Annotated in this window: 40 protein-coding genes and 1 riboswitch; of the genes, 29 read left to right on the top strand and 11 right to left on the bottom strand. The window is 67.9% G+C overall.

Going from position 1 to position 44,210, the window contains the following annotated elements; translation table 11 throughout:
* Positions 1–213 precede the first annotated feature (213 nt).
* Positions 214–663 carry a hypothetical protein gene (locus VNT59_RS05770; protein WP_325497368.1) on the top strand — a complete coding sequence of 150 codons (450 nt, stop codon included), beginning with the start codon at positions 214–216 and terminating at the stop codon, positions 661–663.
* Here VNT59_RS05770 and VNT59_RS05765 read toward each other — a convergent pair.
* From VNT59_RS05765 to VNT59_RS05755, 3 genes are read right to left on the bottom strand one after another with little or no spacing between them, the layout of a single operon-like run.
* Complete coding sequence (locus VNT59_RS05765) at positions 635–1,066, bottom strand: very short patch repair endonuclease (RefSeq protein WP_325497367.1); 432 nt, start codon at positions 1,064–1,066, stop codon at positions 635–637. The two genes, VNT59_RS05770 and VNT59_RS05765, sit on opposite strands and share 29 nt — an antisense overlap.
* Positions 1,067–1,069: 3 nt before the next feature.
* The gene (locus tag VNT59_RS05760) at positions 1,070–2,017 is read right to left on the bottom strand and encodes an Eco29kI family restriction endonuclease (protein ID WP_325497366.1); all 948 of its coding nucleotides are present in this window, start codon (positions 2,015–2,017) and stop codon (positions 1,070–1,072) included.
* A gap of 2 nt (positions 2,018–2,019) precedes the next feature.
* On the bottom strand, positions 2,020–3,177 hold the full coding sequence (locus VNT59_RS05755) for a DNA cytosine methyltransferase (protein ID WP_325497365.1): 1,158 nt from the start codon (positions 3,175–3,177) through the stop codon (positions 2,020–2,022).
* 449 nt (positions 3,178–3,626) lie between these two features.
* On the opposite strand from VNT59_RS05755, the gene VNT59_RS05750 reads away from it, so the two are divergent.
* From VNT59_RS05750 to VNT59_RS05735, 4 genes are all read left to right on the top strand, one after another.
* A complete protein-coding gene (locus VNT59_RS05750) occupies positions 3,627–5,735 on the top strand; it encodes a helix-turn-helix transcriptional regulator (protein ID WP_325497364.1) in 2,109 nt (702 codons plus the stop codon).
* Positions 5,736–5,753: 18 nt separating this feature from the next.
* A complete protein-coding gene (locus VNT59_RS05745) occupies positions 5,754–6,509 on the top strand; it encodes an FRG domain-containing protein (protein WP_325497363.1) in 756 nt (251 codons plus the stop codon).
* Positions 6,506–7,588, top strand: a complete 1,083-nt coding sequence (locus tag VNT59_RS05740; protein WP_325497362.1) for a DUF262 domain-containing protein — start codon at positions 6,506–6,508, stop codon at positions 7,586–7,588. The genes VNT59_RS05745 and VNT59_RS05740 overlap by 4 nt, the downstream gene beginning before the upstream one ends.
* A 152-nt stretch (positions 7,589–7,740) precedes the next feature.
* Complete coding sequence (locus VNT59_RS05735) at positions 7,741–8,043, top strand: hypothetical protein (RefSeq protein WP_414708344.1); 303 nt, start codon at positions 7,741–7,743, stop codon at positions 8,041–8,043.
* A 234-nt stretch (positions 8,044–8,277) separates the two neighbouring features.
* On the opposite strand, the gene gyrB is transcribed toward VNT59_RS05735, so the two are convergent.
* From gyrB to dnaA, 3 genes are all read right to left on the bottom strand, one after another.
* Positions 8,278–10,965 (bottom strand): DNA topoisomerase (ATP-hydrolyzing) subunit B, encoded by a 2,688-nt coding sequence (gene gyrB / locus VNT59_RS05730; RefSeq protein ID WP_325497361.1) that lies wholly within the window; start codon positions 10,963–10,965, stop codon positions 8,278–8,280.
* Positions 10,966–11,083: 118 nt separating this feature from the next.
* Complete coding sequence (gene dnaN, locus VNT59_RS05725; RefSeq protein WP_325497360.1) at positions 11,084–12,190, bottom strand: DNA polymerase III subunit beta; 1,107 nt, start codon at positions 12,188–12,190, stop codon at positions 11,084–11,086.
* A gap of 162 nt (positions 12,191–12,352) precedes the next feature.
* Positions 12,353–13,765, bottom strand: a complete 1,413-nt coding sequence (gene dnaA / locus VNT59_RS05720; protein ID WP_325497359.1) for a chromosomal replication initiator protein DnaA — start codon at positions 13,763–13,765, stop codon at positions 12,353–12,355.
* Between the two features lie 229 nt (positions 13,766–13,994).
* Between dnaA and rpmH the strand changes: the two genes are divergently transcribed.
* From rpmH to VNT59_RS05655, 13 genes are all read left to right on the top strand, one after another.
* A complete protein-coding gene (rpmH, locus tag VNT59_RS05715) occupies positions 13,995–14,129 on the top strand; it encodes a 50S ribosomal protein L34 (protein WP_027101598.1) in 135 nt (44 codons plus the stop codon).
* 38 nt (positions 14,130–14,167) lie between these two features.
* Positions 14,168–14,587 carry a ribonuclease P protein component gene (locus VNT59_RS05710; RefSeq protein ID WP_325497358.1) on the top strand — a complete coding sequence of 140 codons (420 nt, stop codon included), beginning with the start codon at positions 14,168–14,170 and terminating at the stop codon, positions 14,585–14,587.
* Entirely contained in the window at positions 14,584–14,862 is a 279-nt protein-coding gene (gene yidD / locus VNT59_RS05705; protein WP_325497357.1) for a membrane protein insertion efficiency factor YidD, read from the top strand. The genes VNT59_RS05710 and yidD overlap by 4 nt, the downstream gene beginning before the upstream one ends.
* Complete coding sequence (gene yidC, locus VNT59_RS05700) at positions 14,859–16,565, top strand: membrane protein insertase YidC (protein ID WP_325497356.1); 1,707 nt, start codon at positions 14,859–14,861, stop codon at positions 16,563–16,565. Before yidD ends, yidC begins: the two co-directional genes overlap by 4 nt.
* A gap of 108 nt (positions 16,566–16,673) precedes the next feature.
* On the top strand, positions 16,674–18,089 hold the full coding sequence (gene mnmE, locus VNT59_RS05695; protein ID WP_325497355.1) for a tRNA uridine-5-carboxymethylaminomethyl(34) synthesis GTPase MnmE: 1,416 nt from the start codon (positions 16,674–16,676) through the stop codon (positions 18,087–18,089).
* 96 nt (positions 18,090–18,185) lie between these two features.
* Positions 18,186–18,662, top strand: coding sequence for a (2Fe-2S)-binding protein (locus VNT59_RS05690; protein WP_325497354.1), 477 nt, complete (start codon positions 18,186–18,188; stop codon positions 18,660–18,662).
* Positions 18,659–20,761, top strand: coding sequence for a xanthine dehydrogenase family protein molybdopterin-binding subunit (locus VNT59_RS05685; protein ID WP_325497353.1), 2,103 nt, complete (start codon positions 18,659–18,661; stop codon positions 20,759–20,761). The genes VNT59_RS05690 and VNT59_RS05685 overlap by 4 nt, the downstream gene beginning before the upstream one ends.
* Before the next feature lie 199 nt (positions 20,762–20,960).
* Positions 20,961–22,106 carry an ABC transporter substrate-binding protein gene (locus tag VNT59_RS05680; RefSeq protein ID WP_325497352.1) on the top strand — a complete coding sequence of 382 codons (1,146 nt, stop codon included), beginning with the start codon at positions 20,961–20,963 and terminating at the stop codon, positions 22,104–22,106.
* Between the two features lie 113 nt (positions 22,107–22,219).
* A complete protein-coding gene (locus tag VNT59_RS05675; protein WP_325497351.1) occupies positions 22,220–23,248 on the top strand; it encodes a branched-chain amino acid ABC transporter permease in 1,029 nt (342 codons plus the stop codon).
* Positions 23,245–25,089 carry a branched-chain amino acid ABC transporter ATP-binding protein/permease gene (locus VNT59_RS05670; RefSeq protein ID WP_325497350.1) on the top strand — a complete coding sequence of 615 codons (1,845 nt, stop codon included), beginning with the start codon at positions 23,245–23,247 and terminating at the stop codon, positions 25,087–25,089. Before VNT59_RS05675 ends, VNT59_RS05670 begins: the two co-directional genes overlap by 4 nt.
* Positions 25,086–25,838, top strand: a complete 753-nt coding sequence (locus VNT59_RS05665) for an ABC transporter ATP-binding protein (protein WP_325497349.1) — start codon at positions 25,086–25,088, stop codon at positions 25,836–25,838. The genes VNT59_RS05670 and VNT59_RS05665 overlap by 4 nt, the downstream gene beginning before the upstream one ends.
* Positions 25,839–25,883: 45 nt before the next feature.
* On the top strand, positions 25,884–28,058 hold the full coding sequence (locus VNT59_RS05660) for a prolyl oligopeptidase family serine peptidase (RefSeq protein WP_325497348.1): 2,175 nt from the start codon (positions 25,884–25,886) through the stop codon (positions 28,056–28,058).
* Positions 28,059–28,218: 160 nt separating this feature from the next.
* A complete protein-coding gene (locus VNT59_RS05655) occupies positions 28,219–29,007 on the top strand; it encodes a hypothetical protein (RefSeq protein WP_325497347.1) in 789 nt (262 codons plus the stop codon).
* A gap of 25 nt (positions 29,008–29,032) precedes the next feature.
* Here the strand turns inward: VNT59_RS05655 and VNT59_RS05650 are convergent, their stop codons facing one another.
* A complete protein-coding gene (locus VNT59_RS05650) occupies positions 29,033–31,021 on the bottom strand; it encodes a monovalent cation:proton antiporter-2 (CPA2) family protein (protein ID WP_325497346.1) in 1,989 nt (662 codons plus the stop codon).
* A 60-nt stretch (positions 31,022–31,081) separates the two neighbouring features.
* Here VNT59_RS05650 and VNT59_RS05645 point away from each other — a divergent pair, with 60 nt between their 5' ends.
* The 4 genes from VNT59_RS05645 to VNT59_RS05630 are packed head-to-tail and all read left to right on the top strand — an operon-like array spanning position 31,082 to position 34,080.
* Positions 31,082–32,107: a KpsF/GutQ family sugar-phosphate isomerase gene (locus VNT59_RS05645; RefSeq protein ID WP_325497345.1), complete on the top strand. Its 1,026-nt coding sequence runs from the start codon at positions 31,082–31,084 to the stop codon at positions 32,105–32,107.
* Entirely contained in the window at positions 32,107–32,652 is a 546-nt protein-coding gene (locus VNT59_RS05640; protein ID WP_325497344.1) for a 3-deoxy-D-manno-octulosonate 8-phosphate phosphatase, read from the top strand. The genes VNT59_RS05645 and VNT59_RS05640 overlap by 1 nt, the downstream gene beginning before the upstream one ends.
* A gap of 16 nt (positions 32,653–32,668) precedes the next feature.
* Positions 32,669–33,310, top strand: coding sequence for an LPS export ABC transporter periplasmic protein LptC (gene lptC, locus VNT59_RS05635; protein ID WP_325497343.1), 642 nt, complete (start codon positions 32,669–32,671; stop codon positions 33,308–33,310).
* Positions 33,307–34,080 carry an SDR family oxidoreductase gene (locus tag VNT59_RS05630; RefSeq protein ID WP_325497369.1) on the top strand — a complete coding sequence of 258 codons (774 nt, stop codon included), beginning with the start codon at positions 33,307–33,309 and terminating at the stop codon, positions 34,078–34,080. The genes lptC and VNT59_RS05630 overlap by 4 nt, the downstream gene beginning before the upstream one ends.
* A 50-nt stretch (positions 34,081–34,130) precedes the next feature.
* Here the strand turns inward: VNT59_RS05630 and VNT59_RS05625 are convergent, their stop codons facing one another.
* The 3 genes from VNT59_RS05625 to VNT59_RS05615 all read right to left on the bottom strand — a co-directional run bounded on the left by VNT59_RS05625 (position 34,131) and on the right by VNT59_RS05615 (position 36,668).
* Complete coding sequence (locus VNT59_RS05625) at positions 34,131–34,655, bottom strand: RNA-binding protein (protein WP_325497342.1); 525 nt, start codon at positions 34,653–34,655, stop codon at positions 34,131–34,133.
* A 272-nt stretch (positions 34,656–34,927) separates the two neighbouring features.
* Positions 34,928–35,290, bottom strand: coding sequence for an RNA-binding protein (locus VNT59_RS05620; protein ID WP_325497341.1), 363 nt, complete (start codon positions 35,288–35,290; stop codon positions 34,928–34,930).
* 175 nt (positions 35,291–35,465) lie between these two features.
* Positions 35,466–36,668, bottom strand: coding sequence for an ammonium transporter (locus VNT59_RS05615; RefSeq protein ID WP_325497340.1), 1,203 nt, complete (start codon positions 36,666–36,668; stop codon positions 35,466–35,468).
* Positions 36,669–36,787: 119 nt separating this feature from the next.
* Positions 36,788–36,969, top strand: a riboswitch (yybP-ykoY riboswitch).
* Here VNT59_RS05615 and VNT59_RS05610 point away from each other — a divergent pair.
* The gene (locus VNT59_RS05610; protein WP_325497339.1) at positions 36,970–37,539 is read left to right on the top strand and encodes a TMEM165/GDT1 family protein; all 570 of its coding nucleotides are present in this window, start codon (positions 36,970–36,972) and stop codon (positions 37,537–37,539) included.
* Positions 37,540–37,578: 39 nt separating this feature from the next.
* On the opposite strand, the gene VNT59_RS05605 is transcribed toward VNT59_RS05610, so the two are convergent.
* Positions 37,579–38,415 (bottom strand): formate/nitrite transporter family protein, encoded by an 837-nt coding sequence (locus VNT59_RS05605; protein ID WP_325497338.1) that lies wholly within the window; start codon positions 38,413–38,415, stop codon positions 37,579–37,581.
* A gap of 227 nt (positions 38,416–38,642) precedes the next feature.
* Between VNT59_RS05605 and metX the strand changes: the two genes are divergently transcribed.
* From metX to otnK, 6 genes are all read left to right on the top strand, one after another.
* Positions 38,643–39,842, top strand: coding sequence for a homoserine O-acetyltransferase MetX (gene metX, locus VNT59_RS05600; RefSeq protein ID WP_325497337.1), 1,200 nt, complete (start codon positions 38,643–38,645; stop codon positions 39,840–39,842).
* Entirely contained in the window at positions 39,839–40,423 is a 585-nt protein-coding gene (metW, locus tag VNT59_RS05595; protein ID WP_325497336.1) for a methionine biosynthesis protein MetW, read from the top strand. The genes metX and metW overlap by 4 nt, the downstream gene beginning before the upstream one ends.
* Positions 40,424–40,478: 55 nt before the next feature.
* The gene (locus VNT59_RS05590; RefSeq protein WP_325497335.1) at positions 40,479–41,252 is read left to right on the top strand and encodes a FadR/GntR family transcriptional regulator; all 774 of its coding nucleotides are present in this window, start codon (positions 40,479–40,481) and stop codon (positions 41,250–41,252) included.
* 43 nt (positions 41,253–41,295) lie between these two features.
* Positions 41,296–42,255, top strand: a complete 960-nt coding sequence (ltnD, locus tag VNT59_RS05585) for an L-threonate dehydrogenase (RefSeq protein WP_325497334.1) — start codon at positions 41,296–41,298, stop codon at positions 42,253–42,255.
* The gene (denD, locus tag VNT59_RS05580) at positions 42,252–43,265 is read left to right on the top strand and encodes a D-erythronate dehydrogenase (RefSeq protein WP_325497333.1); all 1,014 of its coding nucleotides are present in this window, start codon (positions 42,252–42,254) and stop codon (positions 43,263–43,265) included. Before ltnD ends, denD begins: the two co-directional genes overlap by 4 nt.
* Positions 43,262–44,210 (top strand): 3-oxo-tetronate kinase (gene otnK, locus VNT59_RS05575; RefSeq protein ID WP_325497332.1); only part of this gene is annotated, 949 nt, incomplete at its 3' end. The genes denD and otnK, both read left to right, overlap by 4 nt.

Raw genomic sequence — 44,210 nt, 5'->3', positions numbered from 1 at the left:
GCCAGGAGACTGCTGCGTCTACTGCTCCTATGGCACCGTGCCCTGCCCGCCGATTCAGGAATCAGGTAAACGCGCCCCCTGCTGCGGCTGACGCGGCCGAACGCATAGCTCTCGTCAAGAGGGGATAGCCAGCCGCTCACGGAAAAACTCAATGGTCGACGGGGAATCGACATTGCCGCCGTTGCATACAAGGCGCTGCTCCTGGACCTCAGCATGAGTACGGCTGCGAATGAAGATGTACTCATTAAGCTGTTCAAGCAATCGCACTCAGGCCTCTGGAACGGCAAGGGCTTCGGACCTAAAGATCCCGGCAAGGAACGGGACACGACCAAGCCAAGCTGGTTTGATGAGCACTACCCAATTATCGAGGATTACCCTGTCGACGGCCTTTCCGACTTCCTAAGCCTGAAGGAACTGCTCGAAACGATGAAGGAGAAGTTGCCGTACGTCTTCAGGTACAAGGTACCGAAATCCGAGCTTGGTCGCGCGATTAACTTGAGAGGCGTTCAGAGGCGAGCAGATCACCTACTGCAAAAAGCGGTGGTCTCGCTCGGGGCGGGCTGGCGTGGAACCATCATCAGTTATGGCATGCTGCTGTACAAGAGCAAGAAACAGTACCCGCATGGGCGGGTGATCACGTCCCGATCGCCGCGGCTGCCTTAGGTCTCAAGCTACGGATCTGTGTGGCAAGCCGCTCGAGTCTCTCCGCACTTTTCGTTTCGCACTCCCAGACGACAATTACGGTCCACCCTAGTGCGGCTAATTGTCGCTCCTGCCGTTGGTCACGCTCCGCGTTGGCCGCGAGCTTCGGGCCCCAGAAATCAAGCCTGCTCTTAGGAAGGCGGGCGGCGACACAGTTCTCGTGGCGATGCCAAAAGCAGCCGTGCACGAAGAGAGCCACGCCGCGAGACGGAAAGACCAAGTCCGGCGCGCCCGGAAGCCGCCGGTCGTGGAGAACGTATCTCAGACCAGCTGCGTGGAGCGCCCTACGCACGCGCATCTCGGGCTTGGTGTCTTTCGACCGAACCAACGCCATTTGAGCTGAGCGCGCCGGATCGACTGCCATTGCCTACTCCAAGGGAAGCTGCCCCTCGCTCACCTCCCTCGCGACTGCGTCGTCGTCGGCGACTTCTTCACCCGGGCTCATAGCTGCATTTTGGGCGAATGCCACCAGGATGTCTCGGACGACGCGCCCACGGCTGTGATACGGGCTGTTCGCCTGCAAATGGTCTTCGATACGCTGCACGATTACCTCGGGCGACATCTTGTCCTCGAGATCCTCGTGCATCGCCCATTCGCGGCCAGGGTGCATCACGTCCCAGGGAGACCGACGATTCCGCCTGGTTGTCGCCGCGTCCCCGTGCTTGCTGATTCCCCAACAAATGCCGAACTCCTTGTTCCAAATCGGTTTGAAGATGCCGATCAAGTGGGTTTCCGCGACAAGCTGCGCGTTGGTCGAGCATACGAGCCTTCTGCACTCGAAGTCCTCGACCCGAAGCGGGTATCCGAGCCCTTGCCGCTGCGCATACTCTCCGACCGTCTTGATCATTCTGCGATGGTCCGCGAGCCTCCCATAGAGCTGGGGCCCCTGCTCCCTTGAGGTTCGAGCGTCGGGCTGCTGCGGATCAGCCTTGCCGACGTAGATCGGCGTTTCCGAGCGGGAAAGTCGCGTGTACGCAGGATGATTTCCGCGATAGTAGATGGCATAGACGCCTGAGCCGTACGTCCTGGCGATTCGATCCAAGCGAACCCGCTCTTGCGCGATGAGCGCCAGCGCGACTAAGCGACCGGCAGTCTCCGGATTCGATGGATCGAAAGAGGCGCCCGGCTCCTTAATCGGATCCAAGTCGACCCGGAAGCGCTCGATTTCGCCGGCGATGGTGAGCAGTTCCGCCATCGCCCGGTTAGCGGCAGGCTTGGCAAGTTTGGGAAGCAACTGCTGCAGCCGCCCCAACTGCTCTTTGAGTTCGCTTAGAACGACCTCTTCAGTACGAACCCGCCTCGCGATTCGGGTCATATTTAGGCGGCCAACCGATCTCCGCGCGACGTCATGAGGTTTTCCGCCATCCAGCGCCCAAGCGCCTCCGCGAGCTGGGAAGGAACAGCGTTGCCCAGCTGGCGCATGCTTTCGCTCCACGAGCCGGGGAAGTGATAGGCATCCGGTAGGCCTTGCAGCCGCGCGGACTCCCGAATAGTGAAATAGCGGACGCTTCCATCGTCTCGCACCATCATATTTTCGCCACCGGGGACGCCGTGGTCGCCGGCCTTGAGCGCCTTTGCCGGTTGATCTAAGGGACTTCCCGTGTGGCCGGGGTAGACGCGAGCTCCGTCCTGGAAGACGTGATTTGCCTTGCCGGTAGGCTCACCCAACCCGGCTAACGCGTCGCGGACGGTGACCCAAGGCTTTCCGGCGGGTTCAATCTGCTTCGTTCGAAACCTAGCAACCAGCGGGCGATCCGAAGGAGCGATCGTCGATTCGTCGGGCACCGCTATGCCGTGTCTCTTCCAATAGGCGCCAGTGAACCACTGGTCCCATAGCAATCGTTCTTTGGAGTGCGTCGGTCGTGGAGCCTCCAAGTAGACGCCGAGATCGCTTCGAACGCCCGCGACGATCACTCGATGCCGCTTCTGTGGGGCGCCGAAGTCTGCCGCATTCACCTGCGCAACGACCACTTGGTACGCCTCTGGGGCGCGACGAGCCTCGAGTCGCGCCGTGTGGTTTTCATGGTTCTCCGCAGCTCGCCTGACCACCGACGGGTGCCGCAAGTGAGCGACGATCCACCTGAGGTAGTGGGCGAACATTGGGCGCGCGATACCGCGAACGTTTTCGAAAAGAAAAGCGCGCGGCTGGGCTTCGCGGACAGCGCGGATAGCTTCTGGCCACATGTCGCGAGCGTCCTGCTCGCCACGGTGCTTGCCACCAATCGAAAAGGGTTGGCAAGGAGGCCCACCAGCGACTAAGTCGAGGCCGCCCGAAAATTGTTGCCACTCAGCGTCGCGAACATCGCCGCGTTCCAGCGGCCACTCCTTGACGTGCCGCACGCCTCGCGCCCGGTTGTGGTGAACGGTGGCCACGGCCTCCTCGTTCCACTCGATCATCAAGTCGTGGTGAAAACCGGCGCGAGAAAGCCCTAGCGCCAAGCCCCCACACCCACTGAATAACTCAACACTTCGCATGTCGCGCTCCAAAACTAGTACACCGATGCGAAAACCTCGGCGCGTGATTCACGGCTTGCGCCTCGTGGGATCTGCTCTTCCCTCAGCAGGGCGGACGAAAAGGCTCGATTGGCGACCCTCGAGATGCTGGTCCGCATAGCTGCGCATGAACTCTCGAAGCACATCAGATCCCTGTCGACCTTCGGCCCGGCAGGCGTTCTGAAATGCGTCGCGCAAGTCCTTTTCGAGCCGAATGCGAAGCCCGACGTCTTTGGATGACACCGCCTCATCTTATCGAGTGGATACACGGGTGTGTATCCATATTTTACCTGATCGTTTATACAGTAGATCGAGGTAAAGCGCCAGCGTCGCACAAAATCACGAACGCCGACCGTTTCGTCCGCACAATTGCAGAAATATAGACTATCATTGCCGCATAATTGCTGCAAAGCCAACCACGGCACCTCACCATGTCGACCCCGATCCCCACCTCCATCCTCAAGCACGCGCGTGATGCGGCCGGCATCAGTCAAACGCAGCTGGCGTCGCGGCTTAAGGTCACGCCCAGCGTGGTGTCGCGGCTTGAATCCTCCGATCAGGCAGACGCGCAAATGGCGGCGCGTTACTTGGCAGCCGTGGATACGGATTTGGCAAAGGAGGTCGTGCAGTTCTATCGACAGAAATGGCGACACATCGAGCGGCCGAGCTTCCTGCATCCGGAGCGTCATGTGCTCTGGCTTGCCGAAGAGGCGCTGCAATCGCTAGAGCGCTTCGAAGGAAGCGAGCAATTTGACGCGATCCTTCAGGAGCCGTTGAATCGTCTACGAAACCGAATCCTTACTGAGACGGAATTTATCCGACACATGGAACATGGAATCGGTTTCATCGGCGATATCGGGGTTGGAAAGACGACCGCTTTGTCGTTCGTGACGAACCTGCTCACCTCCGACAAGGAGTCAAAGCAAAGCGTGTTTCCGACCGGCAGTGGTCGGACCACGGTGTGTGAAGTGGCGATCAAAATCGCGCCCACATTCGGTATCGCGGTCGACAGTCTCGCGGAGGAGGAGATTCGCGCGCTAACAGTCGACCTCGTTCAGGGAATCAAGTCCGGGAAGGGCGGACTCCCCAGCGAACTAGAACGCGTGATCCGAAACATGTCCGATCTGCGGCGAATAATTCCCCGCGCGAAGCTACCCGGCGAACGTCCGAAGCCAAGCGACGCGTTGAAGGACCTGATCGACAAGACCGAGGATATGGATCAAGTCGTCGCCGAGGTCATATCGAGGATGCGGCTCGACGCGCGAACGCAAGAACAGATGATCCTCTCGGAAAGTGCCGAGAACAGCATGCAATGGCTGGCCAGCAACATCGCGAAGATCAACTACGGCCAGCATCCGAACTTCTCCGTGCCGCAGCGTATCACCGTGTTGCTGCCGCTCAACGTACTCAGGGACACGCCGTTTAGGCTGAGTGTTATCGACACCAAGGGGGTCGAGGGGACCACGCAGCGACCGGACTTGAAGGCGCAGTTCGACGACCCCAGGACGGTGACGGTTCTCTGCTCGAAGTTTTCAGACGCGCCTGGCACCACTCCACTTTCGATCGTCCGCGAAATCATCGATTCTGGCTCCGACGCAATCGACGCGGAAAGAATGTGCCTGCTCGTGCTGCCGCGGGAAGACGAAGCCACAAAGATCATCGACGACTCGGGCACTAATCCAACAACAGCCGAGGAAGGGTACGCGGTTCGCGAGAATCAGGTCGAGCAGCAGTTCATGAACGAGGGGCTGCCCTCGATTCCCGTTAACTTCTTCAACGTGGGGTCCGACAACCCGGAGGAAATCTGGGCTTGGCTGATCTCGCGCATCCACCGGGTCCGAGCGAATAAGGTCGTCAGAATTGAGCGCCTCGTCAGCGCCGCAGCCGATCTAATCTCGAACAGCGATATCGCAAAGACCAGACAGGCGCGCCGAACGATCGCGGAGACCATGGAGCAGGCCGCAAGGCGCTTCAGCGAGCCTCCCGGCGTAATTCGTCCTGCTCACCAAAACTTGGTCGAACAGGCGAAAAAGGGACACCAAAGTTCTATCGCGGCATCCGTCAACAGGCGTGGTAAGTGGGAAAACTTCCAAGTTGCGCACATCCTCGGGGTAGGCGTGAGAAACGATGCCAACTTGCGAACGCGCGAGACCGTTATCCGCCTTGACGAGCAGTTGCAGGGTCTTAAGGAAAAGTACGCGCACCTCCTGGACGTGAAAGAGTTCGTTCAATCCGTGCAGGACGATTTGACAGAGTGGCGACAAGAATTCCTCGCTCGTTCCGCTCTGATCGGCCGCGTCTCGTACAGCCCGTATCTCGACAATGCTACCGAGATGTGGAACGATTGCGCGCACCGCTACGGCGCCGGATCCGGCTATCGGGTTGACGTGGCGGACATCTTCCAAACCCATTTCGAGGAAGATGACGAGGCCCAGGCGGCAAAGGAAAAAGTGGAGGCCGCCTTGGCCAACGCTTGGATCGACCTCGTCATCGAGCGGCTTCGCGCGGCCGTCGCTCACACGGAAGAAAAGGCCACGTAGCATGAGGAGGAACTGCTCGTGATACTCGACGCATCGTTTGCAAGTACAGCCGAATTTCTTCAAGTGCTCTCGGAGCTATCGGCCAAGATCGGCGAGGAAGCGGTCTGGTTCAGGGGGCATTCCAGCAGCTCTTACAAGCTCCTGCCTTCGATCGCCAGAAATCCGACAGCCCTGCAGCGGGAGGCGCTACTTTCTAAAAGGTTCAAACAAAACGCGTACCCGTTCCGTCAATCGCCACCGCAGAGCGAATGGGAATGGCTGTTCCTCATGCAGCACTTTGGCGTGCCTACCCGGTTGCTAGATTGGACTGAGAGTCCTTTGGTCGCCCTGTATTTCGCGGTGAATGGCTCGGCTGAGGAGGAAACGGATGACGCGAACATCTGGGCGCTCTTGCCAGCCAAGTACAACTATGAAATTCCTCGGATCCAGCCCGTGGTTTCGGTGGATATCCCATGCTTCGGGGTGGATGGGGTTCTAGACGACTACCGGCCCGACCAGATCGCCCTTGAGCGAATGAGCAATAAATACCCGGTCGCCGCAATCGCCCACCGGCAAAACGAACGGATAATGGCTCAGCTGGGTGTGTTCACCATAATGCATCGCGACATGACTCCGCTCGAGGCGCTCGCGCCGGAGTACCTCGCGCGGCTCACGGTCCCCGCAGCTGCGCGACAGCAATTACGAGCGGAACTCCGGGCTCTGCGAGTGACGCAACTGACCCTCTTCCCCGAACTCACGAGTGTGGCTTCGGTTACCAAGGACCTGCTGAAATGAGCGACTTTCGCCTTGGCACCATCCCGAGCAGCTCGATTCTTCATCTCTATTCGCTGCGGGATAGCATCTGGTTCGACCCCCCATATCAGCGCGCCAGCGACGTTTGGCCACCCGAAAAACGGCGGCTCTTGATTGACTCGATCCTCAACGGATACGACGTTCCCAAGCTCTACTTTCACGAATTCTTTCCAGCGAAGGTGATCGGCGGAAAAAAATACAAGTACGCCATCGTGGATGGAAAGCAGCGCCTCGAAACGATATTCAAGTTCATCGAGGGCAAATTCGCCTTGTCCGAAGACATCGAGTTTATAGCGGAGCCTACCCGCAAGCTCGCCGGATTGACGTACGCGGAACTCGCCCGTGAGTACCCCGACCTGAAGACGCGGTTCGATGGCTTTAGCCTTCCTATCATCTCGATCCTGACAGAGGATACTGAATTGATCGAGGATATGTTCTCCCGTCTCAATGAGGCGGTACCGCTAAGCGCGGCCGAGAAGAGAAATGCACTCGGAGGAGTTGTGCCGATCATGGTCCGCGACATGTCTCGGCACACGTTCTTCACGGCAAAACTGCCTTTTGAGAATCGCCGCTACCGGCATTTCGATTTGGCCACTAAGTTTCTGTTGCTGTCAGAGAAGGATCATTTGATAGATACAAAAAAGCGACAGCTCGACGAATTCGTAAAGTCCCATCGAGAAGACAATGAGCTGATCACGCTCGCCACGGCTAAGGCTGTGGCGGTGCTGGATGCAATGGCCGCAGTATTCGTTGATGACGACCCACTACTTCGTTCCGTTGGCAGCGTCACCATCTATTACTACCTATTCATGGACGCCATCAACAATGAATGGAAGTCGCCGATCACTCGATCAGCTCTGGATAAGTTCGAACAGATACGTCTGAAGAATCGCGCCGATGCTGAGCAGGAAATGGGAACTCCGGATTTTCACTTGTTGGAATACGACAGGTTTGCCCAGAGCCCGAACGACGCGGTCGCTCTCAGATACAGGTACGCAGTCCTTCGGGCGCATGTGGGCCCTGAGAAGGGAAGACCGACCATCCCCTCAGACGAGGACTAGCGAATTGGAGTTCAAGCAGCCGGCGCGGATTTCTGTGAACCCCGGAGGGGACCCGCCAACGCACGCTGCCACGGTTACGGCTTAACTCTGGTACTTTTTCGGTCTAACTTTGGTGCTGCCCAACGGGCGAGATCTCGCTGGGGCTCCACGGCGTGCTGTTCCTTGACGAACTGCCCGAGTTGCCGCATGCGTCGCCCGAAGCCCTAGAGACCGCCGCATCAAGTCTCGTTGCCCCTCCAGCGCAAGATTTGTCGACAGCTTATCTTTTGCTGGCGACAGGATTTGTTTTTCTGGGCAGCATAGCACCTCTCCGGTGCGGGTTTGGGCTACTCGGACCCGACTTTCCTCACAACGAGCAGATCTCGGTCAACCGGCGGAGGTGCGGCGACCCTCCGGGATTCGCCAAGTCGGCGGGTAATCGTCGTCACCACGAAGGTCGCACAGCGAGGGAGTAGCGGCAACAAAAGGCCAGCAATCCGCTCCGCTGAGCCTAGCCGCAGGCGGCCACGCGCGGTGAGCCGCTCTCGCTTGTGGCAGGTCGGCATCCCACGAGTCTTTCGGGGCGCTCCCAGAGGACGGCGAAGCGGAGGCGTGTCCTTCTAGGCAGAAAGCCAGCTATTTCCGCGAATTCAGTCCAGCTATTTCCGCAAAGGTCCAGCGAATTCGGTGTCCTCGCACGAGCTACACCACTACACGTCAATGTTCGCCGCCCGCAGCGCATTGGTCTCGATGAAATCCCGCCGCGGCTCCACGTCATCCCCCATCAGCATCGTGAACACGCGGTCCGCCTCGATCGCGTCGTCGATCTGCACCTTCAGCAGGCGCCGCACCTGCGGGTCCATCGTGGTTTCCCACAGCTGCTCGGGGTTCATTTCGCCCAGGCCCTTGTAGCGCTGGCGGCTGGTGGAACGCTCGGCTTCGCCGATCAGCCAGCGCATCGCCTGGCGGAAGTCGCCCACCTTTTCTTCCTTGGCCTTCTCGCCTTCGCCGCGCACGACCTTGGCGCCGTCGTGCAGCAGACCGCGGAAGGTGGTCGCGGCCTCGGCCAGCGCCGCGTAGTCGGCGCCGTGCACGAAGTCCTGCGTGATCACGCTGCTCTTCACGTTGCCATGGTGGCGGCGGCTGATGCGCAGGATCGGCTTGTCGGTGCGGGCGTCGAATTCGCCCGCCACTTCGGCCGGCGCCTGGTTGTTGGCCCGGTCGAGTTCCTGCAGCTTTTCCTGCAGCGCGACCGCCGATTTCTCGGCGTCGGCCACGGTGTCCAGGTTCAGGCTCACGCCGTCGGCGATGGCGCGCAGCGCTTCCGCGTCCATGTAGCCAGAGAGCCGCTCGATCACCGCCTCGGCCACCTGGTGCTTGCGCGCCAGTTCGGCCAGCGTCTCGCCGGCGATGACGGTGCCGTTCTCGCCGGCAGCCGCGTCACCCTCGGGTGAGGCTCCAGTGACGACGCGGGCGCCTTGCAGCGCGATGCGCAGCAGGAAGCGATCGAGCTCCGAGCCGTCCTTCAGGTACAGCTCCTCCTTGCCGGCCTTCACCTTGTACAGCGGCGGCTGGGCGATGTAGATGTGGCCGCGCTCCACCAGCTCCGGCATCTGCCGGTAGAAGAACGTCAGCAGCAGCGTGCGGATGTGCGCGCCGTCGACGTCGGCGTCGGTCATGATGATGATGCGGTGGTAGCGCAGCTTGGCGACGTTGAAGTCGTCGGCGCCGCTGTCCTTGCCGTTCCCGTTGCCATTGCCGTCGCCCTTGCCGCCGCTCGCATTGCCGATGCCGGTGCCCAGCGCCGTGATCAGCGTCAGGATCTCATTGCTGGTCAGCAGCTTCTCGTAGCGCGCCTTCTCGACGTTCAGGATCTTGCCGCGCAGCGGCAGGATCGCCTGGAACTTGCGATCGCGCCCCTGCTTGGCGCTGCCGCCGGCCGAGTCGCCCTCGACGATGTAGATCTCGCACAGCGCCGGGTCCTTTTCCTGGCAGTCGGCCAGCTTGCCCGGCAGGCCCATGCCGTCGAGCACGCCTTTCCGGCGTGTCATTTCACGCGCCTTGCGCGCCGCCTCCCTGGCGCGCGCGGCCTCGATGATCTTGCCGACGATGATCTTGGCGTCGTTCGGGCGCTCCTGCAGGTAGTCGCCCAGCGTGCGCGCCACCACGTCCTCGACCGGCCCGCGCACCTCGCTGGAGACCAGCTTGTCCTTGGTCTGGCTGGAGAACTTCGGCTCCGGCACCTTCACGCTCAGCACGCAGGTCAGGCCTTCGCGCATGTCGTCGCCGGTGACTTCGACCTTGGCCTTCTTGGCCAGGTCGGTCTCCTCGATGTACTTGTTGATGACGCGCGTCATCGCGGCGCGCAGCCCGGTGAGGTGGGTGCCGCCGTCGCGCTGCGGGATGTTGTTGGTGAAGCACAGCACCTGCTCGTTGTAGCCGCTGTTCCACTGCATCGCCACTTCGACGCCGATGTTGGTGTCCTGGTCGCTCTGGCGATCACCCACGGCGTGAAACACGTTGGGGTGCAGCACCTGCTTGCCCTTGTTGATGAAGCCCACGAAGCCCTTCACGCCTCCGGCGCCCGAGAAATCGTCGGCCTTGCCGGTGCGCTCGTCGAGCAGGCGGATGCGCACGCCGTTGTTCAGGAACGAGAGCTCGCGCAGGCGCTTGGACAGGATCTCGTAGTGGAAATCGCTGTTCTCCTTGAAGATCTCGGTGTTGTCCGGCAGGAAGTGCACCTCGGTGCCGCGCTTGTCGGTGTCGCCCAGCACCTGCATCGGCGACACCTCGACCGGGCCGTCCGCCGTCTGCACCGTCTCGACGATGCGGTTCTGCACGAAGCCGCGCGAGAACTCCAGCACGTGCACCTTGCCGTCGCGCCGCACCGTCAGGCGCAGCTTCTTGGACAGCGCGTTGACGCAGCTGACGCCCACGCCGTGCAGTCCGCCCGAAACCTTGTAGCTGTTCTGGTTGAACTTGCCGCCGGCGTGCAGCTCGGTCAGGGCGATCTCGGCGGCCGAGCGCTTGGGCTCGTGCTTGTCGTCCATCTTGATGCCGGTCGGAATGCCGCGGCCGTTGTCGACGACGCTGACCGAGTTGTCGCTGTGGATGGTCACCACGATGTCGTCGCAGTGGCCGGCCAGCGCCTCGTCGATCGAGTTGTCCACCACCTCGAACACCAGGTGGTGCAGGCCGGTGCCGTCCGAGGTGTCGCCGATGTACATGCCGGGGCGCTTGCGCACGGCTTCCAGGCCTTCCAGGATCTGGATCGAGCCCTCGCCGTAGGCCTCGCTGGCGCCGGCCTGGTTGGCGTCGATCGCCGGCTGGAAATTCGAGCTTTCCTCACCTCCCGCACCCACGTGGACCTGGTTGCTCTGCTGGTTCTCTTCGGACATAGACACTTGGCTTCCCTGCAAACTCGCGCTTTTCGCAATCTCTCTGAATGGACCAAACCCGCCAGGACGGCGGGTCGGCCATACGCGGACGCGGCCCGCGGGCCGCGTGATCGTCCGTCTAGATCCTCATCGGCATCACCACGTACTTGAAGGTGGAGTTCTCGGGAATGGTGATCAGGGCCGAGCTGTTGGCATCGGCCAGTTCCATCTTCACCATCTCCTGGTCCATGTTGGCCAGCGCGTCGATCAGGTAGCTCACGTTGAAGCCGATCTCGATCGAATCGCCGCCGTAGTCGATGTCGAGCTCGTCCACCGCTTCTTCCTGCTCGGCGTTGTTGGAGGCCACCCGCAGCGTGCCCGGCTCGAGGTTCAGGCGTACGCCCTTGAACTTCTCGGAGGTGAGGATGGCGGTGCGCTGCAGGCTGGCCAGCAGCGGCGCCCGGCCCAGCGTGACCGAGTTCTTGTGGTTCTTCGGGATCACGCGGTTGTAGTCGGGGAACTTGCCTTCCACCAGCTTGGTGACGAACTCCATGTCGCCGAAGCTGAACTTGGCCTGGTTGCCGGCAAACTGCATCTCGATCGCGCCTTCGGCGTCGGACAGCAGGCGCTGCAGTTCCAGCACCGTCTTGCGCGGCAGGATCACTTCCTGGCGCGGCACCTCGACATCGAGGGTCGAATTGGCAAAAGCCAGGCGGTGGCCGTCGGTGGCGACCAGGCTCAGCTGCTTGCCCTCGGCGACGAACAGGATGCCGTTGAGGTAGTAGCGGATGTCGTGCACCGCCATGGCGAACGACACCTGGTTCAGCAGGTCCTTCAGCGTCTTCTGCGGCACGCTGAACACCGGGCCGAAGCTGGCCGATTCCTGCACCAGCGGGAAGTCCTCGGCCGGCAGCGTCTGCAGCGTGAAGCGGCTCTTGCCGCCCTTGAGCACCACCTTGTTCTGGCTCGACTCGAGCGAGACGGTCTGGTCGCTGGGCATGGTGCGCAGGATGTCGATCAGCTTGCGCGCGCCCACCGTGGTGGTGAAGTTGCCGGCGTCGCCGCCGAGTTCGGCGGTGGTGCGGATCTGGATCTCGAGGTCGCTGGTCGTCAGCTGCAGCGAGCCGCCGGTCTTGCGAATCAGCACGTTGGCCAGGATCGGCAGGGTGTGGCGGCGCTCCACGATGCCGGCCACCGACTGCAGGACCGAGAGCAGTTTTTCTTGCGTTGCCTTCAGGACGATCATGTCAACCTCTTCTCTCTTGTTTCTTGATTCGAATCCGGGGTGGCCAGCGGGGACGCCGTCCCACTGTGGACAACCGACATTTTCCCCTTTTTCATCAGGCACTTTTCAAGCGCCGATCCCTGCTTCCGGGCTGCTGGCCGGGGGCGCCCGTTCAGGCTCACGTCAGCCTTTCAGCGTCTGTTCCAGCACGTGCAACTGCTGATTGAGCTCGGTCAACTGCTGCCGCTCGCCCGAGATCTTGCGCACGGCGTGCAGCACCGTGGTGTGGTCGCGGCCGCCGAACAGCTCGCCGATCTCGGGCAGGCTCTTTTGCGTCAGTTCCTTGGCCAGGTACATCGCGATCTGGCGCGGCCGGGCGATCGAGGCCGGGCGCTTCTTGGAGTACATGTCGGCGACCTTGATCTTGTAGTAGTCGGCCACCGTCTTCTGGATGTTCTCGACCGAGATCTGCCGGTTCTGGATCGACAGCAGGTCGCGCAGCGCCTCGCGCGCCAGCTGGATCGAGATCTCCTTCTGGTTGAAACGCGAATAAGCCAGGATCTTGCGCAGCGCGCCTTCGAGCTCGCGCACGTTGGAGCGCACGTTCTTGGCGACGAAGAAGGCCACCTCCTCCGGCATCTCGGCGCTCTCGGCCCGGGCCTTGTTGATCAGGATCGCCACCCGCATCTCCAGCTCGGGCGGCTCGATGGCCACCGTCAGGCCGGAGTCGAAGCGCGAGATCAGCCGCTCGTGGATGTCCGCCAGCCCCTTGGGATAGGTGTCGCTGGTCATCACGATGTGGCTTTTCTTGGCCAGCAGCGCCTCGAAGGCGTTGAAGAACTCTTCCTGGGTGCGGTCCTTGTTGGCGAAGAACTGGACGTCGTCGATCAGCAGCAGGTCCAGCGAGTGGTAGCGCTCCTTGAATTCGTCGAAGGTCTTGCGCTGGTAGGCCTTAACCACATCGGAGACGAACTGCTCGGCGTGGATGTAGAGAACTTTGCTGCCGGGCTTGTCCGCCAGCAGCTTGTTGCCCACCGCGTGCACCAGATGGGTCTTGCCCAGCCCGACCCCGCCGTAGATGAACAGCGGGTTGTACAGATGCCCCGGCGTGCCCGAGACGTGCATCGCGGCGGCCCGCGCCATCCGGTTGGCCGAGCCCTCGACCAGCGTGTCGAAGGTCAGGGCGGTGTTCAGGCGGTTCTTGAACGCCGCGGCGCCGGCGTCGTCGGCCAGCTCGGGCGGCTCGGCGGCCCGAACCAGCTCGGTCGTGGCGGGACCGGTGTAAGACCTGGCGGGCGCTTCCCGCGCAGCGAGTGCTAACTCAATTTGTACCGGCTGGCCGTAGATCTTCTCCAGCAGGCCGCCGATGCGACCGGCGTACTGCGCCCGCACCCAGTCCAGCTTGAACCGGTTGGCCACGAAGATGGTCACCTTGGAGAGGTCGTCGGAAACCTGGGCGGCCAGCGGCTTGATCCAGGTGTTGAACTGCTGCTCGGGGAGCTCCTGCGCCAGTTGCTCGATGCAGGCCTGCCACAGGCTGTCGCCTGCGCTCTGGCGGCTTTCCGCCGCCAGGCTGTTGTGCTGCCCCTCACTCATTGTTGGCTGCTGCCTCTGTGGATATTTTTCATTCTGGGAGCAGCGCATTCTAATTTATCAAGGCCTTATCCACAAAGCCGTTCGCGCAGCAAGGCTGAGCCTCGCACGGCGCGAAAGTGAGCGCTCCGTGCGCCGCTGAACGGCCGGCGGCCGGGCCGGGACTGTATCCCATGCGTTGCCGGCCGGCGCGAATTCCGCGATAATCGTGGGTTTCCCTGAGAACCACACCATGAAACGCACCTACCAACCCTCCAAAGTGCGCCGCGCTCGCACCCACGGCTTCCTGGTCCGCATGAAGACCCGCGGCGGCCGCGCCGTGATCAACGCTCGCCGCGCCAAGGGCCGCAAGCGCCTGGCCGTCTGAGCCAGCCACCCGCTGGCCAGCCCACGCGGCGCACCGCAGTGCAGCGGCTGAAGACCCGGGCACAGTTCGAGGCCGTGATGGCTGGCAGCACTGTTTCCCGAACCGCGCACTTCGCGTTGCATCGCCGGGAACTGGATGCGCCGCAGGCGCCCGCCACAGGGCCTGAATCCGGGGGACCGCGGTCCCCAGGAACCCGGGCCCTGTTTGCCGTCCGTGAAGCATGGATCGGCGCGATGGTCCCCAAGCGGTGGGCCAAGCGGGCCGTCACGCGCAACACCATCAAGCGTCAGATCTACGCCGTGAGCCAGGCTTTCGAACCCCGGTTGGCCGTGGCCGCCCACGTGGTGCGGCTGCGCGCGGGGTTCGACCGCCAGCGCTTCCGCAGCGCCACCTCGGAGGCGCTGAAACAGGCGGTCCGCGGCGAGCTGCAAGAGCTGTTCGACCGGGCAGCGCCATGAGCCGCGGCCTCCTCATCGCCCTGGTGAAGGGCTATCGGCTCCTGCTCAGCCCCTGGTTGGGCTCGGCCTGCCGCTTCACGCCCACCTGCTCCGCGTATTCGCTGGAGGCGCTGCAGCGCCACGGCGCCGGCGGCGGCACCTACCTGACGCTCGCCCGCCTCGTGCGCTGCCATCCGTGGTGCGACGGCGGCCACGACCCGGTCCCCGACCGCGTGCGGCCGCCCGGCTTCCTGACGCAGCTGGTCTCCCCTCTTTCCAAGAAAAAGTCTTCATGAACGACATTCGCCGCACCATCCTGTGGGTGATCTTCGGTTTTTCCATGGTGTTGCTGTGGGACCAGTGGCAGGTCTACAACGGCAAGCAGGCCACCTTCTTCCCGGGCAGCAAGCCCGCGGCGACGGCCAAGGCGCCCGCCGCCGGCGCCTCGAGCGTCCCCCCGAGCAGCACCGTCGCGCCCAGCACGGTCCCGCCCGGCGCCGCGCCCACCGCGGCGGCCGCCTCGCCGGCCGCCGTGCCCGGCACCGCCAACGCCCCGACGCCGGCGTCGCAGAAGATCGTCGTCACCACCGACTTGCTGCGGGTCACCTTCGACACCGAAGGCGGTTCGATCGTGGGCACCGAGTTCCTCAAGGAGAAGGCCGACCACGGCGCCAACTTCGTCCTGCTCGAGGAAAGCGCGCTGCGCAAGTACGTGGCCGAGTCGGGCCTGATCGGCGGCAACTTCCCCAATCACAAGACCGTGATGAGCTTCAGCGGCGACAAGGAGCTCAAGGACGGCGCCAGCGACCTGGTGGTCAAGTTCGAGTCGCCGGAGCAAAGCGGCGTCAAGCTGGTCAAGACCTACACCCTGCGCCGCGGCGCCTACGACATCGCGGTGCGCCACGACGTCATCAACACCGGCAGCGCGCCGGTGGCGCCGCAGCTGTACGTGCAGCTGGTGCGCGACGGCGGCAAGCTGGCCGGCGAGTCGTCCTTCTATTCGACCTTCACCGGCCCGGCGGTCTACACCGAGCACAGCAAGTTCCACAAGATCGAGTTCGGCGACATCGACAAGAACAAGGTCGAGATCGACAAGGAAGCGAGCAACGGCTACGTGGCGATGGTGCAGCACTACTTCGCCAGCGCCTGGATCATTCCCGAGGGCGTGAAGCGCGAGCTGTTCGTGCGCAAGGTCGACGCCAACCTGTACGCGGTGGGCATGATCGCGCCGGTCGCTGCCATCCCGCCCGGCGCGGCCAAGGCGGTGGAGGCGAAGTTCTTCGCCGGCCCGCAGGTCGAGACCATGCTGGAGAAGGTCGCGCCCGGCCTGGAGCTGGTCAAGGACTACGGCTGGCTCACCATCCTGGCCAAGCCGCTGTACTGGCTGCTGACGCAGTTGCACGGGCTGCTGCACAACTGGGGCTGGGCGATCATGGCGCTGGTGCTGGTGATCAAGATCGCGTTCTACTGGCTGCAGGCCAAGGGCTACGAGAGCATGGCCAAGATGAAGGCCATCAACCCGAAGATCATGGCCATGCGCGAGCGGCTGAAGGACAACCCGCAACAGATGCAGCAGGAGATGATGCGCATCTACCGCGAGGAGAAGGTCAACCCGATGGGCGGCTGCTTCCCGATCATGATCCAGATCCCGGTGTTCATCGCGCTCTACTGGGTGCTGCTGTCCAGCGTCGAGATGCGCGGCGCGCCCTGGATCGGCTGGATCCACGACCTGGCGGCGCCCGACCCGTTCTACATCCTGCCGCTGGTGATGACCCTCACCACCATGCTGCAGACGGCGCTCAACCCGGCGCCGCCGGATCCGATGCAGGCCAAGATGATGTGGATCATGCCGCTGGCCTTCAGCGTGATGTTCTTCTTCTTCCCGGCCGGCCTGGTGCTGTACTGGATCACCAACAACGTGCTGTCGATCGCCCAGCAATGGCTGATCAACAAGCGGATGGGCGTGCCGCCGCAGTTCAACCTGCCCAAGTTCAGGTAAGGACCGGACGGGAACACGGGGGCCGCGCAAAGCGGCCCTTCTTCTTTGGTGCGCGGCCGGCGCGCCGCTGGCCCGCGCGCGGCCAGCCGACACGCGACAATCGAGACCATGCTCCCGCGCCACTCGGACCCCATCGCAGCCATCGCCACCGCGCCGGGCCGCGGCGCGGTCGGCATCGTGCGCGTATCCGGCCAGGGCCTGGCCGCGCTGATCGAAGCCGTGTGCGGCCGGCCGCTGAAGCCGCGCGAGGCCACCTACCTCGGCTTCCGCGCCGCCGACGGCAGCGCGATCGACCAGGGGCTGGCCCTGTTCTTTCCGGCGCCGAACTCCTACACCGGGCAGGACGTGCTGGAGTTGCAGGCGCACGGCGGCCCGGTGGTGTTGCAGCTGCTGCTGGCGCGCTGCCTGGAAGCGGCCGCCGAATCGGACGGAGTCGGCCCGCGGCTGCCCGGGCTGCGCCTGGCGCGACCGGGCGAGTTCACCGAGCGCGCATTCCTCAACGACAAGATCGACCTGGCCCAGGCCGAGGCGATCGCCGACCTGATCGACGCCAGCACCGAAGCGGCGGCGCGCAGCGCCAGCCGGTCGCTGGCCGGCGAGTTCTCGCGCGAGGTCCGGCAGCTGCGCGACGCGCTGATCCACCTGCGCATGCTGGTCGAGGCGACGCTCGACTTTCCGGAGGAAGACATCGACTTCCTGCAGCAGGCCGACGCCCGCGGCCAGCTCGCGCGCCTGCACGAGGCCGTGGCCCGGGTGCGCCAGCGCGCGCGCCAGGGCGCCTTGCTGCGCGAAGGCATCAAGGTGGTGATCGCGGGCCAGCCGAACGCCGGCAAGAGCTCGCTGCTCAACGCCCTGGCCGGGGCCGAACTGGCGATCGTGACCCCGGTGCCGGGCACGACCCGCGACGTGGTGAGCGAGACCATCCAGATCGAAGGCGTGCCGCTGCACGTCATCGACACGGCGGGCCTGCGCGACAGCGAGGACCACGTGGAGCGCATCGGCATCGAGCGGGCCTGGGGCCAGATCGAGGCGGCCGATGCCGTGCTGTTCCTGCACGACCTCACGCGCGCGGCGGCGAGCGACTACCGCGCCGCCGACGAGGCGATCGCGCGCGGGCTGACCGAGAAACTGCCGGCCGGGGTGCCCGTCATCGACGTCTGGAACAAGCTCGACGCCGCGCCGAAAGGCGGCGCCGCGGCGGCGGCCGACCGCGAGCGCGTGAGCCTGTCGGCCAAGACCGGCGCCGGGTTGGACCGGCTGCGGCGCAAGCTGCTCGAGGTCGCGGGCTGGCAGTCGGCGCCCGAAGGCGTGTACATCGCCCGGGCGCGCCATGTGCAGGCGCTGGGCCGGGTTGCACAGCACCTCGAGCTGGCGAGCGCGCAGCTGGACGCCCGCGCGCCCGCTCTCGAGTTGCTGGCCGAGGAGCTGCGGCTGGGACAGAACGCGTTGAGCGAGATCACCGGCGAATTCACCTCGGACGACCTGCTGGGCGTGATCTTCTCGAGCTTTTGCATCGGCAAGTGATCCACGGCCGGGCTGCCGGCCGCGACATCTTGACGCCAGTCATGGCATTGCCCAAGCGGCGATCCAGGATGAATGTTGTTTGTCGTGGGGCGCCACATGAAGAGCACTTACCGGTTCCGCCTCAACGGGCGGCCTGCCGCGCTCGAGAGCGAGCGCGACGCGACGCTGCTGTGGGCGCTGCGGACCCAGCTCGGACTCACCAGCGCTAAGTACGGTTGCGGTGAGGGCCTGTGCGGCGCCTGCGTAGTGATCGTCGACGGCCGCGCCGTGCGCTCCTGCACGACCGGCGTGGCGGCGATCGCGGGCAAGGACGTGCTGACCGTCGAGGGCCTGGCCGCGGGCGGCCGGCTGCACCCGCTGCAGCAGGCCTTCATCGAGCACGGCGCGCTGCAGTGCGGCTACTGTACGCCGGGCATGCTGCTCTCGGCCTATGCCCTGCTGCGGCGCAATGCGGCCCCGACGCGCGAGCAGATCGTCGCCCACCTGGACGGCAACCTGTGCCGCTGCGGGGCGCACCAGCGCATCGTGGCCGCCGTCGAATCGGCCGCGCGCCAGCTGGAAGGAAGAGCATGACGAGTGCTCCTGGCCTCAGCCGGCGCGCGTTCTGCCGTGCCGTCGGCGGCGGCATAGCCGTCCTGGTGGCGGCCAATCCCGCCGTGCTGGCACAAACGGCGTCCCGCCTCTACCCCGAGGACTTCAACGCCTACCTGGCGATCGGCGGCGACGGCCGCGTCACCGTGTTCTCCGGCAAGATCGAGATGGGCCAGGGCGTGCTGACCTCGCAGGCGCAGATGCTGGCCGAGGAACTCGGCGTGCCGCTGGCCGCGGTCGACATGGTCCTGGGCGACACCGACCGCTGTCCCTGGGACATGGGCACCTTCGGCTCGCTGACCACCCGCATGTTCGGCCCGGCGCTGCGCGCCGCCGGTGCGCAGGCGCGCGCCACGCTGCTCGCACTCGGGGCCGCCCGGCTGAAGGTCCCCGCCGCCCGGCTCCAGGCCGGCGACGGCAAGGTGTGGGTGGCCGGCGACCCGAACCGGCACGTCAGCTACGCCGAGCTGGCCCGCGGCGCCCGCCTGACGAAGATCGTCGACGGGCCGGCGCTCCTGCGCGCCGCGGCCGAATTCCAGGTGATGGGGCGCTCGCCGCCGCGGCTGGACGCCCAGGACAAGGTGACCGGCGCCGCGCGCTTCGCCGGCGACCTGCGGCTGCCGGGCATGCTCTACGCGCGCCTGCTGCGGCCGCCCGCGCACGGCGCGACGCTGCTGCGGCTGGACCCGAGCGGCGCGCAGGCCGTGCCCGGCGCGCGCGTGGTGCAAGCCGGCGAGCTGGTCGCCGTGCTGCACCCCGATCCCGAAGGCGCGGCTGCCGCCCTGGCCCTGGTCAAGGCGGAGTGGCAGCGGGCCGCGTCGCCGCTGGACCAGGACAACATCTTCGACCACCTGGTCCAGGCTTCCGACGCGCGGCGCACCAGCTTCAGCCGGGGCAGCCTGGCCGACGGCCGCGGCAACGCGGCCCGGGTCTTCGAGCGCGTCTACCGCAAGGGCTACGTCGCGCACGCCCCGATCGAGCCGCACACGGCGTTGGCGGACGTGCGCGGCGGCCGGGCCACCGTGTGGGCGTCCACCCAGACGCCCTTCCCCACTCGCGACCTGGTCGCCAGCGCGCTGGGACTGCAGCCGCAGGAGGTGCGGGTGATCACGCCCTATGTCGGCGGCGGCTTTGGCGGCAAGAGCGCCAGCCGGCAGGCGGTGGAGGCGGCCCGGCTGTCGCAAGCCGCCGGCCGGCCGGTGCAGGTGGCGTGGACGCGCGAGGAGGAATTCTTCTTCGACACCTTCGATCCGGCCGCCGTGGTCCAGCTCGTCTCGGGCATCGACGCCGGCGGCCGCATCGCGCTCTGGGAGGCGCTCGTCTACGGCGCCGGCGGGCGCGGTTCGGCCCTGGCCTACGACATTCCTCATGCGCGGGTGACGATCGCCAGCAGCAGCCGGCCCGGCCTGCATCCGTTCGCGACCGGCCCGTGGCGCGCGCCGGGGGCCAACATGAACGTCTTCGCGGTCGAGTCGCAGATCGACCTCATGGCGAGCGCCGCCGGCGTCGACCCGATCGAATTCCGGCTGCGCCATCTGAGCGACCGGCGCCTGCGGCGGGTGCTGCAGACCGCCGCCACTGCCTTCGGCTGGAAGAGCCAGCCGGCGCCGTCGCGCCGCGGCGTCGGCGTGGCCTGCGCCATCGACGCCGGCAGCTGCGTCGCCTCGATCGCCCAGCTGCGGGTCGACGCCGCCAGCGGCGCGATCGCCGTGGACCGCATCGTCTGCGCGCAGGACATGGGGGTGGTGGTGAACCCGGTCGGCGCGCAGATGCAGATCGAGGGCGGCCTGGTGATGGGGCTGGGCTACGTGCTGAGCGAGGAGCTGCGCTTTGGCGGCGGTGCGATCCTCGATCGCAATTTCGACACGTACCAGTTCACGCGCTTCGCGGGCGCGCCGCGCATCGAGGCCGTGCTGGTGAAGAACGACGAGCTGGCGCCGCAGGGTGGCGGCGAGCCCTCGATCACGACCACCGGCGCGGTGATCGCCAACGCCTTCTTCGACGCCACCGGCGTGCGCGTGGCGCGCCTGCCGATGACGCCGCAGCGCGTGCGCGCCGCGCTCGCCGGCGCCAATCCGTAACGGCTGTGCCGGACCGGATAGGATGGCGGCCTGTGCGGCGTGGCCGGGCCGCCCATCTTGACGTAGGTCAACCCATTCGACGGCGGCGCCGCGTGCCGCCGTGGTCGCCGGGTAAACCCGCGTCGGGCCCGGCCGCGAATTCAGGTATTTTGATGCCGGAATAACCGTGCTTGCTTTTAACTACACCAGGAGACGATCCATGAAATTCCTCAAACTGAGCGCGCTCGCCTCGGCCCTGCTGTCCAGCACGCTGGTGCTGGCCGACATCAACGTCGGCGTGACCGTATCGGCCACCGGCCCGGCCGCATCGCTGGGCATTCCCGAGAAGAACACCATCGCGCTGATGCCCAAGACCATCGGCGGACAGAAGATCAACTACATCGTGCTCGACGACGCCTCCGACACGACGGCGGCGGTGACGAACACCCGCAAGCTCATCACCGAAAACAAGGTCGACGTGATCCTCGGCTCCACCGTCACGCCCAATTCGCTGGCGATGATCGACGTGGTCTCGGAAGCCAAGGTGCCGATGATCTCGATGGCCGCATCGGCCAAGATCGTCGAGCCGGTCGACGCCAAGAAGACCTGGGTGTTCAAGACGCCGCAGAACGACATCATGATGTCGCACGCCATCGCCGACCACATGGCCAAGAACGGCGTGAAGACGGTGGCCTTCGTCGGCTTCTCCGACGCCTACGGTGAAGGCTGGTACCAGGAATTCACCAAGGCCGCCGCCGAGCAGAAGCTGCAGATCGTCGCCAACGAGCGCTACGCCCGCACCGACACCTCGGTCACGGGGCAGGTGCTCAAGATCATGTCCGCCAAGGCCGACGCGGTGCTGATCGCCGGCTCCGGCACGCCGGCGGCGCTGCCGCAGAAGACGCTCAAGGAGCGCGGCTACGCCGGCAAGATCTACCAGACGCACGGAGTCGCCAACGCCGACTTCCTGCGCGTCGGCGGCAAGGACGTGGAAGGCACGCTGCTGCCCGCCGGCCCGGTGCTGGTGGCCAACCAGCTGCCCGACAGCCACCCCGTGAAGAAGTCCGCGCTGGCCTACATCGCCGCCTATGAAGCCGCCCATGGCAAGGGCAGCGTGTCGACCTTCGGCGCGCACGCCTGGGACGCCGGCCTGCTGATGGCCGCGGCCGTTCCCAACGCGCTCAAGAAGGCGCAACCGGGCACCGCCGAATTCCGCGCCGCGCTGCGCGACTCGATCGAGCAGGTGAAGTCCATGCCCGGCGCGCACGGCATCTTCACGATGACCAAGGACGACCACCTGGGCCTGGACAACAACGCCCGCGTGATGGTGAAGATCGAGAACGGCACCTGGAAGTACACGCCCTGAACCGCGTTCGCTGAGGGCGGCGCCGTGCCGCCCTGCTCGTGTGCCAGGGGCCCCGCCATGGTGGCCCCGCCTTTCGTCCGGGGGCCGCGGCGGCCCCGCAACCGGTAGTGATCATGGATGTTCAGATCGCCCTGCTCCTCGGGCAGGACGGCATTGTGAACGGGGCGGTGTACGGTCTGCTGGCGCTCGCGCTGGTGCTGGTCTTCTCCGTCACCCGCATCATCTTCATCCCGCAAGGCGAGCTGGTCGCGTTCGCCGCCCTCACCATGGCGGCGCTCAACGCCGGCCGGGTGCCGGCCAGCCTGTGGCTGCTGCTGGGCCTGGCGGTCGTCACGCTCGGCGTCGAGGCGTGGCGCCAGCGGCGCGGCGCGCCGGTCGACTGGCGCTCGACCATCGTCTGGACGGTGCTGCTGCCGGTGTTCGCCGCCGCGCTGGTGGTGATCCGGCCGACGTCGGTGGCGCTGCAGGCGCTGGCCACGCTGTTCGTCGTCGCCCCGCTCGGCCCCCTGCTGTACCGCCTTGCCTACCGGCCGATCGCCACCGCCAGCGTGCTGATGCTGCTGATCGTGTCGGTCGCGCTGCACGGCGTGATGGTGGGCCTGGGCCTGCTGTTCTTCGGCGCCGAGGGATCGCGCACCCCGGCGTTTTCCGAACTGCGTTTCGATCTCGCGGGGGTGCAGGTCACCGGCCAGTCGCTGGTCGTGGTCGGCGTCACGCTGGCGCTGGTCGCGGCGATGTTCCGCTTCTTCGGCCGCTCGATGGTCGGCAAGGCGCTGCGCGCCACGGCGATGAACCGCGTCGGCGCGCGCCTGATGGGCATTCCCACCGATCTGTCGGGCGACCTCAGCTTCGCGCTGGCCGGCCTCATCGGCGCCGTGTCGGGGCTGCTGATCGGGCCGCTGACGACGGTCTACTACGACACCGGCTTCCTGATCGGCCTCAAGGGCTTCGTCGCCGCCATCGTCGGCGGCATGGCGAGCTATCCGCTGGCGCTGGCCGGCGCGCTGCTGGTCGGACAGCTCGAGTCGTTCTCCTCGTTCTGGGCCAGCGCGTTCAAGGAAGTGCTGGTCTTCACCCTGATCATTCCGGTGCTGTGGTGGCGTTCCATGCACAGCGTGCACGTGGAAGAAGACGAAGAATGACGCCGCGCCGACTCACCTTCCTGGCCGTGCTGGCGCTCGCGCTGGCGTGGCCCTGGCTGCCCGAATTCACGATCACCCTGCTCTGCTACATCGGCCTGTATGCGATGGTCGCCGCCGGCCTGGTGATGCTCACCGGCGTCGGCGGCATGACCTCCTTCGGACAGGCGGCCTTCGTCGGGGTCGGTGCCTACGCCACGGCGTGGATCTGCACCTCGCCGGTGATGGCCGGCTGGCTCGGCGGCGGCGCCCATCCGGTGCTGCTGCCCTGGCTCGGACTCGCGCTCGGCCTGGCGGTCGCCGCGCTCGTCGCCTGGGGCCTGGGCGCGATCACGCTGAAGCTGTCCGGCCACTACCTGCCGCTGTGCACCATCGCCTGGGGCCTGAGCCTGTATTTCCTGTTCGGCAACATCGAGGGCCTGGGCGGCCACACCGGCACCGGCGGGCTGCCGCCGATCTCTCTGGCGGGGATCTCGCTGGCGACGCCGCGCGCGCTCGGCGTGGTCGCCTGGGGCACGCTGCTGCTGCTGCTGTGGGCGTTGCACAACCTGCTCGATTCGCGCGAAGGGCGGGCGATCCGCGCCCTCAAGGGAGGGCGCCTCATGGCCGAGTCGATGGGCGTGGACACCGCCGCCTATCGCGTCAAGGTGTTCGTGCTGGCGGCGTTGATGGCCGCCCTGTCCGGCTGGTTCTACGCGCACCTGCAGCGCTTCGTCAACCCGACGCCGTTCAACCTCAACATCGGCATCGAATACCTGTTCATGGCCGTGGTCGGCGGTGCCGGCCACCTGTGGGGCGCCGTGCTCGGCGCGGCGCTGGTGACACTGCTGAAGTCCCGGCTGCAGGACGTGCTGCCCCAGTTGCTGGGCACGAGCGGCAACTTCGAGGTGATCGTGTTCGGGCTGGCGATGCTGGTGGTGCTGCATCGCTTCGCGGACGGCATGTGGCCGACGCTGGCGCATTTCTCGCGCCGCTTCCTGCGCCCGGCGGCCGGCCGCCTGGGCGGGCACGCCGCGCCTTTGCCGCGTCCGCCCCTCCCGCCGCCGGGCGAGGTGCTGCTGCAGGCGACCAAGGCCAGCAAGCATTTCGGCGGCCTCAAGGCCGTGAACGAGGTGACGCTCGACGTGCGCGCCGGCGAGGTGCACGCGCTGATCGGCCCCAACGGCGCCGGCAAGTCGACCTTCTTCAACATGATCTCGGGCGTCATCGATCCGACCGCGGGCGAAGTGCGGCTGATGGGCCAGGACATGAAGGGCCGGCCGTCGCGTGACTTCGCGGCGCTCGGCCTGGGCCGCACCTTCCAGCACGTGCGGCTGCTGCCGCAGCGCAGCGTCCTGGACAACGTGGCGCTGGGCGCGCACCGGCGCGGCCGCCGGGGCTGGCTGGCGGCGATGCTGCGGCTCGATCGCGCCGAGGAGGCGACCCTGCTGGCGCACGCGCGGCACCAGATCGAGCGCTGCCAGCTGGAGGCGCACACCGGCGACGCCGCCGGCGCGCTCGCCCTCGGCCAGCAGCGGGTGATCGAGATCGCGCGCGCGCTCGCCGGCCAGCCGGCGCTGCTGCTGCTCGACGAGCCGGCCGCCGGCCTGCGCCACCTGGAGAAAGTGGCGCTGGCGCAGCTGCTGTCGCAACTGCGCTCGGAGGGGCTCGGTATTCTGGTGGTGGAACACGACATGGAGTTCGTCATGAATCTGGCCGACCGGGTGACGGTGATGGAGTTCGGCACCGTGATCGCGCGCGGCACGCCGGCGCAGGTGCAGGCCGATCCGCGCGTGCTGGCGGCCTACCTGGGCGGCGTCGACGAAGACCCGGTCGACGAGGAGTCGGTGGAGGCCGCGGCATGAACGCGCCTTTGCTGCAACTGCGCGGTCTGGGCGTGTCGTACGGCGCCGTGCAGGCGGTGCACGGCGTCGAACTGACCGTGAACGAAGGCGAGATCGTCACCGTGATCGGCCCCAACGGCGCCGGCAAGTCGAGCCTGCTGTGCGCCGCGATGGGGCTGCTGCGCTCCAGCGGCACGCTGGCCCTGGACGGCGTGATCATCGCCCGGCCCAGCGTCGAGATCATGGTCGCCCGCGGCGTCGCGCTGGTGCCGGAGCGGCGCGAGCTGTTCGGCGAGATGTCGGTCGAGGACAACCTGCTGCTGGGCGGCTTCTGGCGCTGGCGCAAGGGCGAGCGCGATCACGCCGCGCGGCTGCGCGAAGTGTTCGAGCTGTTTCCGCGCCTGTGCGAGCGGCGCGCGCAGCTGGCGTCGACGCTGTCCGGCGGTGAGCGCCAGATGCTGGCGATCGGGCGCGCCTTGATGGCCCGCCCGCGCCTGCTGATGCTCGACGAGCCCTCGCTGGGCCTGGCGCCGCTGATCGTGCGCGAGGTGCTGCAGATGGTGGCGTCGCTGCGCGAGCTGGGCGTGTCGGTGCTGCTGGTCGAACAGAACGCCCGCGCCGCGCTGCAGGTGGCCGACCGCGGCTACGTGCTGGAAATGGGCGCGGTGGTGCTGGAGGGCCCGGCGCCCGACCTGCTGCACGACCGCCGCATCATCGACACCTACCTGGGGATCGGCAAGAAGAAGCAGCCGGCGCTGGCCCGGGCCTGAGCCGGGGCCGCTGCCTACAATCCGTTTCCACACGAAGGAGACGGGATGCGCGATCCGATTTCACGCCGCCGGGCCACGCTGGCCCTGCTGGCCGGCGCGATGGCAGGCAGGGCCCTGGCGAACCATGTCCCGGCCCCGCGCGGCGAGGTCACCGAAACCCTGCACGGCGTCGCGGTGCGCGACCCCTTCCGCGCCCTCGAGAACACCAGCGACCCGGCCGTGCAGGCCTGGCTGCGCGCCGAGGGCGCGCATGCGCGCGACGCGTTGGACCGCATTGCCGGTCGCGACCGGCTGGAGCAGCGCATCGCCGAGATCGCCGGCGCCGCCGGCGACAGCGTCTCGCGGCTCGTGCGGATGCCGGGCGACCGGCTGTTCTACCTCAAGCGCCTGCGCGGCCAGCAGCAGTACCAGCTGATGCTGCGCGTCGGCCTGCACGGGCGCGAGCAGGTGCTGGTCGATCCGCAGCAGGAAGCGGCGCGCACCGGCGTGCCGCACGCCATCAACTACTTCCGGCCGTCGTGGGACGGCGAGTACGTCGCCTACGGCCTGTCGGCCGGCGGCGGCGAGAACGCTTCGCTGCACCTGCTGCGCGTGCGCACGCGCGAGCTGGTCGGCGCGCCGATCGAGCGCGTCCACGAGGGCAACGTCGGCTGGCTGCCGGACAGCCGCTCGCTCACCTACAACCAGCTCAAGCCGCTGACGGCGGAAGACCCCGAGACCGAGACCTATCTGGACAGCCGCGTCATGTGGCTGCGCGTGGGCGACCGCGAGCAGCAGGCGCGGCCGGTGTTCGGCCCCACCGTCAATCCGGAACTGGGCCTGGCGCGGCTCGAAGTCGGCGCGCTGCTGTTCGTGCCCGGCAGCCCCTGGGTGGTGGCGCGCACCAGCGACACGACCTATCCCGAAGGCTCGCTGTTCCTGGCGCGCGTCGCCGACCTGGACCGGCCGCGCGTGCCGTGGCGCCGCATCGCCAGCTTCGACGACCACATCGTCGAGATCGACCTGCAGGGACAGCACCTGTTCTACCGGACCCGGCGCGACGCGCCGCGCTTTCGGATCATGCGGCTCGACCTGCGGCAGCCGGCGTTGGCGCGCGCGGTCGAAGTCGCGCGGCCGCCGGCCGACGGCGTCTTCGAGGGCTTCCTGCTGACCGCCGACGGCCTGGTGGCCGAGGTCCGGCAGGGCACGGCCATCGGGCTGCGCCGCTATCGTCCCGGCGAGCTGCGGGGACAGCCGCTGGCGCTGGCGTTCCCCGGCGCGGCCCGGGCCCACGACGACCCGGCGCATGCGTACCCTGACGTCCTGTACACGCTCTCGGGCTGGATCGAGCCGCCCAAGGTGCTGCGCTGGCACGCCGGCCGCTCGAGCGAGGTGGTCCTGGGCGTGCCGCCGCGCCTGCCGCCGCTGCCCGCGATCGAGGTGCTCGAAGTGAAGGTGCCCAGCCACGACGGCGCCCTGGTGCCGATGACGATCCTGCAGCGCACTGGCCTGCCGCGCGACGGCCGCAACCCGACGCTGCTGACGGCGTACGGCGCCTACGGCCACTCGCTGACCGCCTCCTTCAGTCCCTCGAACATGGCGTGGCTGGAACTGGGCGGCGTGCTGGCGCTGCCCAACGTGCGGGGCAGCGGCGTCTACGGCGAGCCCTGGCGGCTGGCCGGCACGAAGGCGAGCAAGCCGAACACCTGGAAGGACGGGATTGCCTGCGCCGAATACCTGATCGCGCAGCGCATCGCCTCGCCCGCCACGCTGGCGGTGATGGGCACCAGCGCCGGCGGCATCTTCGTCGGGCGCTGCGTGACCAGCGCGCCCCAGCTGTTCGCCGCCGCCATCTTCAACGTCGGGGTGATGGACGCGGTGCGGGCCGAGGACAGCGCCAACGGCATCACCAACATCTCCGAATTCGGCAGCGCCAGGAATCCCATCGAATTCCCGGCGCTGCTGGAGATGAGCACCTATCACCAGATCACGGACGGCACGCGGTATCCGGCGGTGCTGCTGGTCCACGGGCTGAACGATCCGCGGGTCGACGTCTGGCACAGCGCCAAGGCGGCCGCGCGGCTGCAGGCGGCCACCGCCAGCGGCAAGCCGGTGCTGCTGCGGCTGGACGGCCAGGCCGGTCACGGCGTCGGCAGCACCGCACGCCAGCGGTATGCGCTGGCGGCCGACATCTACAGCTTTCTGCTCTGGCAGATGGGCAAGGCCAAGGCCGCGGCCTGACCGGACGCGTACCGCCGTGAACTGTGCCACGGTGGCAGCGTGCGCGTTGGGGCGCGGCGGCCGCAAAAGCCACACGGTCGGGCTGGGGCGAATTACACTGCGCTGAGCTGCGAGCTCCCCCGGCCATCGGCGGGCTCCGCTCCTGGAGAGAAAGCCACAGATGTCCTTGTTCAACTGGCTCAACCGCGACAAACAGGCCAAGGCACAGGCGGCAGGCGTGGCCTCGTCGCGCCTGGAGCCCAACCGTGGCGCGCCGGCCGACCCGTCGCAGCGCAAGAGCGAGCGCCTGGCGCGGCGGGAACTGCTGTACTCGGTGGTGCGTGAGTCCATGGCCCGCGCCGGCGTGCTGTCGGCCAGCTACAAGTTCAAGGTCCTGTCGCTGGACAACGCCGGCAAGCAGTTCCTGGTGATGGTGGATCTGGCGGCCAGCGAGCGGGCCGACGCCGACCTGCTGGCGGACATCGAGGCGGTGATTGCCCAGCGCGCGAAAACCCGCCATGAGCTGGGCGTCAGCGCCGTCTACTGGCGGCGCAACGACCAGGTCGGCGTGGGCGCCGGGCGCAGCCCGGCGGCGCAGAAGCTGCCGCGCCGCGCCCCGGCCACCGGCCCGTCGCAGCCGGCCGAGCTGATGTCGGCGCTGTCCGGACCGGTGCCCTTGCCGGAGCCTGGCGCGGGCCCAGGCACGGCCTCGACGCCGCAGCAGCAGGGCGTCCAGGCCGGGTTCGATCCGATCCAGGACGACGAGATGGAAGCGTTCCGGGCGGCCCTGGCCAACGGGCTGGGCGGCCTTGGCGGCGACATCGGCCGCCCGTCCGCTGCGGCCGCGGCGCCGGCGGCGGCCAACGCGAGGGGCCAGTCCCGGGCCAACGGCTTCGCGGACACCGAGGTGCGCGACGACGGCCGCCGCAGCCGCACCCTCAGCTCGACCCAGTCGGGCGACCTGAACTGAGACGCCGGCCGGCGCGCCGTGCCGGTCAGGCCTGACCCGTCAGCAACTTTTCCTCGGCCATCGCCAGCGGCTCCGGCCGTCCCGACAGCACCAGCGTGTCGCCATCTTCCAGGTGGGGATCGGTCTCGGGATCGAGCTTGCTGCCGTTGCCCCGCCGCAGACTGACCACCCGCACGCCCAGGGCCGGCAGTGCCAGCTGGCTGAGCGCGCGCCCCAGCGCGGCGGCGCCCAGGGACAGCGTCACCGTGGCCAGCCGCTCGTGCTCCAGTTCGGTGCTGTCTTCGTCGGCGCCGCGGAAGTAGCCGCGCAGCAGGCTGTAGCGGGCATCGCGCTGCTCCTGCACGATCCGGATCACGCGCCGCAGCGGCACGCCGACCAATGCCAGCGTGTGGCTGGCCAGCATCAGCGAACCCTCCATCGCCTCCGGCACGACTTCGGCGGCGCCGGCGGCCTGCAGCTCGGCCAGCTGGAAGTCGTCCTGCGTGCGCACGATCACCGGCACCTGGGCGGCGTGGCTGCGCACGTTGGTCAGCACCTTGAGCGCCCCGGGCACGTCCAGATAGGTGACGACCACGGCGCTGGCCCGGGCCAGGCCGGCCGCGATCAGCGCCTGCAGCCGGGCGGCGTCGCCGAAGACCACCGACTCGCCGGCGGCGCTGGCCTGGCGCACCCGGTCGGGGTCGAGGTCCAGCGCGATGTAGGGAATCCTTTCGCGTTCCAGCAACCGGCCCAGGTTCTGGCCGCTGCGCCCGTAGCCGCAGATGATCACGTGGCGGTTGGCGTTGATCGAACGGCGGGCGATCGCGGTCATCTGCAGCGACTGCTGCAGCCATTCGCTGGCCACCAGCTTCATCACGATGGTGTTCGTGTGCATGATGATGAAGGGCGTCGCCAGCATCGACAGCACCATGCTCGCGAGGATCGGATTGAGCAGCTGCGGCGGCACCAGCTGGTGTTGCTGGGCCAGCGTGAGCAGCACGAAGCCGAACTCGCCGGCCTGCGCCAGGTACAGGCCGGTGCGCAGCGAAACGCCGTCCGAGGCCCCGAACAGGCGCGCCAGCACGGTCACGATCACCAGCTTGAAGAGCACCGGGAGCGTCACCAGCACCAGCACCAGGCCCCAGTGCTGGGCCACGATCCGCCAGTCCAGCAGCATGCCGATGGTGATGAAGAACAGGCCGAGCAGCACATCGTGGAAGGGCCTGATGTCGGTTTCCACCTGGTGCTTGTATTCGGTCTCGGAAATCAGCATGCCGGCGATGAACGCGCCCAGCGCCAGCGACAGGCCCGCCAGCTCGGTGAGCCAGGCCAGGCCCAGCGTCACCAGCAGCAGGTTCAGCACGAACAGCTCCTCGCTCTTGCGCCGCGCCACCAGCGTCAGCCACCAGCGCATCACCCGCTGGCCGCCCATCAGCAGGACGGCGATCAGGGCGGCCGCCTTGAGGCCGGCGACGGCGAGCGCCCGCAGCAGCGTTTCGGGCGGGCTGCCCAGCGCCGGGATCAGGACCAGCAAGGGCACCACGGCCAGGTCCTGGAACAACAGCACGCCGATCACCCGCTTGCCGTGCTCGCTCTCCAGCTCCAGCCGCTCGGCCAGCAGTTTCACGACGATCGCCGTGCTGCTCATGGCCACGGCGCCGGACAGCGCCAGCGCGGTGCGCCACTCCATGCGCCATGCCGCCGGCGCCAGCAGCGACAGCAGCAGCGAACCGGTGGTGGCGAGGGCCACCGTCAGCAGCACCTGCGCCTGGCCCAGTCCGAACACGTGGCCGCGCATGGCGCGCAGCTTGTGCAGGTTGAATTCCAGGCCAATGACGAACATCAGGAACACGACCCCGTATTCGCCGAGGTGCCGCACCGCCGAAGAGTTCTCGGCCAGCGCCAGCGCGTTGGGGCCGATCACGACGCCGACGGCCAGGTAGCCGAGCATCGGCGGCAGCTTCAGCGAGCGGCTGACCACCACCCCCAGCACCGCGGCCAGCAGATACAGCAGTGTCAGTTCGAGGGCGCCCATGGTTCGATGCTACCTTGTGCCATCCGGCCCGCGCGCCGGGGCAACTCGTAGAATCCCGCCATGGTTTCCGGCCCCGACAACGCGCGCGCCACTGCCCGAGGCGAAGCGCACTCCTTCGACCCGGCGCAGGCATTGCGCCTCGCGCACGAGACCTTGGACATCGAAGCGGCCGCAGTGCTGGGTCTGAAGGCGCGCACCGGGCTGGCCTTCACACAGGCCGTCGAGCGCATCCTCGCCATCGACGGCCGGGTGGTGGTGATGGGCATGGGCAAGAGCGGCCATGTCGGACGCAAGGTCGCGGCCACGCTGGCCTCCACCGGCACGCCGGCGCTGTTCGTGCATCCGGCCGAGGCCAGCCACGGCGACCTGGGCATGATCACCGGCAAGGACCTGGTGCTGGTGATCTCCAACGGCGGCGAGAGCGACGAGATCACGGCCATCCTGCCGGTGCTCAAGCGCCTGGACGTGGCCATCGTCGCGATGACCGGCGGCCTGCAGTCGACGCTGGCGGTGCATGCGGACATCGTGCTCGACAGCGGGGTCGCCAAGGAAGCCTGCCCGCTGAACCTGGCGCCGACCGCCAGCACCACCGCCCAGCTCGCGCTCGGCGACGCGCTGGCGGTGGCGCTGCTGGACGCGCGCGGCTTCCGGGCCGAGGACTTCGCGCGGTCGCACCCGGGCGGCGCCCTGGGGCGCAAGCTGCTGACGCACCTGGCCGACGTCATGCGCACCGGCCATGCCGTGCCGCGCGTCGGTCCCGACACCGGCTTTTCCGACCTGATGCGCGAAATGAGCGACAAGGGGCTGGGCGCGTCGGCCGTCGTCGACGCCGAAGGGCGGGTGCTGGGCATCTTCACCGACGGCGACCTGCGCCGGCTGGTGGAGAAGGGCATCGATCTGCGCCGCCTCACCGCGCGCGACGTCATGCACCCCAAGCCCAGGATCATCCGCGACGACGCGCTGGCGGTCGACGCCGCCGAACTGATGGAGCAGCACCGCATCACCAGCGTGCTGGTGGTCGACGCCGAGGACCGGCTGACCGGCGCGGTGAACAGCAACGACCTGATGCGGGCCAAGGTGATCTGATGGCGGCGCCGGCACTGAACTTCGCCCCCGAACTGCTGCTGGCGGCCCAGGGCGTGCGCGTGGCGTTTTTCGACGTCGACGGCGTGCTGACCGACGGCGGCGTCTATTTCACCGAGGCCGGCGAGACGCTCAAGCGCTTTTCGATCCTCGACGGGTACGGGCTGAAGCTGCTGCAGCGCGCCGGCATCACGCCGGCGGTCATCACCGGCCGCGACTCGGCGCCGCTGCGGCATCGCCTGCAGGCGCTGGGCGTGACCCATGTCCACTACGGCACCGAAGCCAAGCTGGCCGCCGCCGAGGAGACGCTGCGGGCGCTGCGGCTGGACTGGTCGCACGCGGCCGGCATCGGCGACGACTGGCCGGACCTGCCGGTGCTCACCCGCTGTGCCTTCTCCTGCGCGCCGCCCAACGCCCATGTCGAAGTGCGGGCGGCGGTGCAGTACGTCACCCGGGCGGCCGGCGGCGCCGGCGCGGCCCGCGAGTTCTGCGACCTGCTGCTGGTGGCCGGCGGCCGCTATGCGGGGCTGCTGGAGGACGCGGCATGAGCAGCGCGCCGGCGCGATGAGCACCGCCATGGCGGGCCGGGGCGGCTGGGCGCTGGTGCGCGGCGGCTGGGACCGGATGTCGGTCTACCTGCCGATCATCCTGATGGGCGTCATCGCCCTGGGCACCTACTGGCTCGCCCGCAACACGCCGACGCTCGGCGTCGCCGAGCCGCCGCGGCCGCTGACCCATGACCCCGATTCCTTCATGCGCGGCTTCTCGGTCAAGACCTTCGATCCGGCCGGCCGGCTCAAGAGCGAAGTGCACGGCCGGGAGGCGCGGCATTTCCCCGATACCGACACGCTCGAGGTCGACCAGCCGCGCATCCGCGCCATCAACGAGCGGGGCGAAGTGACCGTCGCCACGGCCCAGCGGGCGCTGACGAATGCCGATGGCTCCGAACTGCAGTTGTTCGGCGATGCCGTCGTGACGCGGGCGCCGGCCGGCACGGCCCCGGCGGCGCCCACGCTGGAGTTCCGCGGCGAATTCCTGCACGCCTTCCTCGACACGGAACGCGTGGTCTCGAACAAGCCGGTCGAACTCAAGCGCGGCAACGACCGCTTCACCGGCGACAGCCTGGACTACGACAACCTGAACCGGGTGCTGGTGCTGGGCGGGCGGGTGCACGGCGTGCTCGCGCCACGCGGAGTGCAGCCATAGACCGGCTCGTCTTCATCACCGGCGCTTCCAGCGGCATCGGCCAGGCGCTCGCCTGGCGCTACCACCAGGCGGGGTGGCGCCTGGCGCTGGTGGCGCGGCGCGCGCAGGCGATCGAAGCGTGGGCCGCCGCCCAGGGACTGCCGCCGGAGCGCTATGCCGTCTACCAGGCCGACGTGGCGCAGACCGACAGCATCGTGGCGGCCGCGGCGGCCTGCATTGAACGGCAGGGAGTGCCGCAGGTGGTGATCGCCAATGCCGGCATCAGCATCGGCATGGACACGGCGATGGGCGAGGATCTCGAGGTGATGGCGCGCACGTTCGCGACCAACAACGTCGGCCTGGCCGCGACCTTCCATCCTTTCGTCGGGCCGATGGCGCGGCGGCGCTCCGGCACGCTGGTCGGCATTGCCAGCGTCGCCGGCATCCGCGGCCTGCCGGGCCAGGGCGCGTACTGCGCCAGCAAGGCGGCGGCGATTTCCTATTGCGAGAGCCTGCGCGGCGAGTTGCGGGCCACCGGCGTCAAGGTGGTGACGATCTGCCCCGGCTACATCGCAACGCCCATGACCGCCGGCAACCGCTTTCCGATGCCGTTTCTGATGAGTGCTGCGGACTTCGCCGAGCAGGCCTTCCGCACCATCGACGCCGGCGCGAGCTACCGCGTCATTCCCTGGCAGATGGCGGTCGTGGCCAAGCTGCTGCGCGTGCTGCCGAACGCGCTGCTGGACCGCGCCTTCGCGGGCGCGCCGCGCAAGCGGCGGCGGGGCGAATAGCGGACGGCAAAAAGGCTCCCGCAGGAGCCTTCGGTTGGAACTGCCGCCGTTCAGTAGCCGCTGTTGCCGCCGCGGTTGCCGCCGCCGCGCGGGCCGGAGCCGTAGGGGCTGCGGAAGCCGCCGTCGTTGCCGCCGCGGCCGCCGTAGCCGCCGCCTTCACGACCGCCGCCGCCACCGCCGCCTTCGCGCCGGCCGCCACCGCCGCCGTATCCGCCACCACCACCATAGCCGCCACCGCCACCGCCACCGCCACCGCCACCGTAGCCGCCGCCACTCCCACCGTAGCCACCGCCGCCGCCGCCGTAACCGCCGGTGCGGGGACGCGACTCCATCGGACGCGCTTCGTTGACGACCACGCTGCGGCCGCCGAGGGGCTGGCCGTTCATGCCGTTGATCGCCGCCTGCGCTTCGGCATCACTGCCCATTTCGACGAAGCCGAAGCCCTTCGAGCGGCCGGTGTCGCGCTCCATCATCACCTTGGCGCTGGTCACTGCGCCGAACTGGCTGAACGCCTGTTCGAGGTCGCTGTCGCGGACGGAATAGGGCAGGTTGCCCACGTAGAGTTTATTGCCCATTGATCGGGGCTCCTGAAAAGACGATGACTTGAGCGATGGAGTCCCGAAAACGCATTCCACTTCAACCCGAGCGAAGCGATAAGTGACCTGTTCACCGCAATCCTTGCGGGCCCGCGAGGGCACGCTTTTCCATTATGGACAGGATTTCGGCGCCCGTGCAGACCCCCCGGGGGCTTCCATCTCGTCGAAAACCCTTAATTGCAGCGCAACGGAAAAAGGGCCCGTAGGCCCTTTGGGTGCTGTTGGGGTCCGGTCGGCCCCCAATGTCCAGCTCAGTAGCTGCGGCCGCCGCCGTAGCCGCCACCGCCGCTGCGGCCACCGCCGCCGTAGCCGCCGCCACCGCCGCCACCGCCGCCACCGAAGCCGCCGGAACGGGGCGCACGCGGCTCCATCGGACGGGCTTCGTTGACCACCAGGCCACGGCCGCCGATCTGCTGACCGTTCATGCCTTCGATGGCGGCGCGGGCTTCCGCCTCGCTGCTCATCTCGACAAAACCGAAGCCCTTGGAGCGGCCGGTGTCGCGCTCCATCATGACCTTGGCGCTGGAGACGGTGCCGTACTGGCTGAACGCCTGCTCCATGTCGCTGTCGCGGTAGGAATAGGGCAGGTTGCCCACGTAAAGTTTGTTGCCCATGAATGGACTCCTCGAGAGAAAAAACGCACTAAGCGATGGAGTCACAACGCAAGCTACAAACCACGCGAAACCGACAGTCACCGCAAACCATGTGCCGCGCTGAGCGCGACACCCGGCGATTATGGGGCATCCCCGGAATTCGTGCCTGCTTTTTCGAAGGCCGTCCGGCCAGGCTTCACCAGGTGGCTTCGCGCTCGGGCGTCGCGCCGATTTTGTGGATCGCCAGGTCGGCTCCTTCGTGCTCTTCCTCGGGCGACAGGCGCAGGCCGAGCAGGCGCTTGAGCCCGCCGTAGACGGCGGCCCCGGCAGCCAGCGCCCAGGCCACGCCGATGAGCGTGCCGCCCAGCTGGGCCGGCAGGCTGACGCCGCCCAGTCCGCCCAGCGCGCGCTGGCCGAAGATGCCGGCGGCGATGCCGCCCCAGGCGCCGCACAGCCCGTGCAGCGGCCAGACGCCCAGCACGTCGTCGATCTTCCAGCGGTTCTGGGTCAGCGTGAACATGGTGACGAAGATGGTGCCGGCGATCGCGCCGACCGCCAGCGCGCCGATCGGGTGCATGACGTCGGAACCGGCGCAGACGGCGACCAGCCCGGCCAGCGGCCCGTTGTGCACGAACCCGGGGTCGTTGCGGCCGACCGCCAGTGCCGCCAGGGTGCCGCCGACCATGGCCATCAGCGAGTTGACGGCCACCAGCCCCGAAACCCGGTCGATCGTCTGGGCGCTCATGACGTTGAAGCCGAACCAGCCGACCATCAGGATCCAGGCGCCCAGGGCGAGGAAGGGGATGTTGGACGGCGGGTGGGCGGAGATCGCCCCGTCCTTGCGGTAGCGGTTGCTGCGGGCGCCCAGCAGCAGCACGGCCGGCAGGGCCAGCCAGCCGCCCATCGCATGCACCACCACGGAGCCGGCGAAGTCGTGGAACTCCGCGCCGGTGGCGCCCTTCAGCCAGGCCTGGACGCCGAACGCGTGGTTCCAGGCGACGCCTTCGAACAGCGGATACACCAGCCCGACGATCACGGCGGTGGCGATCAGCTGCGAGCCGAAGCGTGCCCGCTCGGCGATGCCGCCGGAGATGATGGCCGGGATGGCCGCGGCGAACGTGAGCAGGAAGAAGAACTTCACCAGCTCGTAGCCGTTGCGCGCCGCCAGCTGTTCGGCGCCGACGAAGAAGCTGGTGCCGTAGGCCACGGCGTAGCCGACGGTGAAGTAGGCGACGGTCGACACCGAGAAATCCACCAGGATCTTGACCAGCGCATTCACCTGGTTCTTCTTGCGCACGGTGCCCAGTTCGAGAAATGCAAAGCCGGCGTGCATGGCAAGCACCATGATGCCGCCCAGCAGGATGAACAGGGCATCCGAGCCCTGTTTGAGTGCTTCCATGAGGTCCTCGCGCGTTGATTTGCCCTGATGTGGTGCGTGATTGCACTCTGGCGGGCCGATGCACCGTGACGCAGCAAAAAGCGCGCCAGCAACGGGCGCGCGGGCGCACCGGTACAATGCGGGCAGTCATCGGGGAGTAGCCTCCCTTCGAATCCGAGAGGGGCTTGCGTCAACAGACTTGGGGTGTCGCCCCATGGCGCAAGCGGTAGTTCCGGACTTGGCGAGACCTTTGACTGCGCTGCCTCCGTTTCGGCCGGGGATGCGGCGCAGTCAAGCGTGCACGCACCGGCCTGGAATTTCCATGGAATCCTTTCTCGTGTCCACCGGCATCGTCGCCCTGGCCGAAATGGGCGACAAGACGCAGCTGCTGTCGCTCGTTCTGGCCGCCCGCTTCCGCAAGCCGTGGCCCATCATCGCCGGCATCCTCGCCGCGACACTGGCCAATCACGCGCTCGCCGGCGCCGCCGGCGCCTGGGTCACCACGGTGCTGGGTCCCGACGTGCTGCGCTGGGTGCTCGGCGGCTCTTTCCTCGTCATGGCCGCGTGGATGCTGATCCCCGACAAGCTGGACGAAGGCGCCGGGGACGGGAACAGGTCGAAGCTGGGCGTGTTCGGCACCACCGTGGTCGCGTTCTTCCTGGCCGAAATGGGCGACAAGACGCAGATCGCCACCGTCATGCTGGCGGCGCAGTACAACACCTGGGCGCCGGTCGTCGCCGGCACCACGCTGGGCATGCTGCTGGCGAACGCGCCGGTGGTCTGGTTCGGCGACGCGGTCACCAAGCGCGTGCCGATCCGGGTGGTGCACCTGGTGTCGGCGGTGATCTTCGCGGTGCTGGGCGCGGGGGCGTTGCTCGGCTGGGGCAGCTGACTCGACGCGCCGGCCATGGCCGGGACGCCGCCCCCGCGTTCAGCGGCCGTCGAGATGTTCCGGCGCCGCCGCGGCGGGGCGGCGGCCGTAGATCACGTGATAGGTCAGCCCTACCAGCACGCTGCCGCCCAGCAGGTTGCCGGCGATCACGAAAGCGAGGTTGGCCGCCGTGCCGGGCCAGGTCACCAGCACGGGCGCCGTGGCGGGCTGCACCAGCATCGCCAGCGGCAGCAGGTACATGTTGGCGATGCTGTGCTCGAAACCGGCGGCGACGAAGGCCGCGATCGGGAAGATCACCGCCACGGCCTTGTCGACCACGCTGCGCCCGGCCATCGCCATCCACACGGCCATGCACACCAGCACGTTGCACAGCACGCCGCGCGCCAGCGCCTCCCACCAGGGCAGCGCCTGCTTGGCCAGCGCGAGCCGCACCACGGTGCGGCCGACCGCGCCGTCGTTCATGGCGGCGTGGCCGCTGGCGAAGACCAGGAGGGCGAGGCCGACGGCGCCCACGAAGTTGGCCGCGCACACGATGGTCCAGTTGCGCAGCACGTCGGCGGTGCTGATCCGTCCGTCGGCCCAGGCCATGGCCAGCAGGTTGTTGCCGGTGAAGAGCTCGGCCCCGGCCACCACCACCAGCAGCAAGCCGAGCGAGAAGACCAGGCCGCCGCCGATCTGGGCGGCAGCGAACCCGAGCGTCGCGTCCGACTTGACGATGACGAACAGCATGGCCCCCAGCCCGATGAAGGCTCCTGCCAGCACGCCCAGCATGGCCAGCGGCAGCGTCGCCATCCGCGCCTTCGCCACGCCCACGGTTTCCACCCGGCGCGCCACTTCCAGCGGCGCGTAGGCGTCCGATCCATACAGTTCGCTCACGGCGGCCTCCGGCGCGGGACGCGACGGGCCGGCCGGCCCGGGGCTCCCTTGGACTTATACTAGCCGGGCGCCGATTTGCTCCAGCTTGCGGGCGCTCAATAAATCCAGCTAAAGATCGACCGTCCGCCGACCCGGCCTCGCATCTTGTAGCGGCGCCGGGTTTTTTCTGCGCCGCCCGCGAACCGGGACGACGGCTGCCGGCCTGGGGCATCGCACTCCTGTCGCCGATGATCGTCTCGCCACAATCGATGTCGTTCGCCCAGCCGCTGGCCCTGCAGAGCGGCGCGTCCATCCGGGACTACGCGCTGGCGTACGAGACCTATGGCACGCTCAATGCCGAACGCAGCAATGCGGTCCTCATCTGCCACGCGCTGAACGCCTCGCACCATGTCGCCGGCACCTACGCCGGCCAGGAGCGTTCGCAAGGCTGGTGGGACAGCATGATCGGCCCCGGCAAGCCGGTGGACACCGACCGCTTCTTCGTGATCGGCGTCAACAACCTCGGCTCGTGCTTCGGCTCGACTGGGCCGATGCACGTGAATCCCGAGAGCGGCCGCATCTACGGCGCGGATTTTCCGGTGGTGACGGTGGAGGACTGGGTCAACGCCCAGGCCCGGCTGCTCGACCAGCTCGGGATCGGGACGCTGGCGGCGGTGATGGGCGGCAGCCTCGGCGGCATGCAGGCGCTGTCGTGGACGCTGCAGTATCCGCAGCGGGTGCGGCACGCCGTGGTGATCGCCAGCGCGCCGAACCTGAACGCCGAGAACATCGCCTTCAACGAGGTCGCGCGCCGTGCGATCGTCACCGACCCGGATTTCCACGGCGGCCACTTCTACGAGCACGGCGCGGTGCCGCGCCGCGGCCTGCGCATCGCCCGGATGATCGGCCACATCACGTATCTGTCCGACGACGTCATGAACGCGAAGTTCGGGCGCCAATTGCGCGAGGGCCTGGACCTGCGTGCCGGGGCGGCGCCGCCGCCGGGCGACACGGCCGCCGCCGCGGACGGCGCCAGGCGCAGCGCGGGGGCCTACAACTACACGCTGCAGGACGTCGAGTTCCAGATCGAGAGCTACCTGCGCTACCAGGGCGACAAGTTCAGCGAGTACTTCGACGCCAACACCTACCTGCTGATCACGCGCGCCCTCGACTACTTCGACCCGGCGCTGCGGCACGGGGGCAACCTCGCCCGGGCCCTGGCGGTCGCGACCGCGAAATTCCTGCTGGTGAGCTTCAGCACCGACTGGCGGTTCTCGCCCAAGCGCAGCCGCGAAATCGTCAAGGCGCTGCTCGACAACCGGCGCGACGTCACCTATGCCGAGATCGACGCGCCGCACGGCCACGACGCCTTCTTGCTGGAGGATGCGCGCTATCTGGCGCTGGTGCGGGCGTACTTCGACCGCATCGCCCAGGAGCAAGCCCCATGAGCGACCGCCGCACCATGGAATCGATCGCGCGGCTGGTGCCGCCGGGCGCCCGCGTGCTGGATCTCGGCTGCGGCGACGGTGCCATGCTCGACTGGCTGCAGCGCGAGCGCGGCTGCAGCGGCTACGGCATCGAGATCGCCGACGCCAACGTGCTGGCCTGCACCAAGCGCGGCGTCAACGTGATCCAGCTGAACCTCGACGAAGGGCTGTCGATCTTCGACGACGGCTCGTTCGACGTGGTGCTGCAGGTCGACACGCTGCAGCACCTGCGCAATGCCGAGACCATGCTGGCGGAGACGGCGCGCGTGGGCCGCATCGGCATCGTCGCCTTCCCCAATTTCGCGCACTGGCCCAACCGGCTGAGCATCCTGCGCGGCCGCATGCCGGTGACCAAGCGCCTGCCGTACCAGTGGTACGACACGCCCAACATCCGGGTCGGCACATTCAAGGACTTCGAGGTGCTGGCCACCAAGAACCGACTGGCGATCCTCGACGCCTTCGGGCTGCAGGAGGGCCGCGAGGTGCGCTGGCTGCCCAATGTCCGCGCCGGCACCGCCGTCTTCAAGTTCGAGCGCGGCTGACGCGCGGTCCGCGCGCTGCGGGCGGTTGGCCGGGCCCGGTATCCTACGGCCCAGCATGACCATCCACTTCAACCGCGTCACCAGCGGCGCGCGCCTGTCCGACCAGGTCGCGCACCAGCTGGCCGCCGAGATCGCGGCGGGCCGGCTGGCGGCCGGCGCCAAACTGCCACCCGAAGCGCGGCTGGTGGAGCAGTTCGAGGTGAGCCGCACCGTCGTGCGCGAAGCGATGTCGCGGCTGAAGTCGCTCGGCCTCGTGCATTCGCGCCAGGGCAGCGGCGTCTACGTCACGGCCGCCCCGCCGTACGCGCCGCTCAACTTCGATGCACGCCACACGGCGTCACGGGCGGCGGTGGTGCAGTTGGCGGAGGTCCGGCGCGGGCTCGAAGCCGAGGCCGCCGCGATCGCCGCCCGGCGCCGGGCGCCGGCCGACATCGAGCGGCTGCAGGCGACCGTGGCGGCCCTGGATCGGGCGGTGGCCAGCGGCGGCGACGGCGTCGAGCAGGACCTCGCCTTCCACCGGGCCATCGCCCAGGCGGCCCACAACCCGTTCCTGATTGGCACGCTCGATTACCTGGCGCAGTTCATGCGCGGCGCGATCGGCGTCACCCGCGCCAACGAGGCGCGCCGCGCCGACTTCGCGGCCCAGGTGCGGCGCGAGCACGCGGCGGTGGTGACCGCGATCGAGGCCGGCGACGCCGCGAAGGCGCGAGCCGCCGCATCGCGCCACATGGACAACGCGATCCGCCGCATCGAGGGCGCCGACCCGGCGTTCTGGCAGCAGCAGGGCGAGCGGCTGGCCGGGCCGCTGGTCCAGGGGCCGGCGTCATGAACCGCGTCGGGGTTTTCGATCGACCAACTTGTATGATGACCATATGAATCCGACCTCTCCTCACGCGACGGCGCCGCGCCACGTCGGCCTGATCGGACTGGGCGCGATGGGCGGCGGCATGGCCCGCTCGCTGCGCCGGGCCGGGCACACCGTGCATGTGTTCGACGTCCGTGCGCCGGCCGTGCAGGCCTTTGCCGCGGACGGCGGCGTCGGCTGCGCCTCGCCGGGCGAAGTGGCGCGGGACTGCGACGTCGTCATCAGCGTGGTGGTCAATGCGGCCCAGACCGAACAGCTGCTGTTCGGCGAAGGCGGCTGCGCGGCCGCCATGCAGCCGGGCAGCGTCTTCGTGATGTGTTCCACGGTCGATCCTGCGTGGTCGGCGGCGCTCGAGGGCCGGCTGGCCGAGCGCGGCCTGCTCTACCTGGACGCGCCGATCTCCGGCGGCGCCGCCCGCGCCCAGGCCGGGCAGATCACGATGATGACGGCCGGCAGCGCGGCGGCGTACGAGCGGTGCGGCACGCTGCTCGAAGCGATGGCCGCCAAGGTCTACCGGCTCGGCGAGCGGGCCGGCGGCGGCAGCAAGGTCAAGATCATCAACCAGCTGCTGGCCGGCGTGCACATCGCGGCCGCCGCCGAGGCGATGGCCCTCGGGCTGCGCGAAGGGGTCGACCCGGCGGCCCTCTACGAAGTCATCACCCACAGCGCCGGCAACAGCTGGATGTTCGAGAACCGCATGGCGCATGTGCTGGCCGGCGACTACACGCCGCTGTCGGCCGTGGACATCTTCGTCAAGGATCTCGGCCTGGTGCTCGACACGGCGCGCGCGACGAAATTTCCGCTGCCGCTGTCGGCCACCGCGCACCAGATGTTCATGCAGGCGTCCAGCGCCGGCTTCGGCCGCGAGGACGACAGCGCCGTCATCAAGATCTTTCCCGGCATCGATCTGCCGCCGCCTTCGGCCACCGCGGGCGGCACCACCACACCAGAAGGACCCAAGCAATGAAGATTCTCATCACCGGCGGCAGCGGCTTTCTCGGCGCCCGGCTCGCCCGCACCCTGCTGGCCCAGGGCAGCCTGTCCCTGGGCGGCGCCGCCGCGCGCCGGATCGAGGAGATCACGCTGGCCGACCGCGCGCCGCCGCCCGACGACCTGGCGCGCGACCCGCGTGTGAAGTTCGCCGGCGGCGATCTCAACGAGCAGATCGCGAGCCGCACCATTCCCGCGGCCGGCACCGACGCCGTGTTCCACCTGGCCGCCGCCGTGAGCGGCGAGTGCGAGGCGAACTTCGACCTGGGCATGCGCAGCAATCTCGATGCGACGCGGGCCCTGCTCGACGCCTGCCGCGCGCAGGGCAACCAGCCGACCTTCGTCTTTTCCAGCTCGCTGGCGGTGTTCGGCAACCTGCCGGGCCAACCGCTGCCCGAGCCGATCGGCGACTTCACGCTGCCCACGCCCCAAGGCAGCTACGGCATCCAGAAATTCATCGGCGAGCAGCTGGTGGCCGATTACGCCCGCAAGGGCTTCATCCGCGGCCGCAGCGTGCGCCTGATGACGGTGAGCGTGCGCCCCGGGCGCCCCAACGGCGCGGCGTCGAGTTTCCTGTCCGGCATGATCCGCGAGCCGCTGGCCGGCCAGCGCGCGCAGGTGCCGGTCGCCGCCGAAACGTCGGTGGCGCTGGCGTCGCCGGCGCGCACCATCGAAGGCATCATCCGCGCCGCGCAGGCGAGCGACGCCGAGTGGGGGCCGCTCACGGCCGTCAACCTGCCGGCGCTGCGCACCACCGTCGGCGAGATGGCCGCGGCGCTCGAGCGCGTCGCCGGCCAGGCCGGCACGGCGCTGCTGGACTGGACGCCCGACCCGGCGATCATCAAGCTGGTCAAGACCTGGCCCGGCAACGTGAAGTTCGAGCGCGCGCGCGGCCTCGGCCTGCAGGCCGACACCGACTACGAGCAGGTCGTGCGCGACTACATCCGCGAAAACCCGGCGGCCGTCCAGCTGGAGATCAGGAGATGAGTGGGAAGGTCATGCTCGGTTGCATCGCCGACGACTTCACCGGCGCGACCGACCTGGCGAACAACCTGGTGCGCAGCGGCATGCGGGCGGTGCAGACGATCGGCGTGCCGGCCGGGCCGCTGCAGGCGGACGCCGATGCGGTGGTGGTGGCGCTCAAGTCGCGCACCATCGCGCCGGCCGAAGCCGTGCAGCAGTCGCTGGCCGCCCTGCGCTGGCTGCGCGGCCAGGGGGCCCGGCAGATCTACTTCAAGTACTGTTCCACCTTCGACAGCACCGCGCAGGGCAACATCGGTCCGGTGACCGAGGCGCTGATGGACGCGCTGGAAACCCCGTTCACGATCGCCACCCCGGCCTTTCCGGACAACCAGCGCACCGTCTTCAAGGGCTACCTGTTCGTCGGCGACGTGCTGCTCAGCGAATCGGGCATGCGCGACCATCCGCTCACGCCGATGCGCGACGCCAACCTGGTGCGCGTGTTGCAGTCGCAATGCCGGCGCAAGGTCGGCCTGATCGACTACCGGACGGTGGCGCAGGGGAGCGCGGCGATCGCGCGGCGCATCGACGCCTTGCTGGCCGAAGGCGTGGCGATCGCCGTCGTCGACGCCCTGAGCAACGACGACCTGCTGCGGCTCGGGCCGGCGTTGAAGCAGCTGCCGCTGGTCACGGCCGGCTCCGGCGTCGCGATCGGCCTGCCGGCCAATTTCGGCGTCACCGCCTCCGAAGCGGCCAGTCGCCTGCCGCCCGCCGCAGGACGGCAGGCGGTGGTCTCGGGCAGCTGCTCGGTGGCGACCAACCGCCAGGTGCGCTCCTTCCTCGCTGCCGGGCGCCCGGCGTTCGCGATCGAGCCGCTGCGGGTGGCGGCCGGCGAAGACGTCGCGGCGCAGGCGCTGGCCTGGGCCGCGCCGCTGCTGGCCCAGGGGCCGGTGCTGGTGTATTCGACGGCCG

This window comes from Ramlibacter sp. (genome assembly GCF_035554825.1).
Lineage (GTDB): Bacteria > Pseudomonadota > Gammaproteobacteria > Burkholderiales > Burkholderiaceae_C > Ramlibacter.
Note: the sequence above shows the minus strand (reverse complement) of the source record. Positions and strands in the feature narration are given on the sequence as shown.

Bases quoted from the DNA above. Each gene is read 5' to 3' on its own strand.
- VNT59_RS05670 (WP_325497350.1), top strand. From the start codon at position 23,245: ATGACGCCGCGCCGACTCACCTTCCTGGCCGTGCTGGCGCTCGCGCTG.
- VNT59_RS05665 (WP_325497349.1), top strand. From the start codon at position 25,086: ATGAACGCGCCTTTGCTGCAACTGCGCGGTCTGGGCGTGTCGTACGGC.
- VNT59_RS05770 (WP_325497368.1), top strand. From the start codon at position 214: ATGAGTACGGCTGCGAATGAAGATGTACTCATTAAGCTGTTCAAGCAA.
- VNT59_RS05610 (WP_325497339.1), top strand. From the start codon at position 36,970: ATGGAATCCTTTCTCGTGTCCACCGGCATCGTCGCCCTGGCCGAAATG.
- VNT59_RS05740 (WP_325497362.1), top strand. From the start codon at position 6,506: ATGAGCGACTTTCGCCTTGGCACCATCCCGAGCAGCTCGATTCTTCAT.
- VNT59_RS05650 (WP_325497346.1), bottom strand. From the start codon at position 31,021: ATGGGCGCCCTCGAACTGACACTGCTGTATCTGCTGGCCGCGGTGCTG.
- gyrB (WP_325497361.1), bottom strand. From the start codon at position 10,965: ATGTCCGAAGAGAACCAGCAGAGCAACCAGGTCCACGTGGGTGCGGGA.
- VNT59_RS05755 (WP_325497365.1), bottom strand. From the start codon at position 3,177: ATGCGAAGTGTTGAGTTATTCAGTGGGTGTGGGGGCTTGGCGCTAGGG.
- VNT59_RS05750 (WP_325497364.1), top strand. From the start codon at position 3,627: ATGTCGACCCCGATCCCCACCTCCATCCTCAAGCACGCGCGTGATGCG.
- VNT59_RS05620 (WP_325497341.1), bottom strand. From the start codon at position 35,290: ATGGGCAACAAACTTTACGTGGGCAACCTGCCCTATTCCTACCGCGAC.
- ltnD (WP_325497334.1), top strand. From the start codon at position 41,296: ATGAATCCGACCTCTCCTCACGCGACGGCGCCGCGCCACGTCGGCCTG.
- VNT59_RS05690 (WP_325497354.1), top strand. From the start codon at position 18,186: ATGAAGAGCACTTACCGGTTCCGCCTCAACGGGCGGCCTGCCGCGCTC.
- VNT59_RS05625 (WP_325497342.1), bottom strand. From the start codon at position 34,655: ATGGGCAATAAACTCTACGTGGGCAACCTGCCCTATTCCGTCCGCGAC.
- VNT59_RS05760 (WP_325497366.1), bottom strand. From the start codon at position 2,017: ATGACCCGAATCGCGAGGCGGGTTCGTACTGAAGAGGTCGTTCTAAGC.
- yidC (WP_325497356.1), top strand. From the start codon at position 14,859: ATGAACGACATTCGCCGCACCATCCTGTGGGTGATCTTCGGTTTTTCC.
- VNT59_RS05685 (WP_325497353.1), top strand. From the start codon at position 18,659: ATGACGAGTGCTCCTGGCCTCAGCCGGCGCGCGTTCTGCCGTGCCGTC.
- VNT59_RS05590 (WP_325497335.1), top strand. From the start codon at position 40,479: ATGACCATCCACTTCAACCGCGTCACCAGCGGCGCGCGCCTGTCCGAC.
- yidD (WP_325497357.1), top strand. From the start codon at position 14,584: ATGAGCCGCGGCCTCCTCATCGCCCTGGTGAAGGGCTATCGGCTCCTG.
- rpmH (WP_027101598.1), top strand. From the start codon at position 13,995: ATGAAACGCACCTACCAACCCTCCAAAGTGCGCCGCGCTCGCACCCAC.
- denD (WP_325497333.1), top strand. From the start codon at position 42,252: ATGAAGATTCTCATCACCGGCGGCAGCGGCTTTCTCGGCGCCCGGCTC.
- mnmE (WP_325497355.1), top strand. From the start codon at position 16,674: ATGCTCCCGCGCCACTCGGACCCCATCGCAGCCATCGCCACCGCGCCG.
- VNT59_RS05675 (WP_325497351.1), top strand. From the start codon at position 22,220: ATGGATGTTCAGATCGCCCTGCTCCTCGGGCAGGACGGCATTGTGAAC.
- VNT59_RS05660 (WP_325497348.1), top strand. From the start codon at position 25,884: ATGCGCGATCCGATTTCACGCCGCCGGGCCACGCTGGCCCTGCTGGCC.
- VNT59_RS05640 (WP_325497344.1), top strand. From the start codon at position 32,107: ATGGCGGCGCCGGCACTGAACTTCGCCCCCGAACTGCTGCTGGCGGCC.
- lptC (WP_325497343.1), top strand. From the start codon at position 32,669: ATGAGCACCGCCATGGCGGGCCGGGGCGGCTGGGCGCTGGTGCGCGGC.
- VNT59_RS05645 (WP_325497345.1), top strand. From the start codon at position 31,082: ATGGTTTCCGGCCCCGACAACGCGCGCGCCACTGCCCGAGGCGAAGCG.
- dnaN (WP_325497360.1), bottom strand. From the start codon at position 12,190: ATGATCGTCCTGAAGGCAACGCAAGAAAAACTGCTCTCGGTCCTGCAG.
- metW (WP_325497336.1), top strand. From the start codon at position 39,839: ATGAGCGACCGCCGCACCATGGAATCGATCGCGCGGCTGGTGCCGCCG.
- VNT59_RS05765 (WP_325497367.1), bottom strand. From the start codon at position 1,066: ATGGCAGTCGATCCGGCGCGCTCAGCTCAAATGGCGTTGGTTCGGTCG.
- metX (WP_325497337.1), top strand. From the start codon at position 38,643: ATGATCGTCTCGCCACAATCGATGTCGTTCGCCCAGCCGCTGGCCCTG.
- dnaA (WP_325497359.1), bottom strand. From the start codon at position 13,765: ATGAGTGAGGGGCAGCACAACAGCCTGGCGGCGGAAAGCCGCCAGAGC.
- VNT59_RS05615 (WP_325497340.1), bottom strand. From the start codon at position 36,668: ATGGAAGCACTCAAACAGGGCTCGGATGCCCTGTTCATCCTGCTGGGC.
- VNT59_RS05655 (WP_325497347.1), top strand. From the start codon at position 28,219: ATGTCCTTGTTCAACTGGCTCAACCGCGACAAACAGGCCAAGGCACAG.
- VNT59_RS05680 (WP_325497352.1), top strand. From the start codon at position 20,961: ATGAAATTCCTCAAACTGAGCGCGCTCGCCTCGGCCCTGCTGTCCAGC.